This is a genomic window from Silicimonas lutimaris, assembly GCF_047314965.1.
Taxonomy (GTDB): Bacteria; Pseudomonadota; Alphaproteobacteria; order Rhodobacterales; family Rhodobacteraceae; genus JAVJUV01.
Genome location: NZ_JBLBVK010000055.1, coordinates 165,821 through 222,229, shown reverse-complemented (window position 1 = coordinate 222,229; position 56,409 = coordinate 165,821). Strand labels below are relative to the sequence as shown.

Here is a 56,409-nt window from a genome sequence, read left to right as displayed (position 1 = left end):
GCGAGGAGATCGAAGCGCCCGAGGTCTATGCACGCGGCGTGATCGAGCGCGTCCGGGCCCGTTTCGGGAATGTCGACGTCATGGCCGAGCCGGGGCGTGGCATGGTCGCCAACGCAGGTGTCATCGCGGCCGAAGTGCTGCTGGTCAGCCGCAAGACCGCGGACGATCTTCACCGTTGGGTCTATCTGGACATCGGCAAGTTCTCTGGCCTGGCCGAGACGATGGACGAGGCGATCCGTTACCAGTTCGCAACGCGCCGCGACGCGGATCCGATGGGCCCCTGTATCCTTGCCGGGCCTTCCTGCGACAGTGCTGACGTGCTGTACGAAAAGCGTCCCGTGAATCTGCCTCTGACGCTGAAGGCGGGAGACAAGATCGTGATCCGCAACACTGGCGCCTACACGACATCCTATTCCTCCGTCGGGTTCAACGGGTTCCCTCCGCTGGACGTCGTGGTGATCTGATCCTCCGGCCCCGGAGGACATCCACTCCTCGTGTGGAGACCGTGTGTCCGGTATCGGGAGAGGCGTTTTTGCCACCCGATGCCGGATGCAAGGGTAGGAAATGCGCTTGCGCCCGTCCCGGTGAAAGTGCTTGATCAATCCCATGTCGAGACCCCGTGAAACCCCGCTTGCCGCCAGCCTTCCAGCCACGGTCCCATTCGTCGGACCTGAGGCGCTGGAGCGCTCTCGGGGGCACCGGTTCAAGGCCCGGATCGGCGCAAACGAGAGTGTTTTCGGTCCCTCTCCCAAGGTCATCGAGGCGATCCGCGATGCGGCGTCCGAGGCTTGGATGTATGGCGATCCCGAGAACCACGAACTTCGCCATGCGCTTGCGGAGCGCTATCAGGTCGCTCCCGATGAAGTCGTCGTCGGAGAGGGCATCGACGGCCTTCTGGGGTATGTCGTCCGGTTGTTCGCCGGTCCGGGGGATCATGTGGTGACGTCGGATGGTGCCTATCCGACGTTCAATTTCCATGTGGCCGGATTTGGTGCGGGTCTGACCAAGGTCCCCTACCGAGACGACAGGGAAGATCCCGAAGCGTTGCTGAGGGCAGTTTCCGAGACCAGTGCGAAACTGGTTTACCTGGCCAATCCTGACAATCCCATGGGGTCATGGCACAGCGCCGGCATGATCGATGATATGATCGCGGATCTTCCCGAAGGCTGCTTGCTTGTGCTGGACGAGGCTTATGCCGAGTTCGCACCCGACGACGCGATACCCCGGATCGATACTTCGAACCCGCAGGTGATCCGGATGCGGACCTTTTCGAAGGCATATGGTTTGGCCGGAATGCGTGTAGGCTATGCCATTGGCGAGCGCGGGCTTATCCGCAGTTTCGAGAAGATCAGGAACCATTTCGGTATGGGGCGTGTCAGCCAGGCTTCAGCCCTCGCCGCGCTGGCGGACGGGGCCTGGCTGGATACGGTCAAGAACGAAGTCACCCGATCACGGGATCGTATCGCGGGAATCGCGCGGACGAACGGATTGAAACCTCTGCCGTCTGCTACGAATTTCGTAACGATCGATTGTGGCGGGGGACCTGAACTCGCGAAGGCGATACTAAAGGCATTGGTCGAGCGGGACATCTTCGTGCGCATGCCTTTTGCGGAGCCCGGCAATCGCTGCATCCGTATCAGTTGCGGAACAACTGCGGACCTGGATCAATTCGAAGCCGCGTTGCCGCTTGCCTTGTCTGACGCCAGAGGCGAATAACCGCCTCTTCACGAAATATTATTCCGTTTGGACTGGATTCACTCCGAACTTCCCCTAGAGTTTTTGGGAGGGGCTTCTGCCGGAGCGTTTCTTTATGGTTGAAGATTACACAAATGCATTCCTTGTTTCGGCGTTCGTGCTGACGTTCATGGCCTTGTTCGCAATATGGGCGTTATGGGGGCTGATGATCGCCGGGCTGGTCGGATGGACAGCTGATCGACTTATAACCGTCGACTTCCGGAAGGACGGTGACGGTTAGAAATCCAGCCTGTCAGTCGACGGTACGGGGGTCGTCAGGGTGAGGTATTCCTGGCGATCACTTCGCCCGCTGCTTCGGCGCCGCCCCTAGCGTGGGGAATTCCGACGGTTTTCAAGCCGGCTTCGATCGTCGCCAGGGCGCCTAGAACCATCTGTGCATTGACGTGCCCCATATGGCCGAGGCGGAAGAAATGGTCCGTCGGCTCCATCCCCAAGCCAATGCCCAGTGTGAGTCCGGCCTGGTTTTCACACCAGTTTCTCAGTTCCGTCGCCTTGTCGGAGCCGACGCGTACACCGGTTACCGCATGTGACCGGAACGAGCGGTCGGGAGCATTCAATTCCAAGGGCCCTTCTTCGCCCCAATGCTCGAAGGCCGCCCAGACAGCCTGTGCGAGTATGCCGTGGCGCCACCAGATCTGCTCCAGACCTTCCTCGGCGATCATGTCGAGCGCTTCGCGCAGCGCGTAGAGCAGATGCGTCGGGGCAGTGCCGGCGAAATAGCGGTAGAAGTAGTCCGGCTCGGTCCGAGGACGCCAGTCCCAGTAATACGACACCGATTTGACCGCTTCGCGCCAGCGGTCGGCCTTGTCGTTGTAAAAAACGAACCCGAGGCCCGGCGGCGTCATAAGGCCCTTCTGCGATGCGGTCACCAGGACATCCACTCCCCAGGCGTCCATTTCCATCACGTCGCAGCCAAGGCAGGCGATACTGTCGACCATGAGAAGCGCGTCATGCCCGGCGGCGTCGATGGCCCGCCGGATCGCTGGCACGTCGCTTCGGACGCTCGTTGAGGTATCGGTTTGCACGACGGTCACTGCGCGTATCCGCCCCTCGGTGTCAGCGGCGAGCCGTTCCTTTACGCGCTCGGGGTCGATCGGCGAACGCAATCCGAATTCAAGTATCTCTGGCTCGATCCCAAGTGAGCGCGCCACCTCGGCCCAGCCATGCGAAAAACGGCCGGTGGACGCGACCAGCACCTTGTCGCCCGGCGAGAGGACATTCGCGGCAGCGGCTTCCCATGCGCCATGGCCGTTGCAGATGTAAATCGCCGCATTGTGCCTGGTTCGGGCTACCGATTTCAGGTCGCGGATCAAGTCCGGCATCATGTCCGGCAGTTCGCCGTGGTAGATGTTTGGTGCAGCACGCATCATCGCGCGGATCACGCGCTCCGGCATGACCGAGGGTCCCGGAATTGCCAGATAGGTGCGGCCATTGCCAAGAGACATGAAGGAAGCTCCGCTTGTCGATTTTCCGTCAGCCCTAGGAGATGCGATGGGGCACGTCAATCGCCCTTCCTCCGCGTCTCTTGTGCCAGTTGGGCCGGCAAGCTAGTCAGGGTCGGGAAACCATTGGGACGGATCCCTTTTGACCGAGACATTGACAGCGTCGTCTTCAGAAACGACCCCAACCGGGAACAGGGTGCTGATCAGGTGGCTGTGGCGCGATTACTTGCGCAGGCACCGTGCTTTCATATTCGTCGCTCTGTTTTTCATGGCCCTTGAAGGTTCGATGCTGGGTGCGCTCAGCTATATCGTGCAGCCCTTGTTCGACGAGGTCTTCGTCGCCGGAGACCGGGGTGCCGTCTTCTGGGTATCCATGGCTGTTGGCGGGCTTTTCGCCGTCCGCGCGATCTCGGCGTTTTCCCATCGGGTACTCATGCATGGCGCAGTCATCCGGGTAATGGCGGATATGCAGCAGGATTTGCTGGCGCATCTGATCTCGCTCGATAGCGCCTTTTTCGCGACCAATCCGCCAGGGACGTTGCTGGAGCGTGTAAGGGGAGACGTCACCGCGGCGAACACCATCTGGCAAACCGTGCTGAGCGCGGCGGCCCGCGACGTGATCAGTCTGATCGCTCTCCTTGGCGTTGCCATATCGGTCGATCCGCTCTGGACGCTGGTGGCCGTTGCCGGCGTGCCATTGTTGATGGGGCCCATCCTGATGTTGCAGCGGTATGTCCGGCGTACCTCGTTTCGGGTGAGGGAGGGAGCGGCACGTCTTTCAACTCGATTGGACGAGATCTTTCATGGCGTGAACACTCTGAAGCTGAATACCGCCGAAGAGCTTGAAACGAAGCGCTTCGGCAGTGAAATGCGGTACTTCGTAAGCAAGGAAATGAAGGCCCGCATGGGGCAGGCGGCGATTCCGGCGCTGACAGATGTCATCGCCGCGATAGGCTTTGCAGGTGTCCTCCTTTATGGCGGCAACCAGATCATCGATGGGCAGAAGACCGTCGGCGAGTTCATGTCGTTCTTCACGGCAATGGGACTGCTGTTCGAACCGATGCGGCGGGTCGCCAATGTCAGTGGCGCATGGCAGGCGGCGCGGGCCAGTCTTGAGCGAATCCGTGCCTTGTTTCATGAAAAGCCCACGATCGTGTCGCCGGTTCCCGCTGTGCCGGCCCCCCCAAGCGCTGGTGAGGCCGACGTGGTCTTCGACGATGTTGTCGTGACATTTGGCACCGAAAACGCGCTGAAGGGCACAAGCTTTGTAGCAAGGGCCGGGGAGACGACCGCTCTGGTGGGAGCCTCCGGTGCAGGGAAGTCAACGATTTTCAATGTGCTGACGCGGCTGGTTGATCCGAGTTCGGGCGGTATCGAGATCGGCGGTGTATCATCGCGCTCGATGGCGCTGCCTGAACTGCGCTCGCTTTTCTCGGTCGTCACTCAGGACGCACCGATGTTCGATGAGACACTCAGGGAAAACATCGTGCTGAACACGCCGGGAGTGTCAGACGCGCAGTTGGAGGATGCGCTGGAGGCCGCTCATCTGAGCGAGTTCGTCGCTGGTTTGCCCCAAGGGTTGGAGACACCCGTCGGGCCGCGCGGTTCGCTTCTCTCTGGCGGACAGCGGCAGCGCGTTGCGATTGCTCGGGCTGTGTTGCGCAATACTCCGATACTTCTTCTTGACGAGGCCACGAGCGCACTGGACGCCGAGAGCGAGTCGCGCGTTCAGGCGGCGCTGGAAAAACTCTCGGTCGGCCGGACGACGCTTGTCATCGCCCATCGGCTCTCCACTGTACGTCAGGCGGACAAGATCGTGGTCATGGAGCGGGGCCGCGTCGTGGATGAGGGGACGCACGCGGATCTGATCGGTCGGGGTGGTGTATATGCCAAGCTGTATGAGTTGCAGTTCGCAGAAGAGTGACGTCTATCGTTCGTAGCGGGCGACCAGATCATCGGGGTTTGCGCCAAGTTTGTATCTCAGAAGCGTTCCGAGGTTGCGTACGATCCGCCGGGCCCATCCGTCGCGCAGGTAGCGCTCTGCTGAAGTGCGTGCTTCGGCGTCCAGCGGTCGCAGGCAGCCCTTGAGCCGTCGGGCCATCGCGACGTCCTCCATCAGCGGGATTTCCGGGTATCCGCCGACATCCTCCAGAAGCCGACGGGAGATCAGAAGCCCCTGGTCACCATATGGCAGGCTCAACCATCGGGACCGGAGGTTCGTGCCCCCTGCCACGAAGCGAGGGACAATCCCGTTCGCTCGAAACTTCAGCCGGAAATATCCGGCCATGCCGCTCCTGTCGGCGATATGGTGTCGAACCGCCGTCGTCCAGCCATCCGAGAGATGGGTGTCGGCATGCAGGATCAGTAGCCAAGGGGCGGAGGATGCGGCCACCCCGCGGGCTATCTGCATACCCCGGCCCGGTGGTCCCGGCAGCCAAAGGGCGCCCAGTTCAGCTGCGGCCTCTCTTGTTTGATCCGTCGACCCGCCATCCGAGATGACAAGTTCCCTTATCAGCCCGTCGGTCGCGCCGGACAGAAGAGCCTCCGCCGTTTCCGGAAGCGCAGCTGACGCGTTCAGCGATGGAATGATGACCGAAAGAGATGCTGGCATTGGGGATGCAGAGTTTTGATCGTCGGCCTATATATGCCGAAAAGGCAGGGAGAAAGCCATGAGCGCAAGGCGCGTCTATCGCATCTCGGGCAAGGACAGGGTGGAGTTTCTGCAGAACCTTGTCACCAATGACGTCAGGCGACTGGATGCCGGCCTGGTCTGGGCCGCGCTTCTGACGCCGCAAGGGAAATATCTTGCGGATTTTTTCCTTGTGCCGGACGGCGAGTCGATCCTGCTGGACGTGGCCGAGCCGCTGGCCGCAGGTCTTGTCCAAAGGCTGACGATGTACAAGCTGCGTGCGGACGTGAGGATCGAGCAGACGGATATCGCTGTGGCGCGCGGCCTTGGCGAGCCACCTTCCGGCGCGTTCGCTGATCCCCGGCATTTTTCGCTGGGATGGCGCGCATATGATGGCCGAACGGGTGAAGAGGCGGACTGGGATGCGTTGCGCGTTGCGGCCGGTGTGCCCGAAAGTGGCGTGGAACTCATCCCGAACGAGTCCTTCCCGCTAGAGTTGGGCTTCGAGACGCTGAACGGAGTGGATTTCCGCAAGGGTTGCTACGTCGGACAGGAAGTCACCGCGCGGATGAAACACAAGACCGATTTGCGGAAGGGCTTGCGTCGGGTTTCTGTAGAGGGCAGCGCCCCGGTTGGTACGGAAATCCTGGCTGAGGATGGTCGCGTTGCGGGAACGTTGTTCACCCAGGCCGGGGGCGAAGGCCTGGCCTACGTGAGGTTCGATCGCGCGGAGGGCAGGATGCAGGCAGGCGCCGCCGTGTTGCGGATTGCCGATGACGTCTGACGTGACCGAAGGGACGGTTTTCTACTTGGTTATTGGTTCCTTCTGGCGACAGAGGACAATTCGTCCCGAAATGGTGTAATCGAAGGCCATGCCCGGCTAACATCCTGGAAGGAGGCATCCCTTGGCCAGCGATACAGTATTGACCGAACTGGACCGGGGCTGTCTGCAGATAACCCTGAACCGGCCCGAACGCATGAACGCGTGGGATTCCTCCATGCGCGCCCGCCTGATCTCGGAACTCCAGGCGGCCGGTGAAAACCCCGAAGTCTCCTCGGTTGTTCTGACGGGCGCGGGAAACCGTGCCTTCTGCGCAGGACAGGATTTGAACGAGGTCACCGACTTCGGGCCGGCAGAGGCTGATGCCTGGATCGAAAGCTTTGGCGCTCTTTACCGCGCTTTGCGTTCGCTTGAGATTCCCGTGGTCTCGGCGATCAATGGCGTGGCTGCCGGGTCCGCATTCCAGTTCGTGCTTCTGACCGACATCCGCGTCGGACATTCCGGGGTTCGGATGGGCCAGCCGGAGATCAATGCCGGCATTGCGAGCGTCACCGGTCCCTGGATCATGCGCGAGGTTCTGGGTCTGTCGCGGACGATCGAGCTGACTTTGACGGGTCGATTGATGGGTGCCGAAGAGGCGCTTCGCCTTGGTGCCCTTCATGAGCTGGTGGAGGAAGAACGTGTTCTCGACCGGGCACGGGAGATCGCTCATGAGCTTGGTGCCAAGCCCCGGACGGCGATGCGCCTGATCAAGCAGCGTTTTTTCGAAGTATTGGAGCCGGGGCTGGACGAGGCGATCGAGGCTGCAAAGCGGCTGCACCGCGTTTCTTTCGAATCCGGTGAGATGCAGGAGGAGACCCGACGGTTTCTGGCGGCGAGAGGCGGAAGAAAGGATGGCTGAGGAAGCCCGCCGGCCTCTGGAGCCTCCATTCGAAGAAACGGTGAGCCACCTGTTGCTTGCGCGGGCACAGGAAGAACCTGATCGCGTGCTCTTGGTCAGGAGCGGTGAGGCGGTGACCCTGTCGCAAATCGCCTTGGCCGCCAGCGCTGTCGCAACGCGTCTGCGTGACGCGGGGATCGCGCCCGGCGACCCTGTTCTGACGATGATGGACGCCGGGCCGAATTACGTCGCACATTTTTTCGGGATCGCGCTTGCGGGCGCCTTGTGGGTTCCGGTGTCTCCGGAAGCGAAAGGACCATCGCTGGCCCATGCGCTCTCTCTTGCTGAGCCCGGGCTTGCTTTCGTGGCGCCGAGCGCGGTGCCCGCGCTGCAGGCTGCGGGTTTTCCCGAAGGCGGGAGGACCGTCGAGACCGACGGTTGGACGACGCTTGCCGCCGAGCCTGGTGCGGTTGGGGATTGGCAAAGTTTCGGGATGCCCGACGACAAAAGGGCGGTGCTCTTCACTTCGGGCACGTCAGGACCACCGAAAGGCGTGCTTGTAACGGACCGGATGCTTCTCGCATCGGCGGCGGGTTGCGCGATGGCCAGCGACTGCGAGGCAGGTGACGGGTACCTGATGTGGGAGCCAATGCATCATGTGGGCGGTCCACAACTCGTGATCATGGCGCTGGCTCTTGGAGCGAAGCTGGTCATGGTGAGACGTTTCAGCGCCACCGGGTTCTGGCCTGATGTGAGGCGCTTCGATGTGACCAAGTTGCATTATCTCGGCGGCATTCTGGAGATCCTTCTCAAGTCGCAGGTCTCGAAGGGGGATCGAACGCATCCGGTAAAGCTGGCTTTCGGAGGCGGGTGCCGTCCGGAAATCGGGAGGGCATTCGAGGCGCGCTTCGGAATTCCGATCCGCGAGGTCTATGGCATGACCGAGGCGTCGAGTTTCACCACCATCAACATGGAAGGCCCGCTGGGTTCTGTCGGGCAGGCTGTCCCGTGGTTGGATGTGAGCATTGAAAACATGGACGGGGCCGGAGCGGGGGAGATCGTGGCAGCCCCTAGATTTCCCGGTCTTCTGACGCCGGGATACCTTTCTAATCCCCAAGCAACCGAGCGGCTCTTGCGGAACGGCGCGCTGTACTCGGGTGATCTTGGCCGACGGGATGGCGAAGGGAATTTCTATTTCATCGGCCGTCAGTCCGACTCCTTTCGGCGCCGGGGAGAGAATATCTCGGCATGGGAGGTCGAGACCGCGCTTTCGTCTCATCCTGACATCGCCGAATGCGCCGTGGTTGGCGTCCCATCGGATATTGGAGAACACGATATTCTCTGTTTCTTGCTTTTGCGCGATGGGTGCGAATTCGATCCGGGGGGGCTGGTCGCATGGTGCCGGGACGCGCTGCCGCGCCAGCATGTGCCAAGGTACTGGAAGCGGGTGGCGCAGTTTGAGCGAACGCCCAGCCAGCGTATTCGCAAGGACCTGTTGAACCGGTCGCTGGAAGGCGTGTTCGACGCCGAAAAAGTCATCCAGTAAGCTTCGATTGTTCAGGTGCGTCTTCTTGCCTGTTCACAAGGCAGAGTTTCGTCGGCCAACGGATTTGGCCGGGTATTGAAAGAAAGGCTTATCATTCTCTCGAAATCAACCCTCGGTGGAATATATCTAGGTCATGGAGAGTGTCGACATACGGCGGCTTCGGCAACGCCTTGGACTTACACAACGCGAGTTGGGTGAAAGGCTCGACGTCGATCAGGGCACGGTCAGCCGATGGGAACGCGGTATCGAGAGCCCGAGACCTTCGCGCCAGAGCCAATTGCGAAAGTTGCAGTCTCGAAACGAGGATGATCGGCAGTTCAGTCGCAGTCTTGCCTTTGTCGCTAACGACTTGCTGCCGGCGACGCTTCTTGATGCGAAGCTGCGTTTGATCGAGGCATCGGATTCGGCAAAGAAGTTCTATGCGGAACGAGGTCAGGACCCGGCCAAACTTCATGGAATGGCGCTTGACAGCCACATCAATCGCTTAGGTGTTCCCGAGTTCACGAAATTCCTGAAGAAGTCGGGGTTGCTCAAGGGAGATGCGCTATTCTTGCGCTTCGTTGTCAATGTGAGCGGCAAGGGCCATGTGACCGTTTGGGAGCCGGTCTTTGTCGAGGGCGAACTGGGCGGAGTACTGAACTATATAACGGAACGCTTTGCCTTTCCCGCCAACGATGAGCACTCGATCGAGCTTGTCGAGTATGCCCCTGCGGCGAACCCGAAATGTATTGTCAAGGTTCATCGCGGCAAAAGGGCAGATATGATTGCCGAACTTACTCGATAGTTTGTTTGCTTTCAGGTTGCTTGGCGCTTGCGCTCACCAAAAGGATTTGATTCCGAAACGCATATTTTCGCCCTCCCAATCTCAATTGCCGCGTGTTGAGGTTCTTTTGAATGGTCGGTTCAAGCTTGGTTGCACAGTAGTGGATTTTGAATATTTCCGGTGTCCTTGCGTCTTTTAAACCGTTCAAGGATCGGCCGCCCGAGAAAAGGTCTTTGCATGCCGTTCGTATCGACGGCGGAAGCCACGGAGATCGGCGCGCAGTCGTTTTGGCATGCGACCGAGTGAAGCGGGGTCAGCCGTCTTCGAGAAGGCAGTCTTGGCCCCGATCTGCTCGTCATCTCCCAGACACGCGATCGAGGTTGAGGAGGACGAGTAAGTTTTCGAGTGCAAGAACCGGTATCGGTTCATGGCGCCACGGCAGTGGCATAGCAACGAACGACTAACCAAAAGGGAAAGGGAAGTAGATGCACTACACAACCAAGTTTGCCGTAGTGGCCGCCGGGGTTCTGGCATTGGCTGGCTGCGTGGAGGATGGCGGCAGCTCGGTCGCGGCGCCTTCGGCCGCAGAGCAGGCGTGCCTTCAGAGAACCAGCATTGAAACAGGCAACGGCGATGTTGTCGTGCTGAGTTCCAGCTTCTCTCAGGCAGGGACGGAAGTCATCGTCGGTGTCGGCCCGCAGCGTGCGCGTTGGCAGTGCATAGCTTACAGCGATGGCAGCACCACGCAGCCGATGTCTCTGACAAACGAAGGTTTTCTTTGATCTGGGTAATTGAAGAGGCGGCAGGGCAATGACGCTCTGCCGCATCATAGTCATTCTCTTCGCGATTCTTTGGGCAGCGGCCCTCGCTTTGCTTGCCATCGGCACATTCGGGTGGTTCGGGCAAGAGCCGGACCCGCTCTCGGGCATCTTCGTGGTGCTAATGGGATCGCCCTGGGTCCAACTGGCTGGAAAGATCGGCGTTGAGTCGATGATCCTGGCTATTCTGACGCCAGGCCTGAACCTGATAATTCTGATCCTGATCTGCCGTCTTATGGGGCGGCGTATCTGAGAAGCAAAAAAGGAAACAACATGGGCAAGGCGCTTATTGCAATTCTGGGACTTGTCGTGGGTCTCGTTGGTGGAACGGTTTTCGGCGGCTCGTTGCTTGGTGGAACCGCGGCCGGCATCGGCATCGCCACCGGTTTGAGTGCGGGAGTCTGCTCAACGATTACGGCAGCAAAAGACGAGGGTTTGTTGACGGACGAACAAATCGCGCAGGTGCTGATGCGTGCCACAAGCGAGATGGGCGGAACGGTGCCGGAAGGTACTTCTCTGATCGGCAGCGCTGATGAATGCGCAGAAGTCATGGAGCGTCTGCGGAGTGCTGCTGCAGAGTGATTGTGAGGGCTAGCGTTCGTACAGCGCGGCGCAGCCTGTCGACATGAGCGCAGAGAGAGTCGAAAGTGTCGGGTATGTATTCATCGCCTGATACCGAGTTCCTGTCTTCAAGAAACTCCGAGGCAGCCGCTGGCAGGATCGTCGCGGTAGACATCGCGCGCACGCTGGCGATCCTTGGCATGGTCGTGTTTCATTTCGTACGCGATCTCGAGTTGTTCGGTCTCATCGAGCCGGGCACCACTCTGACCGGCAGTTGGGCGGTATTCGCTCGCCTTGTCGCAGGGAGTTTTCTCTTTCTTGTCGGCGTCAGCCTTGTTCTTGCACATGGGGACGGCATCCGATGGAACTCCTTCATACGCCGATCCCTGATCCTTCTTGCTGCAGCCCTTGCGGTCTCAGTCGCTACTCTCGTTTCGGTGCCGCACCGCTTCATCTATTTCGGTATTCTGCACGCTATCCTCGTTTCCAGCCTGTTGGGCCTCCTGCTCGCCGACCGGCCGGCATGGATGTCGATTGTTGCCGGGCTAGGCGTGGTCGCCGTCTGGGCCGTCTGGGCGCGGGGAGTCGACCTGCCGCCCTGGATGGGTTGGACCGGACTGGCAGCGTCTCCCCGTCCTGCGCTTGACCTCATCCCGCTTGTTCCGTGGCTGGCCCCCACATTGTTCGGCATCGCTTTTGCCAAAGTGCTTGGCGTGGTTCGGTGGAGGGCAGTATCCCGGCCGATTGAAAGCAAGCTGGGTTGGCCCGGGCGGCATAGCCTTGCGATCTATCTTTTGCATCAACCAGTCATCATTGGGCTGATCTGGGTTTTCTTGCGTATCCCGTAGACTGCCAGCGCGGCCATGAAGGCGTGCCGTTATGGGCTAAAGGCCTTGCTCCTCACCGTTCTGAGACTGGAATACTTCTCGTAGTGCGTCGAGATAAATCAGCGAGTCCCTCGTCGCATCTTCGAGGTCAAGTGATGCCGTTCGAGAGACGGAAAGCCTCCCGTTGCTGTCACGGGCAATCCATCCCTTTTGTTCGAGGATGCTGACTTTCCGTCTGACAGTTTCCCGGGGAATGCCCGTATAGTCGGCGAGCGACTGGATATTGATCGGCAATTGCAGATTCAGATCATCGGACGCGTTGGTTAGCTGGCGATAGGTCAACAGTTCGGGGGCCCAGTTTTCAGGGCGTGTCCGCTCGCCGATCACGGCCATTATCAAGAGCAGGTCGAGGTCATCGTCGAATCTGGCACGCAGCTTGGACAAGAGCCGCGTAAAAGCGGCGAGGTGGACGGGCCAGATTTCGGAGAAGTTGTCCCTGATGAAAGAGTTCTGCTCTGTTTGACGTCTACCCATCCAATCTCATCCCATGACTGCGTGCCCATTTTGGGTATCGTGGTGTTTGAAGTCCAGGTAGAGCGCACTACCATCCATGCAATTGCAGCGGTAGTAGGGATGGCGTCGTGCAATATAACTTTCCACGTTTGCGCGCTTTTGAGCCTATTCGCGGTAAGGAAACATCGGCTTTAACGGCTGCATTCCTTGTCGCGATGATGGCAACCGGGGTCAGCGCTCAAGATCGCGATCCGATGCTCTTGCATGACGCGAACGGCCTGAAGATACGGGGACACCTTCAGTTCGGCCTGAATGCCGTCGTTGAACGCAACCTGTTCTGGGACTTGGCGGCCACGACCGCCCCTGGAAGCGGTTTCGATCCCGATGCGGAGTGGCTGGAAGGATACGTAAAGCCCGGCTTAAGCTTTGAAAAACAGATTGATACGGGTGCCGTTCTTTACGGCAAGCTGTCGGCAGTGGCGTCCTATACCTGGGGGACAGACGCGTTCGACACGGGCGATACGGGCGCGACGACGCTCGAAGAAGCCTATCTTGCCGTCCGTGGGGATATGGGCTCCGGCCTCTCCTACGACGTGTCTCTTGGGCGTCGCGAACTCACCCTCGGCACCGGCATGTTGATCGCGAACGGCGCGACCAGCGGTTTCGAGCGCGGCGCTCTCAAGTTCGGCCCGCGCAAGGCATGGGAAGTCGCTGCGATCGGGCGCTTGTCATCCGGTGACGTGACGGGCACTGTCTTCTACCTTGATCCGAATGAATTGCCGTCCACGAACGGTGACAACGAACTTGCCGGCGTTGATGTGCGCCGGGATGATTCGAATGGCGGCTATCTCGGTGCGACCTTCGTGACCGTGCTCAACTCCCGCTCGCCATACCCCCAGATCGGAGGCCCTCCGGTGACGGGCGCCCGCGAAGGGACAAACACCATCAACGTCTATGCCAAGACCAATCCTTTCGAGGGTAGCCTTGAGAATTGGGTTTTCACAGGCGACGCGGCCTATCAGTGGAATGACGATTTCGATCTGCGGTCCTGGGCAGGTCGCGTCACGGCGGGGTATACCTTTGCGGACATGCCTTGGACGCCGAGTCTGACGGTGGGCTATCAGACTTTCTCGGGCGACGATCCTGCGACGACGAAATACGAACGTTTCGATCCGCTCTACTACCAGGGCAGCCCCAGCGCGTGGGCGACAGGATCGAAGTCGGCGTCGACGTTCATCAATTCGAACGTGAACGCGTTGTCGCTGGCCTTGAAGGTACAGCCGACCAAGACGGATACGCTGACTCTTCGCTATGCCCATATCCGTGCGAACGAGTTGAACAGCCCGATTCAGTTTGGCCAGGCAACGAGACTGGACTCGTCGGGTACCATCATTACGGGCGTCACGAACTCGCATCTGGCGGATGACGTGTTCCTCGAATACAGCCGTATCATTAACCGAAATACGTTCCTGACTGCTGGTGTCTCCGTCTCGGTGCCCGGCGCGGGTATCGAGGGGGTCGTCGGCGGGAGCGCGCCCACATGGACAGGAGGATTCATCAATGTCGTCGTCAACTTCTAAGCACGTCTCGCTGGTAGCGGGGCTTGCCCTGTCTGTGGGGCTTTCTACCGCAGCATTCGCGCAGTCGGAACCGCTTTCGGCGCAGGAGTCGGATCCCAACGTTATGGGCTGGATGCAGGGGTTTCCCCCATCGCCCGACAAGATGATCATGCAACCGGATTCGAACTATTTCAGCTTTCCGAAGCTTCGTTGGACTGTCTGCCACCTGCGTGAATTCCTGCCGACCGAAGAGATCAGCCGCGGCATAGGTGCACCGGTTTCGCTCGACTATCTGCCGCCGTCCGAATTCGCGGACATGCGCCAGGAAATCGACGCTCTGACCTTCATGCCGATCAACGGCGAAGCCGAGATGACCTGGGAAGAGTCGCTCTATGCCAACTACACCGACGGCATGCTGATCATGCATAAGGGGCAGGTGGTCTACGAGCGCTATTTCGGCTGCCTCGAAGAAGACGGCAAGCATGCGATCATGTCGATGACCAAGTCGATTACCGGCCTTCTGGGCGAGATCCTCGTGGAAGAGGGTGTTCTGGACGATACCCTTCTTGTTCGCGACGTCATTCCGGAAATCGGCGACAGCGCTTTCGCTACAGCGACCGTACGCGAGGTCATGGATATGACCACGGGCGTTCAGTATTCCGAGAACTACTCCGATCCGAATGCCGACATCTGGCTTTATTCGGCTGCGGCCAGCCCGCTGCCCAAGCCGGAAGGCTACGAAGGTCCGAATGGATACTGGGAATACCTGCAGCAGGTGAAGCCCGAAGGGGAGCACGGGGCGGAGTTCCATTACAAGACGATCAACTCCGACATGCTTGGCTGGATGATCAGCCGCGTGACTGGCAAGGCCGTAACTGATCTTGCGTCCGAACGTCTCTGGCGGCCAATGGGCGCCGAGCAGGATGCCTACCAGACCGTCGACGGCAAGGGAGTGCCCTTCGCGGGCGGTGGCGTTTCCGCCGGTCTGCGCGATCTTGGGCGTTTGGGGATGCTGATGCTGAACGAGGGTGAGATCAACGGCCAGCGTCTGTTCCCTGCGCAGGTCGTGCAGAACATTCGCGCGGGCGGCGACCAGTCCAAATTCGCTGGTTTCCCGACGATCCCGAACGGCAGCTATACCAGCCAGTGGTGGGTCTTCCACAATGAGCACGGCGCCTATGCCGCGCGCGGAGTCCATGGTCAGACTATTTATGTCGACCCAACAGCCGAAATGGTTCTGGTGCGTCTCTCATCTTTCCCGCGCGCGCAGAACGGGTTCATCGATCCCACGTCGCTTCCGGCTTATCAGGCAGTCGCAGAATACCTTATGTCACGGTGATCGCTCGCGAATGACTTAGCTAGCAGGGACCGGGCGCATATCGCTCGGTCCCTGTCTTTCGTACAGGGAACTTCTATACGAAGTCCGCGTCGGGGCTATCGGCAAAAAAAGCGGGTCTGAGCCTCTCGTTTGCTCCAACCCGCTGAAGTTGCCGCAAAGCGCCCTCAGAAGAGTATTTCGTCATCAAAAGAGAGCCACCCAGAGCGCAGCCAAGCACGGCGCTCGTGGCGGAATCCATCGGGAAATGTATTCCTGCTATCGACCAGTTCGCGGCGATACGGTGAGCAATGCAGAACGGCATCGCGGCGATCTGCCTGACGGCATTCGTTTCCGTCAGCGCTCCTGGAACCAGCCCGGTCATGATCAGACGCGCCATTCCGGTGGCGGCAGCGAAGACTTCAATGGCCTGGCCAGACGGGTCGCTGTAATGATCCGGCGTTGCATCAACGGTTGGATTTGCGGCGCGTCGTCAATCGGACGCGGCGCGCGGCAGAAATGTTTGCCTGGCATTTCCACATGTATCGCCAGCCGGAGAACGGTCGAGAGAACTTCGAGCGTCGCCGCGTTCTGGCTGGCACTGAAATGCTCGACTATTCCGACGAACAGCAGGAGATCGAATATCTGGTTGATGGTCTCCGCTATCTTGTCGCTGCGCAAATCCATATAGGGGCGCACCATCTGGAGCTGTTGGCGGAATACCTGCTTGCCCAGACGAACAAGAGTTACAGCAATATAACCCTTTACTGAGATGGTTACCTGTCCATCGTGCCTGTCACGACGATATCGGGGTGCAGAAGGGAATCAAACAGTGCTGAGCGTTCAGCAGGTAAGAGATAACTGAGGTCGATATAGGAAGCGCCCCAAGGTGCGCGATCGTGCAGTGCATGTCCGTCCCAGTATCCAGCTGCTCCATCATATGTGGCTGACCAGTGCCGATGCGAGGAAGGCGCGGCCACCGCGGCCGGCATGCGCGGTCCCCTGACTTTGACCTTGCCCCGCCGCCGGCAACTCGCACTTCTCAACCCTTCCGTTGATCACAGACTGTTGTGACGGTGTGTGCCTTCTCAAAGGTGCTCTTGGTGAAAATGTTAAATTTCACGGATAATTCACGGAAATCGCCGTTTTGCCCGAGTAATCTTAAATCTGTTGAAGAGAAAGGTGACCCATCGTGCAACTTTTTCGCAGGACCCACGCGTTGCGAGTGTCGCAAGATTGCCAGAAGGGGATTCAAAGAAGGTGACTGAGACAGGCCACGCTGTGCTAAACCTTTACGGGCGGTTCTTTTTTCGTAGCCATGACGGCCGCGACATCGGACCCAAAAGCGCCAAGTCCCAAGCGCTGATAGCACTTCTTGCCACGAGCGACGGGAACGGCCGTGGTCGACTTTGGCTCCAGAAGCGGCTTTGGGCGAATAGCGAGTCCGACAAGGCCGCGATCAGTCTACGGCAGGCTTTGAGCGAGATCCGCCGTTCGCTGGACGAGGACCGCAATCTGCTGATTTCTGACCGGCGCAGCGTTGCACTGGACATGTCGCGCATTGTTTTGAGGCCGGCCCAGCCTGGGGCTGAGTTCCTCGAAGGCATTGGCATTTCGAGTTCGGATCGCGGTCTTCAAGACTGGCTTAGGAAGCAGCGCGAGCCTTTGGTCGCGCTGGATTCCTGTCGGTTGAATTCGCCGGAAGTTTCCCGGGAGCAGAAGCCTCCGGCGAAGCCCGTCATAGTGTTCCAAGTGCTGGGCGACAAAGGTACAGAACTGAAACTTGTCGAAGACATCTTCGTGGATTGCATCGCGCGCAGTCTGCGCGAGACGCTTCTGGTGGATGTGCACATCGGCAATGCGCAAAGTTTTCCTTACACGGTCTTTCGCGTGGAGGTGCAGGCTTTGCGTCAGGGCAGTAAACGCGTCGGGTTGCGCGCACGCATAAATCATGGAGATCCCTCAAGCCTCGTCTGGTCCGGCATGACATCGACCCAGCTCCATGGAGCGCCTCCTGTCGAAGACTTGGAGGTCGTCTCGCTTGGCAACCAGTTGATCGACGCATTGGCGGATGCGATGACCGTCCGGGTCGCAGCTACACAGGACATTCGCGACGTCAACATGCTGACTCGGTTGGCGATCCGGCGCATCTTTTGCCTGCGTCCCGATGCGCTTTTGGAAGCCGACGCGATGTTGGCACGGGCGCAAGAAATCGGTCCGCGAGCCCTGATCAGTGCATGGCGCGCACAACTGCGCCTGATCCAGCAGGTCGAATTGCATCCCGACCGGTCGGAGAATCTTTCGGAGGAGGCGCGCCGATTCTGCACCGAAGCGCTGGAGCTTGAGCCTCTGAATTCGATGGTCCTTGCTGTGGTTGCCAACGCCCGCCTCGTTCTAGACAAGGACGTAAGCGCCTGCATGGAGCTGGCCCGCCGCAGCGTGTCACTGAATCCGTCGAATCCGTTTGCTTGGAACAGTCTTGCCACAGCCAAGCTTTATGCCGGCGATATCGGGGAAGCCCACGCGCTGGCGGTTCGTGCGCAGCGCATCTCCTCTGGTTCGCCCTTCGGGCACTGGTGGGACTTCGGACGCTGCCTGACCGCAGCACTGACCGGGCAGCGCGATGAAGCCTTGCAGTTGGCTGAGGCGGCTCATGCTCTTTCGCCCGAATTCCGTCCACCGTTGCGCTACCTGACGGCGCTTTACGCAGCAGCCGATCGGCCGAATGACGCCCGGCGTGCTGGAGAGCGGCTGAAAAAGCTGGAGCCGGGTTTTAGTTTCGAGCGGATGGCGAGGGATGACAGTTACCCGATCTCGCCCTTGCGCTGGAGTGGTCTTTTGGACGCGGACCGGTTGCTTGACCTTGAGGAACGGTAAGGTCGACCTGCGGCAAACGGCTTGCCCCTATCTCGCGAAAGAAAAGCGGCCTTCGACAATCCGCGCGATAAGACTGCATCCATTCTCCGTCAAACGAAAATGCTGCCATGCGTTCGTTGCGAACTTTCGGGGAGCGAGGCCATAGATCATGATGTCGATCAGGTCGGGCTTCGGCGGCAGGCTGACGGGAGCAGCGCCAATCAGAACCTCGCGCCAAGTGGCTTCCATATTCTCCAGCTCGAGAGCGGCAGCGATATATTCCTGATCAACGATGTCGATATCCCGTGCGTCTGCCGACTGGGTAACCAAGGCATGGGCAAGTTCATGCGTGACAAGGGACTCGAGGAGTACCTCAGGGGGGAGGAGGGCGTAAGGGTCGTAAGGTGAAAGAATGTCGCCAAATTTTTCCGGCGCGGTAATGCTGATGACGTCGAAGCCGCATTCGAAATAGGAAAGGCATTTGCCGATGGGGTGAGATATCTCGCCTACCACCTTGATAGAGATGGGGCGTGTCTGTTCCAAGCCACAGGAAAGCAGCAGGTCGCGTGCATCGAGGAGGTCACCGCACAACTGGGTGCCGAGCGATTGAGACGGGGTTTCTATTGTGAATGCGCCATTGCCGCATTCCTGGGTTTCGCTGTTTGCCGCATGCCCCGAAAAGATGAGGGCGAGGGCAATTGCCAACGGCCCACATGTAATCTTCAAGAGCCGGCCCGCCGCTCTTCGCGCAGCGCCTTTGTCCGTGCGGCATCGGGAATACCGCCCTCCACGATGACGCCGAACAACGACATCGCCTCTTCCGCAGTGTAACGCCCGAGGTTGACATCCTCGGCCACAAGTAAAGGATCGCGATCCAGCGGGTCGCCATAACCGCCACCGCCCGGTGTTCTGACCCTGACGCGGTCGCCTGCCGCCAGCGGGATATCCTGTTCCTTGGACAGATGCTCGGGTACATGCTGCAACCCGCTCTGCCAGACTTCGACCCTGTTCAGTGCGCCGTCTGCTCCGCCGAGGGCACCCTGAGGTCCGAAGCGGCCATGGTCCATCACGAAACTGGCCAGCGCGGTGCCTCTTCTAAGTTCGATCTCGTAGTCCAGTCCGAACCCGCCCCGGTGCCGCCCCGCGCCGCCCGAGCCTTCACGCAGCGCATAGCGACGGTATAGCACCGGAAACGCCTGTTCCATGATCTCGACCGGTGGCGCCTTGGATATGCCGATGGTCGAGCAGCCGTTCGACAGGCCATCATGATCGGAATTTCCGCCATACCCGCCGCCCGAAAGCTGGTACATGACGAAATCCCGCCCACGCTCGGGGTCATGGCCGCCCAGTGCGAAATTTCCACTGGTTCCGGCCGGGGCCGCAGTGACACGGTCGGGCAGGGCATGAACCAGAGCCGCAAAGACGGCCTCGGCAATCCGCTGGCTGACCTCGGCGGCGCACCCCGAAACGGGGCGGGGATAGCGTGCATCAAGAAAAGTCCCCTCGATTCCGGTGATAGTCAGGGGATCGAATGCGCCCGCGCTGATCGGTACTTCGTGGAAGATGTGGCGCATCGCCAGGTAGACGCTCGAAAGCGTCGTGGCCCGGACTGAATTCATGGGACCCCGGCAAGGTGGTGCGGAACCTGTGAAATCGAACGTTGCCTTGTCACCCTCCACGGTCACTGACAGCCTGATGGCAAGGGGCTCGTCCACAACGCCGTCGGAATCCACCCAGGCGACCGACTTGTAGGTGCCGTCGGGAGTGGCGGTCAGGAATGCGCCCATCTGTTCGGCGGCACGTCGGCGAAGTTCCGCGATCGCTTCCGAGACCACGTCATCGCCATAGCGGTCGAGAAGAGCGTTCAGGCGCTCCTCTCCGACCAGCAGCGCCGAGGCCTGAGCCTTGACGTCTCCGATCCGCTGATCCGCCACGCGGATATTGGAGCAGATGATCTGGTATATCTCCTGGTCCATCACGCCGCGCTTGAAGAGTTTCACAGGAGGGAGCCGCAGTCCTTCCTGTTCAACCGCTGTGGCGGAGGCCGAGAAACCGCCCGGCACTGCACCGCCCGTGTCGGGCCAATGCCCGGTGTTGGACAGCCAGCAGTAAATCCTTCCGTTCCGATAAACCGGCCGGGCAAAGCGCACGTCCATCAGGTGCGTTCCACCCAGGTAGGGATCGTTGACGATGTAGATATCGCCCTCTTCGGGCGCCGCCGTGATGCCGGCATTTATCCGTTCGACCAGCTGACGCGTGGAATCCTGCATGGTGCCAACGAAAACCGGCAGGCCGCCCGCGCCCTGAGCGATCAGCGATCCGTCCTCGGCCGAGTAGATGCCGTCCGAGCGGTCGTTCGCCTCGGCGATCACTGGGGAGAAGGCGGCGCGCGAGAAGGTCAGGTCCATCTCGTCACAGACCTGTCCGAGCCCGGCCTGGATGACCGTCAGTGTGATGGGGTCAATGGCCATTGGGTACCTCGACCAGAATGTTTCCCAGCGAGTCGCCCTTGGCGATTTCGCCGGGTTCGATCAGCGTGGTGGTGTCCATCTGCTCGATCAGCGCAGGGCCCTCGATCCATGCGTCCAGGGGCAGGTGGTCGCGCCAATAGACCGGCGCATCGACAGTGCCACTTTCCGTGACTAGGCGCCGTATTCCGGTAACGGCTTCTTCCGACGTTCGCTTTCGGCCGGTTGGGTCGATCAGGCGCGAAAGATCGGCCGCGGTGCGGCGGCCGATGACGCTGGTTGCCACGTTGACGACGTTGGCCTCGATCCTTTCCAGTTCGACCCGGAACCTCTCGTAATAGACCTCCTCGAATGCTGCCTTGATCTCGTGCAGGCTCCAGGCGGGGTCCGGCACTGTGACACGAAGAAGATGCGTTTGTCCCACGAACTGCATGTCGACGGCAAACAGCGTGGAGATCTCCTCCACGCTGACCCGTTCTCCTTCGATCATCGCCCGGCCTCGTGCGGCCTGATCTGCAAAGACCGCCGCCAGATCACCCTCGGCGAGTAAGCGCAAGGGCCGGTTGACGGTCTGCACGAAGTCCTGGCGCAGATCGGCCGCCACACAGCCGATGGCATTCGTAATGCCGGGGCGGGCAGGGACCAGAACCTTTGGGATCGACAGTTCACGGGCGATGGCCGTGGCATGCAGCGGGCCGGCCCCGCCAAAAGCAAACAACGCGAAGTCGCGCGGATCGACCCCAAGCGAAACCGAAACCATCCTGACCGCACCGGCCATTTTGAGGTTCGCCACGCGGATCACCGCAAGTGCTGCCTCCTCGACGCCCAATCCGAGAGGGCGCGCGATCCTGGCGTCGAAGATGTCGTGTACCGTCTCGAGCGTGACGCCGCCGGTCACGGCAAGCCGCTCGGGATCGAGCCGTCCCAAGAGAAGGTTTGCGTCGGAAATCGTCGGATCAATGCCGCCGCGCCCGTAACAGATCGGTCCCGGGTCTGCACCGGCGCTTTCCGGTCCGATTTCCAGAAGTCCCGCTGCATTCACCCTGGCCACCGAACCGCCACCCGCGCCAACGGTGCGAACGTCGACCATCGGCACATGGATCGGCATGGCGTACTCGATCTCGATCTCGTTCGAGACCATGGGCTCGGCATTGCGGATCAGGGCCACATCGGTCGAGGTTCCGCCCATGTCATATGTGATCAGGTTGCGGTGGCCGGCAGCCTTGCCTGTCGCTGCCGCGGCCATCACACCTGAGGCGGGGCCGGACATCACGGTCTTGGCGGCTTCATCGGCCACGCGAGCGGCCGAAACCGTACCGCCGTTTCCGTTCATGACCAACAAGTCGCCGTCGTAGCCGCGCGTCGCAAGTTCATCCTGTAATCTCTTGATATATCGAGCCAGAATCGGCTGAACACTTGCGTTTACTGCCGCGGTCACACCCCGCTCGTATTCGCGGGTTTCTGACAGAAGGGCATGGCCCATCGTGACGTGGTCGGGAAAGAATTCGGACAGAATCTCGCCTGCCTGCTGCTCATGGGCGGGGTTGGCATATGCATGCAGGAAATGCACTACCACTGCCTCGCAGCCTGCGTCTTTGAGGCGTTTTCCAGCGCCGCGGACAGCCTTTTCGTCGAGTGCTGTCACAACCTTGCCGGAGGCGTCCATCCGCTCGGGGACTTCCAGGCGCAGCGTGCGGGGGATGATGGGGCGGAATTCGCCCTTCATGCCATAGGCCTGTGGTCTTGTCCTGCGCCCGAGTTCCAGCACGTCGCGGAAACCTTCGGTCGTCACCAGTCCGGTTCGGGACAGCTTGCGTTCGAGAACGGCATTCGTGGTCGTCGTCGTGCCGTGGACAATCAGATCAACGGCGCCCGGGTCGATTTCTGCCTTCTCGAGGGCTTTGAGAACTCCAAAGGCCTGATTCTCCGGCGTCGAAGGTACTTTGGCGAGCCTTACTGCGCCCGTCTCCGCATCGACTTCGACGAGATCGGTGAACGTGCCACCAACGTCGACACCGACCACCCGTCCCGTACCTTGCTTTGCCATTATCAGTTACGCCTTGTTCCTCGGCGCGATGGTCGGAAGACCCCGGCAAATTGTCAATCGGGCAGACAGTGCGTTTCAGGCTTTTCGCAGAAGCGGAATCATATAGGCTGATCGAGATGCGTGCCCGCCTTACACTGACCGCCGCGAGCCTTGTTTCGCCGGGGACCGCCTTCGCGCATGCTGCGGAAGGCGGCTTCGTTCTTCTTTTGCCGACCGATCTTTACGTAGCCGGTGGTGCTGCAGTCGTCGCTCTGACCGTGATGCTTCTGGCGGTCGCCCCAAGCTGGCGACCTGAGAGGATGCTTCGTCAGTACATCCGCTTGCCCGTGCTGGCGCCGCAGCTGCGTCCGGTTACGCAGATGCTGGCCCTGTTCCTGCTCGCACTGATGCTTTGGGCGGGTGCATGGGGCCCGACAGATCCCCTGCGCAACCCGATGACTTTGGGGCTTTGGACCGTGTTTTGGATTGGCCTCGTGGGAGTGCAGGCGCTGCTATTCGATGTCTGGCGCTGGGTTAACCCTTTTGCCGCAATTTGTCGTCTGACGAGCTTGGTCGTGCCGGCGCCTCCGATGGCTCGTTATAGCCCGAGTGGATGGGCGGCGGTCGTGTTTTTCCTGGCGTTTTCCGGTTTTCTGCTGGCGGACCCGGCTCCCAGCGATCCGCGACGGCTGGCCGTGTTCGCAACCGGCTATCTGATCTTTACCGCAGTTGCCTCGACGATCTACGGCCCGCGCTGGCTTTTGCGCGGGGAGTTCCTGACGGTACTGATGCGCACCTATCGCCAGACGGCACTTGCCGGTGGGCGGGCTATGGGCCCCAATGGCTGGCGAATCCTGCGGATGGGTATGCCCACCTTGGCGCTGGCGGTCTTCATGCTGAATCTCCTGGGCTCGGGCAGTTTCGATGGAGTCAACGAGACCTTCTGGTGGCTGGGCATTCTTGACGTGAACCCGCTTGAGTTTCCGGGCCGTTCGGAACTGATCGCTCCCACGCTGGCTGGATTGCTGACAGTCAATGCGACGTTGATTCTGGCCTATGGAATCTCTATCCGGCTGGGCCTGTCACTGGCGGGTGGAGGCGTGGATTTACTGACCGCGTTCCGGGTCTTCGCACCGTCGATCCTGCCAATCGCGGCAGGCTATCATCTGGCTCATTACATGACCAGTTTTCTTGTGGATGGTCAGCATGTTGTGAGCGTCCTTTCATATATGGTCGGACTCGGAGAGCGCCCTGTAACGACCGGCTTCTTCAACCGCCTCGACATGGTTCGCGTGATCTGGCTGAGCCAGGCTGGCGCGGTCGTGATCGGCCATGTGATCGCAATCCTGGTAGCCCATGCCCTGGCGCTTCGGGTCTTCCCTGATCCGCGCCGCGCGACGCTCAGCCAGTTGCCACTGGCACTGTTCATGGTCGGATATACTGTTTTCGGTCTCTGGCTTCTTGCGGCGCCGAAAGGCGGGTAATTTCAGCAGTTTCGAATCCAGAAAGCATTGGACAGAAGCCACGGCGCTTTGCAAACTCGCGTCAATTCAGGCCAAAGAGCCAACCAACCGGGAGACAACACATGACCAAGTCCACCACCACGCGCCGGGGGGCGCTGAAGACACTGGGGGCGGGTGCCGCGGCAGCGACGACCCTGCCACTTTGGGCGCGTTACACACATGCGCAAAGCGCAGCGCCCATCAAGATCGGTTTCCAGGTTCACCGCACCGGTATCGGCGCGGCTTATGGCCGTTGGTATGATCGGACGACCATGGCCGCCGTGAAGAAGATCAACGACGAGGGTGGCATCAATGGCCGCATGGTCGAGATCGTGGCGGAAGATGACGGCACCGATCCAAAGCGCGGCGCTGAAGTGGTCGAGAAATTCGCCAATCAGCACGGCTGCGATATCGGCTTTGGTACGTTGTTTTCCCACGTGGTGATCGGCTCTGCGCCTGCGGCAGGAGAGTTGAAGCTGCCGTATTTCGTGGTCTCCGAGGGTCATCACGTCGCAAGTGGCATGCTGAACCGCTACACGCTTCAGCCCGGCATCACGGACGTTAAGAGCCAGGTTCAGGCGATGGGGCCCTTCGTGGCGAACACGCTTGGCAAGAAGGTCACGATGATCTTCCCGGACTTCGCCTTCGGCCATGATCACCGTGACTATTTCACACCTGCAGTAGAGGCGGCAGGCGGACAAGTTGTTGCCAAGATCGCGATCCCGCCGACCGAGACGTCTTTCACCAAGTATTTCCCGCAAATTCCGAGAGATACAGAGGTTCTTTACCACGTCATGGTGGGGCCGGCCGTGTTGACCTTTGTCAAGGAGCTGGGTGAATTCTTCGGGCCCTCCGCACCTGCGATGTTTGGCTTCATCGATAGCCTGGAAGCCGTCGACATCTCGTCACCGGGACTCGAATTCCTTGAAGGAAGCTACTTCTGGGAAGGCAACCCGCGTTATGTACAGGCAAACCAGACCGAGTACGACAAGGCCTATCGCGCCGCCGTGGGCGTGGACGACAACGGTGCCTCGATTTCAGACCCTTCGGACGTTTCGACATTTGCTCACATGTTCGGTTGCTGGGAGACGTTGCATACGGTCAAGGCGGCGATGGAGAGCTCCGTCTACGCCGGGCCGGCTGATCGCGGAAAGCTGATCGAGGCCGTAGAGGCCATAACGGATATGCCGGAAGGCTTTGATCACCCGCAAGGCGCAAAAGTCTTCAACGGCAAGACGCACCAGGTCTTCGGTCACCAGTATGTCACGAAGGTCGAAGGGGGACGGCTGAACCTTGTCCACACGACCTCGATCGAGGACACCTTCTATCCCGACGAGGTGGACTACACGACCCAGGCACTTTGAGCTGAACCTGCCATGCCGCAAGGGTTCGCCTTGCGGCATGGGCCAAACTGGCTGGAGAGCCGGAAACGGCGGGATGTGCATGCAAGTCAGAGCGGACATGGCGGACTCTCCGCCGGAACGCGAAGAGATGAATGCGATCCTGCGGGAGTATTACGAGCTGGTGATTGGTAGGCTTGTCGCCGATGGCGGTGTCCCGAGATGACGCCGGATGCGCCGATAGAGGATTTCTGGGCGCATCTGGACGAGTTTCTGCCTCCGCGGGGCCGTTTGGAACTAGCACGGTCCAACGACTGCCGGTTGTTGGGCTGTGGCACTCTCTCGGACATCGGCGACGGTTGCGGCGAGATGAAGCGACTTTTCGTTCGGCCGGAAGCACGAGGTACGGGGTTGGGACGGCGACTTGTGGAAGCAAGGATTGACGAAGCGCGCAAGATGGGGTTGCGGACGCTTCTGGTGGATACGCTCCGCCTCAACGTCGAGATGCGGGCGCCATACGACAAGCTGGGATTTCGAAGAATCCGGGAATATCCGCAAAGCGGCACCATCCGAGGATTTCCGGAACTGGCACCCTACATGATCTTCTTTCAGCTTGATCTGAATTGACAGAATTTGGGAAGAACTCGGCTCAGCTGCCTCGATAGGTCGAATACCCATAGGGCGAAAGTAGCAGTGGTACGTGATAGTGCGCGTCTTCGTTCATGCCGAAGCGAAGAGGAACCTGGTCGAGAAACAAAGGATCGGCTCCGGCCTGGCCCGTGGCGCGCAGGTAGTCGCCGGCAAAAAACACCAGTTCATAAGTACCGGTCGTGAACTTTGCTTCGGGCAGAATGGGCGTATCGGTCCGGCCGTCGGCATTCGTGACCGCCTCTGCGATCTTCTTATGGCTGTTGCCAGATACGCGATAAAGCCAGATTGTCACGCCCTCCGCCGGGCGTCCCATCGCGGTATCGAGTACATGTGTGGAGAGCCAGCCTGCCATTTTGTAACTCCTCTCTTTCATCCCCAGATCACCCGGATTAGACCAAAAGAGCAAGAGTGAGGTGCCCGATGATTGACGCTCCCCGTTATCCCCGTGACATGACCGGTTATGGCGCGACACCGCCCGATGCGAATTGGCCAGGCGGCGCGCGCATCGCAGTCCAGATTGTTCTGAACTACGAAGAAGGCGGCGAGAACAACGTTCTTCACGGAGACGCAGCCTCGGAGGCGTTCCTGTCCGAGATTACCGGAGCGGCGCCTTGGGTCGGTCAGCGGCACTGGAACATGGAATCGATCTATGAATATGGCGCCCGCGCCGGCTTCTGGCGCGTGCACCGGATGCTTAAGGACACGCCGGTCACAGTGTATGGCGTTGCAACCGCTCTGGCACGCGCGCCCGAGCAGGTGGCCGCAATGAAAGCGGCAGGATGGGAGATCGCCTCCCACGGTCTGAAGTGGGTTGAACACAAGGACATGCCCGAGGACGAGGAGCGCGCCCAGATCGCGGAAGCGATCCGTCTGCATGCCGAGGTGACGGGGGAACGCCCTCTGGGGTGGTATACCGGGCGCTGCTCGATGAACACCGTGCGCCTGGTGGCCGAGGAGGGCGGCTTTGCTTATGTCGCCGACACCTACGACGACGATTTGCCCTACTGGAAGCGTGTCGGTGGGCGCGACCAGCTGATCACGCCCTACACGCTGGATTGCAACGACATGCGTTTCGCGATCCAGGCGGGCTATACAGCGGGCGACCAGTTCGAGACCTACATCCGGGACAGTTTCGACACGCTTTATGCCGAGGGTGGCCGCGTCCTTTCGATCGGCCTCCACTGTCGCCTGATTGGCCGTCCGGGGCGCGCCGCGGCCCTGAAGCGGGCGCTGGATTACATGGCCGGACATGACGGCGTCTGGTTCGCCACCCGTCTACAGATTGCCCGTCACTGGGCGGCGACACATCCCGCGCCTGATTTCGAACGACCGTCCGAGATGACGAAAGAACGTTTCGTCGAGGCCTTTGGAGGCATCTTCGAGCATTCGTCGTGGATTGCGGAGCGGGCTTGGGAGCTGGAACTTGGGCCTACCCACGATACGGCGACAGGGGTGCATTCAGCGCTGGCCCGCATCTTCCGCAGGGCCTCGGACGAAGAGCGGCTTGGCGTTCTCCGAGCACACCCCGATCTGGCGGGCAAACTGGCCGCGGCAAAACGACTGACTGCGGAATCCACTGTCGAGCAGGCATCAGCCGGCCTGGATGCCCTGACTGACGAAGAGCGCGCCGCGTTCACCCGGATGAATGAGGAGTATACCGCCAAGCACGGGTTTCCGTTCATCATCGCTGTGAAAGACAATACCAAGGCATCGATCCTCGAAGCCTTTGGTCGGCGTATCGGGCATGACAGTGCTTCGGAGTTCGTCGAGGCGTGCTCTCAGGTCGAGCGGATCGCGGAATTGCGACTGAGAGACTATTTCTCATGAACCGGATCACGATTCAGCGAATGGACGCGGAGGGCTTCGCGCCCTTCGGCGATGTGATCGACACGCAAGGAGAGCCGGACCGGATTATCAACCAGGGGCTTTGCGGGCGCTATCACGATCGGGCAAGGCTGGACTTCTCGGATGGTCGTGCGGGCGTCAGTCTTTTCAAGGCGGAACCGCGCAAGCTTCCGCTGACGCTGGAGATGGTTGAGCGGCATCCCGATGGCTCACAGTGTTTTGTTCCGATGTCGATGCATCCGTTTTTGGTGGTCGTCGCTCCGGATGAGGGTGGCGCTCCGGGGACGCCGATGGCTTTCGAGACATTGCCGGGCCAGGCCGTGAACTTTCACCGGGGTACATGGCATGGTGTCCTCACCCCTCTCTATGAGCCGGGGCTGTTTGCCGTGGTTGACCGGATCGGCGGCGGGGCGAACCTTGAAGAGCATTGGTTCGAAAAGGCATTCCAGGTCGCTTACTGACGGGACTGTGGTCTCCTTCTTCCGGCCGCTCCTGACTTCGTACTTGGCCGTTCGTCGGAAGGATGCCGGATTGTATGTACTCCTAGCGCATAGACCGCTGTGCCTCATCGGGCTACGCTCATCTCGTGCGACCCGCGGAGGACAGGGAATTGCTGGCAACACGGCTTTTTGGCGTAGGGGACATTCGAACGGTAGAGATTCCCGTGCCGAAAGCGTCGTCCGGAGATATCCTTGTAAAGGTTGAAGCGGCCGGTATCTGCGGCACCGATCGGCATCTTTTCAAGGGTGAGTTTCCTTCCGTGCCGGGCACAACCCTTGGTCACGAGTTCTCGGGCATTGTCGTTGATGGGGCAGTAGACGGCCTTCCGTTAGGGAGCAGGGTGACCTGTGATCCGAACACCTGGTGTGGAAAGTGTGAGCACTGCAGGCGCGGTCGTGTGAACCTGTGTTCCGAGAATCTCGCTACAGGTATCGGTCGCGATGGCGGTTTTGCCGAGTATTGCGCATTTCCAGCATCGAAGGCGCATCTTCTTCCGGCTGGACTCGATCCGCTTCACGGCGCCTTTTGCGAACCACTTGCCTGCACGATCCATGGTATGGACCTTGGCGCGGCTAGGCCGGGCGAACGGGTTCTGATTATCGGCGGCGGGGTCATCGGGCTGCTGGCCGTCCAATTGGCCAAGCTTGCTGGCTGTGACGTCATGCTGCTAACGCGCAGTTCTGCCAAACAGGCGCTCGGACGCAAACTGGGCGCACGACTCGTTGCCGGTTCGGAGGCCGAGGCACGGGATCATTGGGCGTCGGGCGCAGACCTCGTGGTCGAATGCGCCGGTGTCGCCGCGACCGTCGTCATGGCACCGAGGTTGGCGCGGTCAGGTGGGCGCGTTGTCGTGCTTGGCGTCCTGCCGAACGGAGAGCAGGTTCCGTTCGAGCCTTTCGATCTTCTCTTTCGCGAGATTCAGCTTCATTTCAGCTTCCTCAATCCCTTCACCCATGAGCGTGCCGCCGCGATGATATCGGAGGGCTCTGTCAATATTGCTGCTCTGGTGACAAGGACAATTTCTCTGCAAGAGGCTCCGAATGTCATTGCATCGGCGGCACCGGAAGGAGAGGTTCGGGCGATTGTCGTCCCGAACGGTTAGACTGATTGGATCGGATTTCGCAACCTGCGACTGACAATAATCGCAAGTCGGGAGCCGAAAACAAGCCATCATTTCGAGGGAGTGCCGGAGCCAAAGATTGAGTTGCCAATACATTGCGTTGAAGCTTCGCTGACCTGCATTGCCGACATGCCTGGCCGACGTTCAACTGACAAAGGAGCTTGTGCCGCTCGGGTTGCGTACGTTGCGTACGGATCTCATGGAAGGCAGTACTCGCGGGCGCTACGCTCACGTCAATCGGTCGACGGATGTCAAAGGCGGAACATCATGATGATTGCCGTTTGATCCATCTCAATGACAATATGGGGTCCAAAGATCGAACTGGGTTACAACTTCGACACGTGCCCACTTCGATCAGCGTGTCTATGATATGACGCAGAGGTGAGAATAGTGACGGAACCGCAAACAGGGCAGCATGCCGAGGTTTTGCGGATTTGCGAGTCCTATGGAAGTGATCCCAAACGGATGCTCGACATCCTGCGAGATCTCCAAGATCGCTTCCGTCATATCTCTCGGGATACGATTAAGACGGTGGCGCGTCATACGGGACTTTCCGAGATTGCGGTCGAAGGCGTTGTGAGCTTTTACGCATTCCTTTCTTCCGAACCCAAAGGACGCGTCACGATCCGGCTTTGCGACGACATTGTGGATCGCTTTGCTGGGCTTTCCGCTGTCGCCGCGGCTTTTGAAAAGTCACTTGGAATAAGTGTGGACGAAACGTCGCCGGATGGTGCCTTCTCACTCGAATATACACCTTGCATCGGAATGTGTGACCAGGCACCTGCGGCGATGATAAACGACATCGTCCTAACGGCGCTTACGCCTGAAAAGGCATCTGAAATTTGCGACGCACTCAAAAGGGGCATGCGCCCTGAGGACCTAGTTTCTCACCGTTTCGATGATCTCACGCCGCGCGAGCGCGTCGGCCGGATGGTCGAGAACAACATCCGGCATGCAGGGCCAGTACTTCTCGGAAACGTGCAGCACGATGCAGGACTAAAGAAGGCGCTGGAGATTCTTCCGTCTCAAGTCATAGACGCAATCGAGGTCAGCGGTCTGCGTGGGTGCGGCGGCGCCGGGTTCACGACCGGGCGGAAGTGGCGCTTTGCTTCCGAGACTGACGCGGAACGGCGTGTGGTCATCTGCAATGCGGATGAAGGGGAACCCGGAACCTTCAAGGATCGAGTGCTCCTTACAGAGCGACCGCATCTTTTGGTCGAGGGGATGACAATCGCGGCCCGTGCCATCGGTTCAAGAGAGGGAATTATCTACCTACGGGGAGAATACGTCTATCTCCGCGAGCTCATCGAGGAAGTTCTGAGCGATCGTCGATCGCGCGGTCTTCTGGGTGAGACGATTATGGGCGTTTCGGGTTTTGACTTCGACGTCCGATTGCAGTTGGGGGCAGGTGCCTACATCTGTGGTGAAGAGGGTGCGCTTATCAGCTCGTGCGAGGGCCTGCCTGGCGAACCGAAAACACGGCCTCCGTTCCCCGTCACGCGCGGGTATCTGGGTTTTCCGACTGTCGTGAACAATGTCGAGACATTCTGCCACGCTGCCCGGATTCTCGATCGGGGGGCAAGGTGGTTTTTCGACATGGGCACCGAGGGCAGTCACGGAACGAAACTCTTCAGTGTCTCCGGAGATTGCCTAAATCCCGGGATTTACGAATTGCCCTACGGTCTTACTGTCCGCCAGTTGCTGGAGATGGCTGGCGGCGAAGAGGCGGCGGCTGTCCTGGTCGGCGGGCCGAGTGGCACTATGATCGGGCGTGACTCTTTCGATCGTAAACTTACCTTCGACGATCTTGCGACCGGCGGAGCCGTCCTCGTCTTTTCCCGGGACAGAAATATCCTTGAGATTGTCGAGTACTACATGTCGTTCTTCGTGCATGAGAGTTGTGGCTATTGCACGCCGTGCCGGGTTGGAAACGTCTTCCTGCAAAAGGCGGTGGCCAAGTTTCGCAGTGGCCTGGCCAACCCCGCAGACATCGATTACCTGCGCGATCTTTCCAGCACGATCATTGAGACCAGCCGCTGCGGCCTCGGAATGACTTCTCCCAATCCAATCCTTTCGACACTGGACAATTTTCCGTTGGTTTATTCGGCTATGGTCAAGCCGTCGAAAGATCGAATCCGGGCGACCTTCGATATCCAGTCCGCAATTGCGGATGCCCGCCACCTTGCCAAGAGGCGATCCTACATTTTTGACAAGGACTTTGGTGAATGAGCAGTTTCAGCTTTTCGATAGACGGCATGGAGATTGAGGCCACATCGGGCCAGACCATCATGGATGCCGCGGATGAGGCTGGCATCTACATACCCCGCCTCTGTGATCATGAAGGGCTTCGCCATCAGGGAAGCTGCCGGGTCTGCACTGTCAAAGCCAATGGACGCAGCGTCTCGGCTTGCACGCAGCCGGCAGAACCCGGTCTGCAGGTCGAAAACGAGTCACCGCATATCAGCAAGCTCCGCCGCGACCTTGTCGAGATGTTGTTTCACGAGGGCAACCACCTTTGCCCGATCTGCGAAGCCAGCGGAAATTGCGAGTTGCAGGCAATGGCCTACCGGCTCGACATGACGGCACCGACCAAGTTCCCTTATCTGGAACCTTGCCGTCCGTTGGATGCCTCACATCCGGATATCGCTCTCGATACGAACAGATGCATTTCCTGCGGGCGGTGCATCCGCGCCTCACAGGACGTCGATGGCAAAGGCGTTTTTGGTTATGTTGGCCGAGGCATTCACCGCCATGTCGCCGCGAATGGGCCCAACCTTGCGGAGACCAATGCTGAGGTGACCGATTTCGCCATGTCAGAGGAAGTCTGCCCGGTGGGGTGCATCATCCGCAAGCGAGAGGGTTTCAAGACACCCATCGGTGAGCGGGAGTTCGACAAGGGCCTGATCGGTGACAAGATCAACGGGAAACGCAATGGGTGAGTTGCCAAAAGCCCGCATAGCCACTGCGTCGCTCGCCGGCTGCTTTGGTTGTCACATGGCACTGCTGGATATCGACGAACGGCTCATCGAACTCTTGAAGCACGTCGAATTCGACAGGTCACCGCTGACCGACATCAAGCGATTTACGCGAAGGTGCGATATCGGGATCATAGAAGGCGGCTGCTGCAACGAGGAAAACGTTCATGTACTTCAGGATTTTCGCCGGAACTGCGATGTGCTGATCGGAATCGGGCAGTGCGCCATCATGGGCGGGCTGCCCGCAATGCGAAATGCCATCATGCATTCGGATGCGCCCCTGCGCGAGTGTCTGGAGGAGGCGTACATAAATGGACGGTACATCCGGAACATGACCCACAACATCCCCAACGATCCTGCGTTGCCGCTCTTGCTGGATGAGGTTTATGCCTGTTCGGAAGTGGTCGAGATGGATTTTCAAATTCCGGGATGCGCGCCAACCGGAGATGTTATTTTCGAGACCTTGAGTGGTTTGCTTGCGGGAAAGTTCCGGGGCTTCGAAAGGCAGAGAATCCGGTTTGATTGATGCGCCGCCATCTATGGAGTTCTGAGCAATGGCAGAACCACGACTGATCGAGATCTCGCCCGTGACGCGGGTCGAAGGCCATGGGAAGGTCACGATCCATCTCGACCGGGACGGTCAGGTCGACGAGGCGCGTCTCCACATTGTCGAGTTTCGCGGGTTCGAGCGGTTCATTCGCGGACGGCTTCTTTGGGAAGTCCCGGTCATTGTTCAGCGGCTCTGCGGAATCTGTCCAGTCAGCCATCATCTGGCTGCAGCGAAGGCCATGGATGTGATCTGCGGCGTCGATGAATTGCCGCCAACGGCTGAAAAGATGCGGAGGCTGATGCACTACGGGCAAGTCATGCAAAGTCACGTTCTGCATTTCTTTCATCTCGCGGCTCCGGATTTTTTGTTCGGTTTTGGGGCGCCGGCGGAAAAACGGAACATCTTCGAGGTCATCCGCGAACAGCCGGAGCTCGGCCGCCGTGCGATCCTGATGAGGAAGTTCGGGCAGGACATCATCGAAGCGACTGCTGGCAAGAAGATTCACGGCACTGGAGCAATTCCCGGTGGAATCAACCGCAACCTGCCAATCGAAACACGAGACGCGCTTCTGCGGGACCTGGCGGACATGGAAAGCTGGGCGCAGGACGCGGTAGGTCTTGCCCGTGACTACACACACGAACACGCGGAAATGGTGGGAAAATTCGCGGCGTTTCCATCGAGCTATATGTCTCTTGTTCGACCGGACGACGGTGCGCTGGACCTGTATGATGGAAATCTCCGCGCGCTCGATGCGTCCGGAAAACCCATCTTCGACCAGATTCCGTATGACCGGTATCATGAATTTCTCGTCGAGGATGTCAGGTCCTGGTCCTACATGAAGTTTCCGTTCATCAAGGAGCTCGGTCCCGACACAGGTTGGTATCGTGTCGGCCCACTGGCGCGTATGAACACGGCCAGCATGATCGATACGCCTTTGGCCAACGATGCGCGGAACGAGTTGATGTGCTCGGATGGCGGGATCACCAATGCGATTTTGTCGAACCACTGGGCGCGCATGATCGAAGTGCTGCATTGCATCGAGAAGATCGGCGAACTCCTTAACGATCCTGACCTTCAGGGCACGGAACTTAAGGCTACCGGAGAGCGCCGGGAAGAAGGCATCGGGGTGATCGAAGCGCCCCGCGGTAACCTTATCCATCACTACCAAGTCGACGAAAACGATCAGGTCACCTACTGCAACCTGATCGTGTCTACGACCCACAACAACGAGGGAATGAACCGCGCCGTCAAAGACGTGGCTGTCAAACAGTTGTCCGGTCAAAAAGAGATCACCGAGGGGATGCTGAACCAGGTCGAGGTCGCGATAAGGGCCTATGATCCCTGCCTGTCGTGCGCAACACACGCGCTGGGACAGATGCCGTTGCAGGTCGAACTGGTCGATGCCGCCGGCGCGGTAATTGACTGCAAAACGCGGGATGCGGGATGCACCTGATCGGCTACGGAAATCCGGGACGCTGTGACGATGGACTCGGGCCGGCATTCGCAGCGCGAATTGCTGATCGAAGTCTGGCTGGCCTGAAAGTCTTGACGGATTACCAGCTTACTGTCGACCACGCGCTGAAAATCGCGGAGGCAAGGCAGGTCGTTTTCGTTGATGCGTTGATGGGCGACCCGGCCCCTTTTCGGTTCACGCGGGTCGGGCCATCCATAACAAGCGATTTGTCGAGCCATAGCTTGGCTCCGGAATCTGTTTTGGCGCTTGCCAGAACGCTGTTTTCTGCGGAACCCCCAGCCTATGTGCTCGGCATATCGGGCCGGGAGTTCGGCAAGATCCGTGAGGGGCTGAGCCGGGAGGCCGAGGAAAACCTCCGGTTGGCTGAAGCATTTTTTCTTGGTTGGCATGAGAACCAGGACTCTGAAGGTGCGGCCGCCGCTTGCGTCGATGCAGAGATTTCGCTCCAAGAGCCGTATTGGGGCTAATTGAAGTGTCGGAGCCTGGAAGCGCAGTCGCCTGTCCCGGTTTCGTGAGAAGTGGTTGTGTCCGAGGAGTGCCTTGCCAGGGGCAGGCCGAGCCCCACCGTCGGCTGTAAATATTTGTTCATCGCATAACTCTTACCGTTTTCTTGTGAGTAGCTTGTGGTCCGGATCTGAATTTTGCGTAGCTCGACAGCACCAATTTCAATCGTTCGCCGCATCTAGTGCATGTTCGCCAGATCCCAAGCATCATCCCGGCGATACCTTCAGCGTCTGTGTGGGAGGGGACGCACATCCAATCGAAACGCCCCATCATCTCCAGTTTTTGGGTGGCACCGAAGCTATTGAGGCGGGCGGAGTCGGCGGATAAATGAAGCCGCGCGTTCGAGCCTCCAACTTTGGGGAAAATAAACAGGAATATGAGCAATCCTCTCTATGACGCACTCTTCGCTCCACATGAAGGGCGCGACACAGTCTTTCTGCACCTTCCGGATGGCAGTTCTGTCAGCCATTCGGAATTTCTTGCGGAAGCCAACCAGATGGCGAACGCGCTGAGGACCTTGGGTGTTCAGGCTGGTGACCGGGTGGCTGTACATGTTCAGAAGTCTCCTCAAGCGCTTGCGCTTTATGCGGCCTGTTTAAAGTCAGGTGTCGTATTCCTGCCTTTGAACACGGCGTATACTCCAAAGGAGCTGGAGTATTTCGTAGGTGACAGTCAGGCGGCAGTTTTTTTTCTGCGATCCCGCTGAGGCCGCCGATCTGACGCCCATCGCCGAGGCCTCTGGTTGTCTGCTTGAAACTTTGGCGTCGGACGGAAGCGGGTCCTTTTCTGTTCTTTCGGCAGACCAACCCGCGACTTTTCCTGCAGTTGACAGAGAAGAGGGCGACCTCGCGGCCCTCCTTTATACCTCCGGCACGACGGGTCGCTCCAAAGGTGCCATGCTGACCCCAAAAAAACCTCCTTTCGAATGCGGAAGCTCTCACGGAAGTCTGGAGATTCACGGACCAGTACGTCCTTGTGCATGCTCTGCCGATATTCCACAGTCAGGGCCTGTTCGTTGCGACGAACGTGATGCTACTGGCCGGCGGGTCCATGATCTTCCTGCCAAAGTTTGATCTGGACGAAATCCTCGCAGCTATGCCCTCCGCAACTTCGATGGTGGGAGTGCTGACGTTCTATACTCGTCTTCTTGATGATCCCCGGTTCACCCGTGAATGCGTCGGGCATATGAGGCTTTACATATCCGGTTCGGCACCGCTGCTGGCCGAAACGCACGAGCGCTTTACCGCCCGTACAGGACATCGCATTCTAGAACGCTACGGTATGACTGAGACCAGCATGAATACGTCGAATCCATACGACGGAGAACGACGCGCGGGCACGGTCGGCGTCCCGCTGCCGGGAGTTGAAGTCAAGGTTTGCAGTCCAGAAACGGATGAGGAGTTACCCGAGGCGAAATCGGCGTTCTTTGGGTCAGGGTCGCGAACGTCTTCAAGGGCTACTGGCGGATGCCTGAGAAAACAAAGGAAGAGCTGCGTGAAGACGGCTTTTTCATTACAGGTGATTTGGCGCGCGTAGACGAGGACGGTTACATAGCAATTGTCGGACGTGGAAAAGACCTTATCATCTCTGGCGGATACAACATCTATCCGAAAGAAATCGAGTTGTTTCTCGACGCCCAGACTGGCGTCATGGAAAGCGCGGTGATTGGTGTCCGGCATCCGGACTTCGGGGAGTCCGTCGTAGCCATCCTTGTTCCCGAAAAAGGTGTGTCACTCGATCTGGCGCGTATAGAGGCGGCGACGAAAAAGGATTTGGCAGGTTTTATGCGCCCACGACTATTCGATGTGGTTGCGGAACTGCCTCGCAACACCATGGGAAAAGTCCAAAAGAACGAGTTGAGAGAGAAACATGCTGAAGTGTTCGGAGGGAGGGCAGGGTAGTGTCGGCCCCTTTGGTCTCTCGCACACGGTGCCTGTGAACATTTCGATTTTATGCCGCAGCCTCTACTCGTAGCCGGCGCAGCCGGGCACGGTGTGCGCCTTCGATGTGCGCGCGCATGCAGCTTTCAGCGGCGTCGGCGTCGCGAGCGCGCAGCGCAGAAACGATTTCAGCGTGTTCTGCTATTGCTTTTGCTGCACGGTCACCTTCCTCAATGGTCGACGGTCCGAGGATCAGCAGCGTTTTTTGAACTGCTTCGACCGATTTGACGAGAAACCGGTTCCTTGCTGCATTCAGGATCACGTTGTGAAACTGTCGGTTTGCCTCGGAGAGTTTTGCGGTATCGACAGCTAAGCGCATTTCTTCGTTGATGACCTCAAGTTCGGTCAACTCAACCTCGGATGCGGCGCGGGCGGCAAAGCGCGCCGCAGTTCCCTCGAGCACTGTGCGCATCTCGTAAAGCTCTGTGATTTCGGAATAATCCAGTATTCGTACAGTTGCTCCGATCCGCGGTTGATGACTGACGAGTCCGTCCGATTCCAGCTGTCGGATTGCCTCGCGGATCGGGGTTCGCGAGATGCCAAGACGGTTTGCGAGGTCGGTTTCGACGAGGCGGTCTCCTGGCCTGAGAGAACCGACGCAGATGGCGGAAATCAGTCTTTCATAAGCATCGCGGCCTTGGCGGGTTTCGCTTGGGTTGGGGCATCTCGACATTGATCTTACCCTGCTTGTCCATTATTGTATACAACTGAATACATCTGAATTCAATCCTGGAGACAGGCTCGGATAATGGCCTTGAGTTCGAAGACCGTCAAAAGGCTTTTGACCCTGGCACTTGCCGCAGTTGGAACATTTGTCTTCTGGATGGCTTCATTCCCGCTTCCATTCTTGTTCGGGCCAATGTTCGCATGCCTCGTCGCGGCGCTTCTGGGGGCTCCCCTCGTCGGTGTGGGGCAGGTCGGCGTCGGAATGCGGACAATTCTGGGCGTTGCTGTGGGTGCTTCCTTCACGCCTGATGTACTTGAGCGGTTGCCACAGATGGCGGCTTCAGTAGCCCTTGTTCCTGTTTACGTTGCACTGATCGGACTTGTTGGTGTGCCCTTTTTTCGGAGGATCTACAGGTTCGACTGGGTAACTTCCTGGTATGCCGCAATGCCGGGCGGATTGCAGGACATGGTAGTTTTTGGTCAGGAGGCGGGAGGCGACGTCCGTGCACTTTCGCTGATCCACGCTACTCGCGTTCTAATAATCGTCACTCTCGCGCCAATCATCTTGACTCAGGGATTTGGCGTGTCGCTGGACAGCCCGATAGGCACGCCAGCCGATGAGTTGCCTTTGCATGAGCTTCTTTTCATGGGTGTCGCCGCATTGATTGGCTGGAAAGGAGGTGAGCGGATCGGCTTGTTTGGAGCCTCAATCCTTGGTCCAATGATTTTGACCGGACTCCTCTCCCTGATTGGGGTCATTCACTTTCGCCCACCTGCCGAAGCCATTCTTGCCGCACAGTTCTTCATCGGTCTGAGCATTGGGATAGGCTATGTTGGGGTGACGCTTCATGAACTCAAACGTGATGTTCTGGCGGGTATCATATTTGTGTTGATGCTGGCCGCACTTGCAGCCTTGGTGACCGAATTCGTGTTCGTCTTGGGATTGGCCCCGCCCGTCGACGGGTTTCTAGCGTTTGCGCCCGGCGGTCAGGCAGAGATGACGGTGCTTGCCATAATCGTTGGGGCGGATCTCGGTTACGTCATCGTGCATCATCTCACGCGGGTGGTGCTCGTGATCCTCGGTGCCCCGGTCGTGGCGCGATTGCTCCGCGTTCGGGAGCGTGATGAAGGAGCCTAATGTGAATTTTACGACGCGCCCGGAACTTAAGGGCACTTTTGGCATGGTGGCCTCGACGCATTGGATTGCTTCGGCCGTCGGTATGAAGCTCCTGGAGGCGGGGGGAACGGCGGCGGATGCAGCCGTCGGAATGGCTTTTGTTCTAAACGTGGTCGAACCGCACCTGAACGGTCCGTTGGGCGACATGCCTGCAATGGTCTGGCCGGTCGAGGCAGGTGCGCCTAAAGTCTATTGCGGTCAGGGGACGGCTCCGGCGCGCGCAACGATTGCGCATTATCGCTCCGAGGGACTTGAGGTCGTCCCGGGGTCCGGACTTCTGGCAACGGTCGTCCCCGGCGCTTTCGACGCACTAATGCTGATGCTTCGCGATCATGGACGGCTTTCGCTACGAGATGTTATGGAACCCGCCATCCATTATGCAAGGGCCGGCCATCCGATGCTGCCGCGCGTTTCGGCAGAGATTGCCGAACTCGCCGGAGTCTTCCGCGATGAATGGCCTACCTCGGCGCCTGTCTGGCTGCCTGGCGGAAATGTACCGGAGGCGGGTGAACTTTTCTGCAATCCGGCGCTGGCCGACTTTTGGGGGCGGCTTCTGAGCGAGGCCGAATCCGCAAAAGGGGGACGTGAGGCTGTAATAGAAGCCGCCCGGACGGCGTTCTACGAAGGGTTCGTGGGAGAGGCCGTCGACGCCTTCATGGCGAATGCCTGCGTAATCGATTCTACCGGTGTGCGGCGCAAGGGTGTCCTGTCTGGCGATGACATGGCACGCTGGCGTGCGACAGTGGAAGCTCCCGTTTCCGCGGAAACGCATGGCGCAACCGTTTGGAAGTGCGGGCCATGGACGCAAGGCCCGGCCCTTTTGCAGGCCCTAAGACTGCTGGAGAACGATCCAATCGGGAGTTTCGATCCGAACGGCGATCAATTCGTGCATCTAGCTACGGAAGCACTGAAACTCGCGTTTGCAGATCGTGAATCCTACTATGGTGACCCGTACCACTCTTCAATTCCCATCGACACCCTTCTTTCAAGTGAATACGCCCGGAATCGGCGGTCTGAGATCGGCGAGATGGCTTCGCGGGACCAATGTCCTGGTTTGATTCCTGGTCTTGAGTGTCAAGCGAAGGCGTTTGTACAGCGAGCGGCGCGCGTGACCGTGCAAGACGCTGGCATCGGAACCGGTGAACCGACCATGGCGCACCTTACCAACCAGGATAGAGACACAGTCCATATCGATGTGATCGATCAGTGGGGCAATGCGGTATCGGCTACTCCATCGGGAGGGTGGCTGAAATCCAATCCGGTCATCCCGGGCCTTGGTGTTCCGTTGAACAGCCGCGCGCAGATGTTCTGGCTGGATGAAGGTCTCCCAACTTCGCTGGCACCACTTCGGCGCCCTCGCACGACGCTCTCGCCGTCGATGGCGAGATTGACAGATGGAACGCGCCTTGCTTTTGGCACGCCCGGGGGAGATCAGCAGGACCAGTGGCAGCTGACCTTCTTGCTGAGACTGCTACACCACGGCTTGAATCTTCAGGAAGCCATAGATGCGCCGTTGTTCCACACAGAGCATCTTCAATCGAGTTTCTTCCCCCGTCGCACGAGGCCGGGACATTTGCTTGTTGAGCCATCCATGGGAGACGGCACCATTCAACGATTGAGGAATCGCGGTCACGAAGTCGAGGTTAGTGAGCCCTGGTCGGCGGGCCGATTGACGGCTGCGAGCCGGCGCCCGGATGGCTTACTGAAAGCGGCCGCAACGCCCCGACTGATGCAGGCCTATGCAATAGGCCGCTGATCTTCCAGTTGAGACCTGAGCATCACAGGAAAAATTGCTTTGGAGTTTTGGCACCCATCTGATTTCGGTTGGCTGAGGCTGGCGAAGAGGTCATGCACGGGCGACCAACAGGCCGTTGCCGTTCTTCCGGTCGAAGTAGGGCGCCTGTTTCGCTGCCTGCCTTTTCTTGCCGCGATCGCTTCGCGCGTGATTTCATGTTGCGCCAAGCGTTTTGAGGAAGATCGAGAAAAGCTCGCCTTGTGAATTGATCCTCAGTTTCGAATACACATTGCGCCGATGGATGCGCACAGTGCCGGGAGAAATATCGAGTAGCCGTCCTATCGCTTCCGACGAATGGCCGCGCAAGGTCAACTCGACGATTTCGCTTTCGCGCGGCGTAAGCGCTCCGTCTCCAACAGCCTTGAAGGCCCCCGTCACCTTTTGCGGGAGCGTCCCGGATGCCTCGGCCTGTTCCCGATGCACGTTGTTCGACCAATGGCGACGGCAAAGCGCATCAACCGCGGGCTGGATGTCTGTGAGGACCCGAAACTCGGTCTTGCTGAATTTTCGCTCTGTCCTCATGAGGGATACGACGATCGAAAGCTCCTTGTTTGCGTCGAGCAGGAATCCGACCTCTTCGGCAAGTCCTGTTTGCGCATAGTAGCTGCGGAAGTATTCGCCCTGGTAGAAACGGTCGGGCGCGATGTCTCGCAATCGCCAGACTCCCGGTGGAGTGTCGCCCGTGCTGGCCAGGAAGAAAGGATCGATCAGGTATGGTCCTTCGAGATATTCGTCGACGTGAAGTTTCCGGCGTTCGGGCGTGAAGTCATCGTATAGGGCAAGGGGACGTTTTGCGCCGACATATCCAAAGATTACGGTGAAATCGTAAGATACAACGCTGCGAATGCCGGCGGCGAGGGTTTCGGCAAACGCTGGCGTCTCCAGCGCGTCGAGGCAGAGTGCTGATTGCTGGTTCCAGTCCGTGGGCATCAAATCCGCCTACAATTTCCGCACAATCTATAACAAAGATCATATTTACACAATCGCGAGTTTCGCGGGATATTTCTGTTTGGCGTTATAGATGTTTTCGCTGCTTCAGGACATCGGTTGATCAAGTGCCAGACCACGACCCGCCATCAGAGATGACAGATGCGCCTATCGCAGAGTTGCGCGGTGTGTCGAAGCGGTTTGGTTCCCTTGTGGCCGTCCACAAGATCGATCTGCGTATTCGAGCAGGCGAATTTCTGTCCTTTCTTGGACCGTCCGGTTGCGGCAAGACGACTGCGTTGCGGATGCTCGCCGGGTTCGAGACGCCGACCGAGGGGCAGGTCCTGATCGGAAATGAAGATGTCTCGGGTTTGGAACCCTACCGCAGGCCGGTGAACATGGTCTTTCAGAGCTATGCGTTGTTTCCCCACATGACGGTGGCTCAGAATATTGCCTACGGCCTGAACCAGCGCCGCCCCAGGCTGCCGAAGTCGAAGATCGCGGAAAAGGTTCAGAAGGTGCTGGAAACGGTACGCCTCGGAGAGTTCGGCGGTCGCAGGGTTTGGGAGATGTCGGGTGGCCAGCAACAGCGCGTCGCGCTTGCCCGGGCCATCGTGAATGAACCGAAGCTTCTCTTGCTCGACGAACCCCTCGCGGCACTCGACCGTAAGCTGCGGAAGGAGATGCAGATCGAGTTGCAGGATATCCAGCGGCAATTGGGGATCACGTTCATCCTTGTCACTCACGACCAGGAAGAGGCGCTTTCGCTTTCCGATCGGATATGCGTGATGCGGGCTGGCGAGATCGTGCAACAGGGCAGCCCGCAGGAGCTTTACGATCGCCCGACCACCCGGTATGTCGCTGATTTCGTTGGAACATCGAATTTTTTCGACGGCACGGTCTCTTTCCGAGCCAACGGTGAGCATGGCATCACGCTTGGAGATGGCAAAACCTATTCCGGTACGCTGGAAAGCAAGGTCGCGGATGGGCAGGCTGGGTGCCTGAGCGTCCGACCTGAGCAGATCCGGCTGAGCCCCGTCGAGGTTTCCAACAGTCTTCCCGTGACCGTCCAGAACCGCATCTTCCTTGGGGAGCACACCGAATACGTCGTGCGCCATCACCAACTCGGAAACATCACCGCCCTTGCGCCGCGACAGTCGGATGCCGGGCTTGCGACGCTTGGGAAAGGAGACGCGGCCTGGGTTTACTGGACCCCGGACGCAGCCCTTATCCTCAGGCCAGACTGAAGATCAAAGTACAGCGAATATTCAACAGGGAGACAAAGACATGAAGGACAACTCGTACATTTCGAAGCGGAAGTTCATGGAAGAGCTTCGGCGTTATGAAAAGGGCTCCGTGACGCGGCGCCACTTCCTGGGTGTGACCGGCCTGGGGACGGCGGCCGCCGTCATGGCCGGAGCGGTTCCCGGCCTGCGGCCGTCTCGCGCTTTCGCGGGCAGCCATATCGGCGACCGCGTGGTGCTGGCCACCTGGCCGAACTACCACGATCCCGCGAACTTCGACATGTTCACGGAAATGACGGGCGCATTCACGCAGGTGAACGTTTTCGGGTCGAACGAGGAAATGCTGGCCAAGCTACAGGCCGGCGGCAGCGGTTGGGACGTCTATGTGCCGACGAACTATACGATCACGACTTATGTCGAAGAGGGTCTGATCGAACCGCTCGACCTTTCGAAATTGCCGAACTACGACCCAAGCGCGTTCGACGCGCGGTTTTCGGATGCGGGTATCGTCGATGGCGTGGTCTATGCGGTGCCGAAGAACTGGGGCACAACGGGCATGGCGATCAACACGTCGCACAATGGCGGCGCGGCGTTCGACAGCTGGAAGGAATTTTTCGACCGCACGATGGACGACTTCTCGGGCCGGACCATGGTGCATGACTATCAGCTCACCACCATCGGAGCGGCGCTGAACTACCACGGCTATTCATTCAACTCCATCGATGAAGCCGAACTGGCCGATGCGGAGAAGCTTCTCATCGCTGTAAAGCCGCACCTCTTCGCGATCACTTCGGATTACCAACCGGCGATGCGTTCGGGCGATGCCTGGCTGACGATCTGCTGGACGGGGGATGGTAAGCAATTGAACACCGACATCCCCGAGATCCAGTACGCTCTCGGCAAGGAAGGCGGCGAACTCTGGAGCGACTATTACGCCATTCCGAAGGGCGCCCCGCACATGGAAGCGGCCTACGCACTGATCAACTTCATGCTGGATCCGGAGGTGAACGCGCGCGAGGTTCTGGCCCACGGCTATCCGGTTGCGGACAGCCGCACGAATGCGCTCCTGCCGGAAGAGATCCTGAATGATCCGATCCTCTACCCGGCAGCCGAAAAACTGAATGCGCTTGAATTCGGTGCGGCGGCAACGCTGACCGACCCGAACCGTGCCGAACTCTTGGCACGATTCAAGTCGGCCTGACGGGGAAGCGGGGCGTGACGGAGCGTGAGCGAAACTGGTTACTGGTCGCGCCTGCAGGCGCGTGGCTTTTGATCATGCTTGTGCTTCCGCTCTCCGTCGTCCTGATCTTCAGCTTTGGAGAGCGGGCGCCTTCTGGTGGCTGGGTGCCCGCTTTCACCTTCGAACAATACGCAAACCTTCCTTCGAGGCTGACGGCCTTCCAGAACACTCTGACGCTCGCTCCACTGGGCACGCTCGCAGCGCTCATCATCGCCTATCCGCTGGCCTATCAGCTGGCAGTGCGGACGGACCAAAGGTGGAAGACGATCCTGCTGGTGCTGGTGATCGTCCCGTTCTGGACCTCAATCCTGATCCGCAGCTATGCATGGATCTTCATCCTTGGGGGGCAGGGGTTACCGGCCCTTCTCGAGGTCTTCGGGATTGAGGGCGTGCGCCTGATCTACACACCTTTCGCGGTTACGGTCGGCATCGTCTATGGCTACCTTCCGCTGATGGTCTTCCCGATCTACGTCGCTCTCGACCGCCTCGACAAGCGGCTTCTCGAGGCATCTTCGGATCTCGGCGCCACGCCTCTTACGACGTTCCTGCGCGTTACCCTGCCGATGTCGATCTCAGGCATCGCGACTGGCTGCATGCTGGTCTTCATCCTTCTTATGGGCGAATTCCTGATCCCGGCCCTTCTGGGCGGCGGCAAGGTCTTTTTTGTCGGAAATGCGCTTGTCGATCTTTTCCTCCAATCCCGGAACTGGGCTTTCGGATCCGCCGTTGCGGTCATGCTGATCCTAGTGATGCTCGTTACCGTCACCATCTACATGCGCCTGATCTCGCGGCTGAGTGCCACCCGCGAAGACGTGTCGATCATGTGAGGGGCGGGACATGCGAATTTACTCGCTCTTTGTGTACGTCTTTCTCTACACTCCGATCGCGATCATCGCGCTGTTCAGCTTCAGCGCAGGCCGCAGCGCCAGCCAGCTCGACGGGTTCTCGGTCAAGTGGTATGGGCGGGCTCTGAACAACCCGTTCGTGATGGACGCCCTTGGCAACAGCCTTTTCGTGGCCTTCGTTTCGGCCATGCTCGCCAGCATTCTTGGCACGCTCGCTGCTGTGGGGCTCCAGGGAATTCGAGGGCCGGCGCGGACGTTCTTCGATGCGATGATCTATATCGCGGTAATGATCCCCGGGATCGTAATCGGCATCGCCACGCTGATTGCGCTTGTTACGGTCTTCGATGTGCTCAACCCGTGGCTGGCCGCGATCTGGCCCGAGGGGCGCGATGCGCCCAATCTTTCCATGGGGCTACCATCGCTGATTGCCGCACACACGATGTTCACGCTGGCCCTTGTCGTTCTCATCGTCCGTGCCCGTCTGCAAAGCCTTGAAGGAGCGCTGTCGGAGGCGTCTGCGGACCTCTACGCGCCACCCCTCAGGACATTCCGTCTGATAACGCTTCCGCTGATCGCGCCCGCGATCCTTGCCGGTTTCCTTCTGAGTTTCACGTTCAGCTTCGACGATTTCATCATCGCCTTTTTCGTCGCCGGTTCGGAGACAACCCTGCCTATCTATATCTTTTCGTCGATCCGGCGTGGGGTGACGCCGGAGGTCAATGCTATCGGTACGATGGTCATGCTGGCCTCGCTAGTCCTCCTCGTCATTGCGCAGCTCATCCTGAGGCGCGGCGATCGACGCTGAGTGTAAATCAAAGGATCCGCCATGCTTCTTGAGAATCGCGTTGCACTGGTTACAGGCGCCGGATCGGGTATCGGTGCGGCGGGAGCGGTCGCGCTGGCCCGGGAAGGCGCAAAGGTGATCGTCACCGACAAGAACGGCGACACAGCCCACGCGATAGCCGCCCGGATCAAGGACGGCGGAGGCAAGGCCAATGCCCGTACGCTGGACGTCACTGAAGATGATGCGCTTGTTGCCGCGATCGAGGAAACGGCGAAGGCGGAGGGACGACTCGATATCCTCCACTCTCATGCCGGAGTTCAGATCGAAGGCAAGCTGGAGCAGGTTTCGATAGCCGATATGGACCTCTCATGGCGGCTCAATGTGCGATCACATTTCGTTGCGGCAAAGGCCGCTCTTGGACCCATGCGGCGCCAGGGAAGGGGGAGCGTGATCATCACCTCTTCGAACTCCGGCGTTCAATATGACCGCGAAATGATCGCTTATGCCACCACCAAGCATGCGGTCCTTGCCATGACCCGCCAGATGGCGGCGGACTATGCCCGGGAAGGTATACGGTTCAACGCCCTGTGTCCCGGCTTCATCGATACGCCTTTCAATCTGGGGTTCGAGGTTCAGATGGGCGGGCGGGAAAAGCTGGAAGAGTATATCAGGGACGTCATTCCCATGGGTCGGTTCGGTACGGTCGAAGAGATCGCCGATGCGATTGTGTTTCTCGCGTCGGATAGGTCCTCGTTCATGACGGGCCATGCCTTCGTTGTCGATGGCGGTGAGTGCATTTGAACCGGAGTAGGGGGCATTTCAGGACGCTTTGCAGGCAAGACTGTAGTGGCTTCGGGCGGTGCCGTGGGCATCGGACAGATCACCACCGTGCTATTTGCCAAAAGGGGTGCGCGTTCCCATCGCCAAGATCTGCGAAAGCGCTGACCATCATAGGGTCGGTCAGACTTAGGTTCAGGACCCATTGATTTCCGCTTGGCGGCATTATTTTCGGCGCGAAAGAACCGGCGGTAGCATGTCTGATCTCTTCTGGCTGACCGAGGCGCGGCTGGTGCGCCTTGAACCTTGCTTCCCGAAATCGCATGGCGAGCCACGGGTCGATGATCGGCGTGTGCGGAGTGGAATTATCTTCATCAACCGCAATGGCTTACGTTGGCGCGATGCGTCTGCGGAATACGGTCCACACAAGACACTCTACAACCGTTGGAAGCGGTGGAGCGATAAGGGCTTCTTCCCGCGGATGATGGCCGGACTGGCTGCCGAAGATGGCGACGAAAAGACCGTCGTGATCGATGCGACTTACCTCAAAGCCCGCCGAACAGCGTCCAGCCTGGGCTTGAAAAGGGGGTGCGTGGACGCCTGATTGGCCGCGCAAAGGGCGGAATGAACACCAAGCTGCACGCCATCTGCGACAGCCAGGGGCCCTCAATCAGCCTGTTCGTGCCCGCCGGAGAAGTCAGTGATTGAATCGGCGCGCGGGCTCTGCCAGGCAGCCTGCCAAATGTGGAATGGCTGCTCGGAGATCGAGAATATGATGCTGATTGGTTGCGGGAAGCGTTCAAAGACAAAGGGATACGTGCCTGCGCCCCTAGCCGGAAGCAGCGGAACAAAGCGGTGAAATACGACTAACCCCGCTGCAAGCGCCGCAATCGGATCGAGATCATGTTCGGCATGCTGCAGGATTGGCGGCGCGCGGCACCACGATACTATAGGCGCCCGAAGGTCTTCCTGTCAGCCCTCGCCCTCGCCGTACTCGTCATTTACTGGCTATGAGTCCTGACCCTAGAATGGAAAGGGGCCGTCGGCGGCGTCTAGCGGCAACGCGCTCCAGACACCTCCAGACCCGGTATCGATCACAGCAAACCCCGTCGGCCCCTTAAAGAACCCAATGGGCGCATCCGTGCGGAGATCAAGCGCGAAGGCGCTGCAGGTCGAAGGTGCTGTCATAACCGCGTGGCTGCCGATATGCCCCTGATACACGCCGTGTACGTGTCCACAGACGATCATGACGTTGCCCCGAGCCTTTGCCAGGATGGGTTCGAGAACAACTGTATTCTCAAGCCCGATTGCATCCATGAATCTAATTCCAGTTCGTAAAGGTGGATGATGGAGCGCAACGATAACTGGCCGATTTCCCGCAGCCGCTATACCTTTACCAAGGAGTGCAAGGCTTTGTGGCCGCAGCCGACCGCCCCCTTGGCCCTCTACCAGTGTGTCCAGACCCACGATGCAAGTGTCGCCCACCTCGGCGAACCAGTCGATCAGCCCCGAACTGGGCATGACCTGCAGGTCTGCAAACGCCGCTCTCATGGCCTCGCGGTTATCGTGATTGCCGGGAGTGACGAGAAGCGGTAATTCAAGCCGCTCCAGTTCTCTTCGCGCATGAGCATAGCTTTCGGCGCTGCCATCGTCACTGACATCCCCTGTGACAAGCAAGGCATCCAGAGGACCCAGAGGTTCTCGTAGCTGCATCAGGCGGTCTACCGCTGCGCACAACTGAGACCGCGTGTCCAAAACCCCAGAGGCAAGTTTGCCGGGCGCTACAACGTGCAGGTCTGTCAGATGCAGAAACCGCGCCATGGCGTCACTTGATCCCGGCACGAAGGAAGGCCTGAACAAATTGTCGCTGGAACACGAGAAAAGCGACGAGGAGCGGTGCGACGGTCATCATGGTGGCCGCTGAGATCACCGAGATGTCGACCCCATTCTCGGGTGCGCCGAAGATCGACAAGCCTACGGTCAGGGGACGCGTATCTGGCGAATTGGTGACTATCAATGGCCAGAGAAAATTGTTCCAATGGGTCGAAACCGAAACAAGCGCATAGGCAAGGTAAGTGGGGCGCGCCAGCGGCACATAGACTCGCCAGAGTATGCCGAACCACCCGCAGCCCTCGACCCTTGCAGCCTCGTGCAGCTCGATCGGTACACCCTTGAAGGCCTGCCGCATCAGGAAGATTCCAAAGGCCGAGGCCATATAGGGCATTCCGACGCCGAGGATCGTATCGAAAAGACCAAGTCTCGAGACCATGGCGTAGTTTTCGACGATGAGAACTTCGGGCAGGATGAAGAGTTGCATCAGGACGAGTATGAACAGCACGTCTCTCCCTGGAAACTTCACCTGCGCAAAGGCAAAGCCGGCGAGTGTAGTGACGAAGAATTGTCCAATCAGGATGACAGTAACCAGTAGGAACGTGTTCAGGAAGTAGCGAAACCAAGGTGCGCCATCCCAAGCAGTGCGAAAATTGTCCAGCGTCCAAGGTGCGGTGACATTGAAATTGACCGCGTCTGAAGTCGTGTGGAACGCCGCCCAGAAAGCGAATACGAGCGGCGAAATCCAGATGATCGCCAGCAGCAGCGCCCCGAAACTCTCGATGTGTCTGGAAAGGCCGCTCATTGGTAATGGGTCCGTTTGTCGAGAATTGTGAACTTGATGCCTGCAACCACTCCGAGGACTACCAAAACAAGGATTGTCATTGCCGCGGCATGTGGGGCATCGAAAAAGGCGAAAGCCATCTCCCAGATGTAGTAGAGGATCAGCTTGGAGGCGTCGTTTGGCCCGCCCTTTGTCAGGATGAACAGGTGGTCGATCAGCTTCACCGAATTGATCAGCGCGTTGACCATTATGAAGAGCGTAGTCGGCATGAGCAGCGGGATGACGATCCGGCGGGTATAGGTCCAGCGACTGGCACCTTCGATATCGGCGGCCTCCTTCAAGTCCTCTGGGATGGTCTGGAGCGCCGCCAGATAGAAAATCATAAAGAAGCCCGCTTCCTTCCAGATCGTCACGATGATCACCGCCAAGAGTGCGGTTTCGGGCTGACCCAGCCAATTGACCGATGGAAGACCGAAGAGACTGCCGATCTGGTCAAGGACGCCGAGCCCTGGCGTGTAGAAGAACAGCCAAAGGTTTGCCGCGGCGATCATCGGCAGGACGGTCGGAGTGAAGTATGCGGTGCGCACGAAGCCACGCGCGGGAATCTTCGAATTAGCCCAAAGCGCCATGCCAAGCGCGATCGCGATTGAAATCGGAATGGTTGCGCCCGCGTAGATCAGGTTGTTGGTCACCACCTTCCAGAAGGTGGGATCCGCGAAAAGGTCGGAATAATTCTCTACGCCGACAAACTCTGAAGGGCGACGCCTTGTCTCCCTGCTGAACAGGCTCGACCAAAGCGTGGCGAGTGAGGGGTAGAAGGCAAAGGTCGTCAGGAGGATTGCGGCCGGCGATAGGAGGAGCCAACCGTAGATCGCCTGTCTGCGGCGTTCATTGCTGACATGATCGGCCATATTCCGGTCCCTCGGCTGAGAACATATGGGTGTCCGGCCGAAGCAGGACACCCACGGGGAGGACTACTGATAATCCCGAAGCAGGCGAACCGCTGCCGTTTGCGCCTCGGCCAAAGCATCTGCCGGGGACTTAGCTCCGGTCAACGCCGCCTGGATGGCATTGTTCAATCCTTCGCGCACACGGGCTGTCTCGAAAGTCGAAAACTCGGCTACGGCGTTTTCAAGCTGATTGCGCGCGACCAGCGCCGGTGGAAATTCGACCGTGTAGGCTTTGAGTGCCTCAGTCTCGTAGGCTGCAGGCGACACACCCATATAGCCGGTACCGATCGACCAGGCAGCCGCTTGTTCAGGCGAGGTCATGAACTCGATCAGCTTGAGCGCGGCAGCCTTCTCTTCCGGCGTGGTATCCTTGAAGATGTAGAAATTGCCGCCTCCGGTGGGTGACCCTTTGCGGACATTCGCAGGCAGCTCAGCAACACCGAAGTCGAAGCTGGCATTGTTTTTCACCGCGGTCAGGTTGCCGGTTGAATGCCACATCATCGCCGTCTGACCCTCAAGAAACGCCTGGCGCAACGTGCCCCATTCGACCGTGCCTTCCGGCATGATACCATGTTCCTCGCTGAGTGATTTCCAGAACTCCAGTGTTTCAACAACAGCCGGGTCGTCAAAATAGGTAGTCAACCCGTCGTTCGACATGACCTCCTTGCCGTTCTGAATCGCCAGCGCCTGGAACATCCAATAGGGATAGCCGGTGGATGGGATCATAAGGCCATAGGTGCCGTCCTTCGTCAGAGCCTTGCCCATGGAGATCATTTCGTCCCAGGTTGAGGGCGGGCTTTCTGGGTCAAGTCCTGCGGCTCGGAACATGTCTTTGTTGTAATAGGCGACGATAGTCGAGCGCTGGAACGGGATGCCCCACGTCTTTCCCTCGATCCGACCATTGGCCATCAGTGCGGGATAAAAGCTATCGAGCCATGCGGGATCTACGCCTTCGATATCCTCGAAGGCCACAATCAGGTCCTGCTCAATCAGGTCGTATGCGTCGATCGAGAACATCACTGCGAGCTGCGCTGGTTCCCCTGAGGCCAGCGCAGAAAGAGCCCGGACGCGGGTATCGTCGTAGTTGCCCGAATAGACCGCGTTAACCTTGATGTCAGGATTCGCCGCTACGAAGTCGGCCACGATCCCGTCCACCACCTCGGTCAACGCGCCGCCAACAGCAATGGGATAGTACATCGTCAATTCGGTCTCGGCGATTGCCGGGGCCGCAAGACCGACCGCGGTTGCCGCCGCCAATCCGAGTTTCGTCAGTTGAGTCATAGTTTCCTCCCTTATTGATTTTGGTTTGACGCCGAATTTCACGCTTCAAGCACTGCGCTTCGGCGGGTCGTTCTGACGCCGGCTTCATCGAAGAAATGCAGGTCCTCGTCGGCGAAAGTGATCTCGAGTTTCTCACCCTGAGGTATATGTTTCAGGCCGGGCATGGCCACAGTCAGACCGCGAGCACCTTCCAATTCGAGGCCGATGAAGGTCTCAGAACCAAGGAATTCGCACTCCGTGACCTTGCAGATCAGTCTTCCCTGACCGGGCTCTGCGACACGCAGGTTCTCGGCGCGGAGTCCGATCTTCGGCGCGCCTTCGTAGCCAGCCAATATTCCGCGGTCGAGTAGCGCCATTGGCGGCGCGCCCACAAACTCCGCAACGAAGGTGTTGGCGGGCCGGTAGTACAAATCTTCGGGCGCACCAGTTTGCTGGATGTGGCCATCTTTCATCAGAACAACCATGTCGGCCATACTCATCGCCTCGGTCTGATCATGGGTCACGTAGATGACGGTGATACCCAGATCGATCTGAAGTTTCTTGATGTCCTTACGCACAGAAGCGCGGAGTTTGGCGTCGAGGTTCGACAGGGGCTCGTCCATCAGGCACAGGGGCTGATTTGCGACGATGGCGCGGGCCAGCGCCACACGCTGGCGCTGACCGCCCGATAATTCGCCAGGCTTGCGGTTCTCATAGCCGACAAGACCAGTGATCTCCAACGCGCGTTGCAATTTTTCACGCCGCTCCGCTGGGGCGACCTTGCGGACTTTTAGGCCAAAGATGACGTTTTCGGCCACGCTGAGATGCGGAAACAGGGCGTAGGACTGAAAGACCATTGACAGGTTGCGCTCGGAGGGTGCAGCAGCGGTCACATTCCTCCCGTCAATGGTGATTGTCCCCTCATCGGGAAGCTCGAGGCCCGAAACGAGCCGGAGCGTCGTCGACTTCCCACAGCCCGACGGTCCCAGAAGCGCCACGAACGAGCCGCGCGGGATCGAAAGGTCGATGCGCTCGACACCCAGCTGCCCATTCCAACGTTTGGCGACGTTCTCGACATGCACGAACGGTTCTTTATCGGTCATTCGATGTCCTCGGCAAATTCAACCTCGCAACCCAAGTCACGAAAGAGACTCGGGAAGGGATCGGCGGGTGGACGGTCGCAAACAATGTGGTCTATATCGGCAATATTTCCGCCGAGTGCAGGAGCAAGACGACCGAACTTGCTTCGGTCGATGACTAGAACGGAGGACTGTGCATTCCGGCGCATCTGTTCAGTGGCCCGGACTTCGGACTGATGGAATTCCAGCAGCCCCCCGTCCACGTCGACACCAGCTGTGCCAAAGATCGCAAATTCAGCCCTGTATCGCCCAAAGAACGCGATCACTTCTTCGCCGACGAAATCTCTATCGGGCAGGCGTACCTCGCCTCCCGGCAGAATAATGCGGTTCGAAACTTCTTCGCTCAGAGCCATCGCAGCACTGAGGTTGTTCGTTATGACGGTTAGTTGCTTTCGGTGACGTAATGACCGTGCGACGCTTAGCGTGGTCGAGCCGATAGAGAGAAATAGTGTTGCGCCGTCGGGAATTTTTGCTGCAACAGCTTCGCCAATGGCGCGTTTGCCTACGAGGTTTGTTCCAGCACGTTGATCGAATGGGGTATTGAGCCGGTCTTCGGCCAGTTCGATGCGCCCGTGCGCTCGACGCAGTGTCTCTCCGTCACACAGGGTGTCCAGATCACGTCGGATGGTCTGCGTCGAAACACCCAACATCTCTGCAAGCGCACCCACGCTTACGCCGCCGCGCTCTTGCGCAACCTGCTGGATCAAATCCCGTCGGCGGAGCTTTTTCGAGGCCATCTGAGTCCCTTTGCTTCTTCAAAGGCTATATTTGAAAAAGCCACAAAACAACAAAAAAGGCGCCCACTCAGGGCAGGAATTTACGCCTTCTGAGCCGGAAAAATCCCAACTTGACATTTTGCATAATTTTTTCAGTAGCTTGAAGCCTATCGGAATTTCGGAATGAATGCCGTGAGCTGCCAAATTTTGTGGTTTTGTCGTTTTTTCTTCCATTTTTGAGGATGCATAGTAAGGTCAACTAGCAACTTGCACTCAAGAAACCGGGGCCGACCTGAAGGAAAACTACATCTCTCCGCGCATGGACCGTATTCACGGCATATTTGAACGCTACGAAGCCGTCCGGCATCGTCTCCCAGACGTCCGAAATAAAACTCAGACGCAGGACATCGGCTCTCTCCTTGATATAGCGGATGACGTCGATACCTTTGTTTTTGATGCATTCGGTGTTCTTAACGTGGGAGACACACCGATCCCTGGGGCCTCAGAGCGACTTGATCAACTTAGGGGCGCAGGGTGCAAAATCCGCATCCTGTCAAACGCAGCAAGCTACAACCACGCGACGGCTGTGGAAAAATTTTGCCGACTTGGGATGAACGTGCATTCAGACGAGATCGTCACGAGTCGCGACGCGACGCTGCGGGCTCTTAGGCCTGGGCTGTGGGGATGCATCGCGGCATCGTCGGATGACTTATCCGATGTTCCCGTGGAGGCTTGCCGCCTAGAGAATGATCCGGGGGATTTTGACAGGGTTGGCGGTTTCATTTTTCTGTCCAGCGAAAACTGGACAGACGAACGCCAGTCGATGCTGGCCGCATCACTCGCACGTCACCCCAGGCCTGTCATGATCGCCAACGCCGATCTGGTGGCCCCGAGAGAGGGTCGTTTTACTCTTGAGCCTGGATACTTCGGCCATCTCTTGGCCGACGGAGGTTTTGCCGATATCCGTTTTTTCGGCAAACCGTTTCCTGAAGTTTACGAAATGATCGAGGCTTCGCTGCCCGGGGTTGCCCATAAAGACATAGTGATGTGTGGAGACACGTTGCATACCGACATCCTTGGAGCGGAGGCCCGCAACTGGCGAACTGTACTCGTCTCACGCGACGGTCTTTTTGCCGGGGAGGACACGGAAGCTTATTGCCAAAGGGCCAATCTCTTCCCTTCCTGGAGACTTGAGGCAATCTAATCTATTTTGAGGGTAGTTAGTAAGCTGTTTCGGCTGGCCAAGCGTAACGGAAGCACATGCGGCGCGTTTGGCGATTATCGTATGCGCTTTTCTCCTAAGCCGGTAACGTTGGACCTGATAGCGGAGATGGAGCATCCCGCTCCGAACGCATTAGAGTGGGAGGCAAGCGTGATCGAACGGATCGATACAGGCCGGAGAATGAGTAAGATCGTAAAGCACAACGGCGTGGCGTACCTGTGCGGTCAGGTCGGTTCCGGTGTCACAGTTACCGAACAGACCCGGGACTGCTTGTCTCGGGTGGAGGCGCTTTTGGAGAAAGCCGGTTCTTCGCCTGACAAGATCCTTCAAGCAGTGATCTGGTTGTCGGATATGGGTGATTTTGCAGACATGAACGCCGTCTGGGATGCATGGGTGCCGGATGGCCATGCACCGGCCCGCGCCTGCGGAGAGGCAAAGCTGGCCCGACCGGAGCTGAAAGTGGAAATCATAGTCACTGCCGCCTGCTGAGCAGATCTGGAGAGACCATAGATGAAAGTAATCGTGCTCGGCGCTGGCGTTATCGGTGTTACCACCGCCTGGTATCTTGCGCGTGCGGGCGCGGAAGTTACCGTAATTGATAGACAACCCGGTCCAGGGCTTGAGACAAGCTACGCCAACGCCGGAGAGCTTTCCTACGGTATGACATCGCCTTGGGCAGCCCCGGGCATCCCAGTGAAGGCGCTGAAATGGTTGTTCATGAAGCGCCGTCCACTATTCATCTGGCCATTGATCAGCCCCACTATGTGGAGCTGGGGTATCCAGATGCTCCGAAATTGCAACGAGGAGAGCTATCGGATCAACAAGTCTCGCATGGTGCGTGTGTCGAGCTATTCCCGAGACTGTTTGCCTGATCTTATTGCCGAGACAGGTATCGAGTATGATGGGCGCGCACAGGGTACCCTGCAGTTGTTCCGGACCGAAAAGCAGCTCAAGGCATCGAAGGCCGACCAGGAAATACTGGCGGAATACGACTCGCCGTTTGAGGTGCTCGATCCTGAAGGGTGCATTGCAGCGGAACCAGCTTTGAGCAAAGTCCGCGATAAATTCGTCGGCGGTCTAAGGCTCACCTCTGACCGGACAGGCGACTGCCGAATGTTCACTGTCGCACTCGCCGAAAAGTGCGCCGAGATCGGCGTGGAGTTCCTCTACGGCCAGACCATCCGGCGGATCGAGGTCGAGAGTGGCCGCGTAATAGGGGTCGAGACCGAGCCTGCCGGCCGGATTGCCGGGGATGCCTACATTTGCGCGATGGGCAGCTTCGCACCCCGAGTTCTGAATCCTCTTGGTATCCGGCTTCCGATATATCCGGTAAAGGGGTATTCAGTGACGCTGCCTGTGGCAGAAGAGGATGCGGCACCGCAATCGACGATCATGGACGAGACGCACAAGGTGGCGATCACGCGGCTAGGAGACCGCATTCGGGTTGCTGGTCAGGCGGAGATTGCCGGCTATTCGGGACGCCTCGGTCCACATGCGACAGACACGGTGCGCCATGTGGTCAACGATCTCTTCCCCGGAGGTGGCGATCTTTCAAAGGCGGAAGGCTGGACGGGACTTAGGCCAATGACACCAGACGGCACGCCAGTTCTTGGACCGACGCGACTGAAGAACCTCTACCTTAACACTGGCCACGGGACGCTGGGGTGGACGATGTCGGCGGGTTCGGGCAAGGCTGTGGCCGACATGGTCCTTGGCAAGAAGCCCGAAATCGACTTTGGCGGTCTTACTGCCGAAAGGTACATTTGAGCGGACATCAGCTTGGCGCTGCGCCGTCTTTGTTGCACAACCATACAGAACTGAAACGAACGTCCGCTAGGTCCGCAATTCGGTCATCGAACACAATTGGACCATGGTCTGCTATCCAGACGAGCGGCCGTTAGCGTGCGGACGT

54 protein-coding genes and 2 pseudogenes (1 of these 56 running past the window's edge) are annotated in these 56,409 nt (G+C 58.8%); 39 read left to right on the top strand and 17 right to left on the bottom strand.

Going from position 1 to position 56,409, the window contains the following annotated elements; genetic code table 11:
* The 3 genes from ACKLNI_RS17030 to ACKLNI_RS17020 form a co-directional block, all read left to right on the top strand.
* A protein-coding gene (locus tag ACKLNI_RS17030; protein WP_413720287.1) for a type III PLP-dependent enzyme crosses the window boundary here: on the top strand, positions 1-464 show its 3' portion. 703 nt of this gene lie to the left of the window's left edge; the window shows 464 of its 1,167 coding nt (coding positions 704-1,167); its start codon lies beyond the left edge, outside the window; its stop codon occupies positions 462-464.
* 142 nt (positions 465-606) lie between these two features.
* Positions 607-1,716: a pyridoxal phosphate-dependent aminotransferase gene (locus tag ACKLNI_RS17025; RefSeq protein ID WP_413720286.1), complete on the top strand. Its 1,110-nt coding sequence runs from the start codon at positions 607-609 to the stop codon at positions 1,714-1,716.
* 94 nt (positions 1,717-1,810) lie between these two features.
* On the top strand, positions 1,811-1,975 hold the full coding sequence (locus ACKLNI_RS17020) for a hypothetical protein (protein ID WP_413720285.1): 165 nt from the start codon (positions 1,811-1,813) through the stop codon (positions 1,973-1,975).
* Positions 1,976-2,009: 34 nt separating this feature from the next.
* On the opposite strand, the gene ACKLNI_RS17015 is transcribed toward ACKLNI_RS17020, so the two are convergent.
* Positions 2,010-3,200: a pyridoxal-phosphate-dependent aminotransferase family protein gene (locus ACKLNI_RS17015; RefSeq protein ID WP_413720284.1), complete on the bottom strand. Its 1,191-nt coding sequence runs from the start codon at positions 3,198-3,200 to the stop codon at positions 2,010-2,012.
* A gap of 193 nt (positions 3,201-3,393) precedes the next feature.
* On the opposite strand from ACKLNI_RS17015, the gene ACKLNI_RS17010 reads away from it, so the two are divergent.
* Positions 3,394-5,121: an ABC transporter ATP-binding protein gene (locus ACKLNI_RS17010; RefSeq protein WP_413720283.1), complete on the top strand. Its 1,728-nt coding sequence runs from the start codon at positions 3,394-3,396 to the stop codon at positions 5,119-5,121.
* 3 nt (positions 5,122-5,124) lie between these two features.
* Here ACKLNI_RS17010 and ACKLNI_RS17005 read toward each other — a convergent pair whose 3' ends face one another.
* On the bottom strand, positions 5,125-5,808 hold the full coding sequence (locus ACKLNI_RS17005; protein ID WP_413720282.1) for a TIGR04283 family arsenosugar biosynthesis glycosyltransferase: 684 nt from the start codon (positions 5,806-5,808) through the stop codon (positions 5,125-5,127).
* Between the two features lie 58 nt (positions 5,809-5,866).
* On the opposite strand from ACKLNI_RS17005, the gene ygfZ reads away from it, so the two are divergent.
* From ygfZ to ACKLNI_RS16965, 8 genes are all read left to right on the top strand, one after another.
* On the top strand, positions 5,867-6,610 hold the full coding sequence (gene ygfZ, locus ACKLNI_RS17000) for a CAF17-like 4Fe-4S cluster assembly/insertion protein YgfZ (protein WP_413720281.1): 744 nt from the start codon (positions 5,867-5,869) through the stop codon (positions 6,608-6,610).
* Between the two features lie 121 nt (positions 6,611-6,731).
* Positions 6,732-7,508: an enoyl-CoA hydratase/isomerase family protein gene (locus ACKLNI_RS16995; RefSeq protein ID WP_413720280.1), complete on the top strand. Its 777-nt coding sequence runs from the start codon at positions 6,732-6,734 to the stop codon at positions 7,506-7,508.
* On the top strand, positions 7,501-9,033 hold the full coding sequence (locus ACKLNI_RS16990; protein WP_413720279.1) for a class I adenylate-forming enzyme family protein: 1,533 nt from the start codon (positions 7,501-7,503) through the stop codon (positions 9,031-9,033). Before ACKLNI_RS16995 ends, ACKLNI_RS16990 begins: the two co-directional genes overlap by 8 nt.
* A 133-nt stretch (positions 9,034-9,166) precedes the next feature.
* Positions 9,167-9,817: a helix-turn-helix domain-containing protein gene (locus tag ACKLNI_RS16985; protein WP_413720278.1), complete on the top strand. Its 651-nt coding sequence runs from the start codon at positions 9,167-9,169 to the stop codon at positions 9,815-9,817.
* 464 nt (positions 9,818-10,281) lie between these two features.
* Positions 10,282-10,578: a hypothetical protein gene (locus ACKLNI_RS16980; protein ID WP_413720277.1), complete on the top strand. Its 297-nt coding sequence runs from the start codon at positions 10,282-10,284 to the stop codon at positions 10,576-10,578.
* A gap of 28 nt (positions 10,579-10,606) precedes the next feature.
* Positions 10,607-10,867 (top strand): hypothetical protein, encoded by a 261-nt coding sequence (locus ACKLNI_RS16975; RefSeq protein WP_413720276.1) that lies wholly within the window; start codon positions 10,607-10,609, stop codon positions 10,865-10,867.
* Positions 10,868-10,887: 20 nt separating this feature from the next.
* Positions 10,888-11,196 (top strand): hypothetical protein, encoded by a 309-nt coding sequence (locus tag ACKLNI_RS16970; protein WP_413720275.1) that lies wholly within the window; start codon positions 10,888-10,890, stop codon positions 11,194-11,196.
* 74 nt (positions 11,197-11,270) lie between these two features.
* On the top strand, positions 11,271-12,023 hold the full coding sequence (locus ACKLNI_RS16965) for a heparan-alpha-glucosaminide N-acetyltransferase (protein WP_413720274.1): 753 nt from the start codon (positions 11,271-11,273) through the stop codon (positions 12,021-12,023).
* Positions 12,024-12,059: 36 nt separating this feature from the next.
* On the opposite strand, the gene ACKLNI_RS16960 is transcribed toward ACKLNI_RS16965, so the two are convergent.
* The gene (locus tag ACKLNI_RS16960) at positions 12,060-12,536 is read right to left on the bottom strand and encodes a helix-turn-helix domain-containing protein (RefSeq protein ID WP_413720273.1); all 477 of its coding nucleotides are present in this window, start codon (positions 12,534-12,536) and stop codon (positions 12,060-12,062) included.
* A gap of 233 nt (positions 12,537-12,769) precedes the next feature.
* Here ACKLNI_RS16960 and ACKLNI_RS16955 point away from each other — a divergent pair, with 233 nt between their 5' ends.
* A complete protein-coding gene (locus tag ACKLNI_RS16955) occupies positions 12,770-14,095 on the top strand; it encodes an alginate export family protein (protein ID WP_413720272.1) in 1,326 nt (441 codons plus the stop codon).
* Positions 14,076-15,413 (top strand): serine hydrolase domain-containing protein, encoded by a 1,338-nt coding sequence (locus ACKLNI_RS16950; RefSeq protein WP_413720271.1) that lies wholly within the window; start codon positions 14,076-14,078, stop codon positions 15,411-15,413. Before ACKLNI_RS16955 ends, ACKLNI_RS16950 begins: the two co-directional genes overlap by 20 nt.
* Positions 15,414-15,486: 73 nt before the next feature.
* On the opposite strand, the gene ACKLNI_RS16945 is transcribed toward ACKLNI_RS16950, so the two are convergent.
* The gene (locus ACKLNI_RS16945) at positions 15,487-15,789 is read right to left on the bottom strand and encodes a hypothetical protein (RefSeq protein ID WP_413720270.1); all 303 of its coding nucleotides are present in this window, start codon (positions 15,787-15,789) and stop codon (positions 15,487-15,489) included.
* 80 nt (positions 15,790-15,869) lie between these two features.
* Between ACKLNI_RS16945 and ACKLNI_RS16940 the strand changes: the two genes are divergently transcribed.
* Entirely contained in the window at positions 15,870-16,160 is a 291-nt protein-coding gene (locus ACKLNI_RS16940; RefSeq protein ID WP_413720269.1) for a hypothetical protein, read from the top strand.
* 5 nt (positions 16,161-16,165) lie between these two features.
* On the opposite strand, the gene ACKLNI_RS16935 is transcribed toward ACKLNI_RS16940, so the two are convergent.
* Positions 16,166-16,381: a hypothetical protein gene (locus tag ACKLNI_RS16935; RefSeq protein ID WP_413720268.1), complete on the bottom strand. Its 216-nt coding sequence runs from the start codon at positions 16,379-16,381 to the stop codon at positions 16,166-16,168.
* Between the two features lie 268 nt (positions 16,382-16,649).
* Between ACKLNI_RS16935 and ACKLNI_RS16930 the strand changes: the two genes are divergently transcribed.
* Positions 16,650-18,266, top strand: coding sequence for a hypothetical protein (locus tag ACKLNI_RS16930; protein WP_413720267.1), 1,617 nt, complete (start codon positions 16,650-16,652; stop codon positions 18,264-18,266).
* Positions 18,267-18,293: 27 nt separating this feature from the next.
* Here the strand turns inward: ACKLNI_RS16930 and ACKLNI_RS16925 are convergent, their stop codons facing one another.
* From ACKLNI_RS16925 to ACKLNI_RS16915, 3 genes are read right to left on the bottom strand one after another with little or no spacing between them, the layout of a single operon-like run.
* Entirely contained in the window at positions 18,294-18,950 is a 657-nt protein-coding gene (locus ACKLNI_RS16925; protein ID WP_413720266.1) for a DUF6639 family protein, read from the bottom strand.
* A 17-nt stretch (positions 18,951-18,967) separates the two neighbouring features.
* On the bottom strand, positions 18,968-20,716 hold the full coding sequence (locus ACKLNI_RS16920; RefSeq protein WP_413720265.1) for a hydantoinase B/oxoprolinase family protein: 1,749 nt from the start codon (positions 20,714-20,716) through the stop codon (positions 18,968-18,970).
* Positions 20,706-22,760 carry a hydantoinase/oxoprolinase family protein gene (locus ACKLNI_RS16915; protein WP_413720264.1) on the bottom strand — a complete coding sequence of 685 codons (2,055 nt, stop codon included), beginning with the start codon at positions 22,758-22,760 and terminating at the stop codon, positions 20,706-20,708. The genes ACKLNI_RS16920 and ACKLNI_RS16915 overlap by 11 nt, the downstream gene beginning before the upstream one ends.
* Positions 22,761-22,876: 116 nt before the next feature.
* Between ACKLNI_RS16915 and ACKLNI_RS16910 the strand changes: the two genes are divergently transcribed.
* The 3 genes from ACKLNI_RS16910 to ACKLNI_RS16900 all read left to right on the top strand — a co-directional run bounded on the left by ACKLNI_RS16910 (position 22,877) and on the right by ACKLNI_RS16900 (position 26,208).
* The gene (locus ACKLNI_RS16910; RefSeq protein WP_413720263.1) at positions 22,877-24,223 is read left to right on the top strand and encodes a hypothetical protein; all 1,347 of its coding nucleotides are present in this window, start codon (positions 22,877-22,879) and stop codon (positions 24,221-24,223) included.
* 101 nt (positions 24,224-24,324) lie between these two features.
* Positions 24,325-25,605 (top strand): ABC transporter substrate-binding protein, encoded by a 1,281-nt coding sequence (locus ACKLNI_RS16905; RefSeq protein WP_413720262.1) that lies wholly within the window; start codon positions 24,325-24,327, stop codon positions 25,603-25,605.
* Between the two features lie 198 nt (positions 25,606-25,803).
* Positions 25,804-26,208, top strand: a complete 405-nt coding sequence (locus ACKLNI_RS16900) for a GNAT family N-acetyltransferase (RefSeq protein ID WP_413720261.1) — start codon at positions 25,804-25,806, stop codon at positions 26,206-26,208.
* A 22-nt stretch (positions 26,209-26,230) separates the two neighbouring features.
* On the opposite strand, the gene uraH is transcribed toward ACKLNI_RS16900, so the two are convergent.
* Positions 26,231-26,584 carry a hydroxyisourate hydrolase gene (gene uraH / locus ACKLNI_RS16895; RefSeq protein ID WP_413720260.1) on the bottom strand — a complete coding sequence of 118 codons (354 nt, stop codon included), beginning with the start codon at positions 26,582-26,584 and terminating at the stop codon, positions 26,231-26,233.
* 68 nt (positions 26,585-26,652) lie between these two features.
* Between uraH and puuE the strand changes: the two genes are divergently transcribed.
* The 9 genes and pseudogenes from puuE to ACKLNI_RS16850 all read left to right on the top strand — a co-directional run bounded on the left by puuE (position 26,653) and on the right by ACKLNI_RS16850 (position 37,102).
* A complete protein-coding gene (gene puuE, locus ACKLNI_RS16890) occupies positions 26,653-28,059 on the top strand; it encodes an allantoinase PuuE (RefSeq protein ID WP_413720259.1) in 1,407 nt (468 codons plus the stop codon).
* The gene (locus ACKLNI_RS16885) at positions 28,056-28,538 is read left to right on the top strand and encodes an ureidoglycolate lyase (protein WP_413720258.1); all 483 of its coding nucleotides are present in this window, start codon (positions 28,056-28,058) and stop codon (positions 28,536-28,538) included. Before puuE ends, ACKLNI_RS16885 begins: the two co-directional genes overlap by 4 nt.
* A 203-nt stretch (positions 28,539-28,741) precedes the next feature.
* Positions 28,742-29,680 carry an alcohol dehydrogenase catalytic domain-containing protein gene (locus tag ACKLNI_RS16880; protein WP_413720257.1) on the top strand — a complete coding sequence of 313 codons (939 nt, stop codon included), beginning with the start codon at positions 28,742-28,744 and terminating at the stop codon, positions 29,678-29,680.
* A 408-nt stretch (positions 29,681-30,088) separates the two neighbouring features.
* Positions 30,089-31,927 carry an NAD(P)H-dependent oxidoreductase subunit E gene (locus ACKLNI_RS16875; RefSeq protein ID WP_413720256.1) on the top strand — a complete coding sequence of 613 codons (1,839 nt, stop codon included), beginning with the start codon at positions 30,089-30,091 and terminating at the stop codon, positions 31,925-31,927.
* Positions 31,924-32,637: a 2Fe-2S iron-sulfur cluster-binding protein gene (locus ACKLNI_RS16870; protein WP_413720255.1), complete on the top strand. Its 714-nt coding sequence runs from the start codon at positions 31,924-31,926 to the stop codon at positions 32,635-32,637. The genes ACKLNI_RS16875 and ACKLNI_RS16870 overlap by 4 nt, the downstream gene beginning before the upstream one ends.
* The gene (locus tag ACKLNI_RS16865) at positions 32,630-33,199 is read left to right on the top strand and encodes an NADH-quinone oxidoreductase subunit B family protein (RefSeq protein ID WP_413720254.1); all 570 of its coding nucleotides are present in this window, start codon (positions 32,630-32,632) and stop codon (positions 33,197-33,199) included. The genes ACKLNI_RS16870 and ACKLNI_RS16865 overlap by 8 nt, the downstream gene beginning before the upstream one ends.
* Positions 33,200-33,227: 28 nt before the next feature.
* Complete coding sequence (locus tag ACKLNI_RS16860; RefSeq protein ID WP_413720253.1) at positions 33,228-34,676, top strand: Ni/Fe hydrogenase subunit alpha; 1,449 nt, start codon at positions 33,228-33,230, stop codon at positions 34,674-34,676.
* Complete coding sequence (locus tag ACKLNI_RS16855) at positions 34,667-35,164, top strand: hydrogenase maturation protease (RefSeq protein ID WP_413720252.1); 498 nt, start codon at positions 34,667-34,669, stop codon at positions 35,162-35,164. Before ACKLNI_RS16860 ends, ACKLNI_RS16855 begins: the two co-directional genes overlap by 10 nt.
* 413 nt (positions 35,165-35,577) lie before the next feature.
* Positions 35,578-37,102, top strand: a pseudogene (locus tag ACKLNI_RS16850) (malonate--CoA ligase).
* Positions 37,103-37,151: 49 nt separating this feature from the next.
* On the opposite strand, the gene ACKLNI_RS16845 reads toward ACKLNI_RS16850, so the two are convergent.
* A complete protein-coding gene (locus ACKLNI_RS16845; RefSeq protein WP_413720251.1) occupies positions 37,152-37,814 on the bottom strand; it encodes a GntR family transcriptional regulator in 663 nt (220 codons plus the stop codon).
* A 75-nt stretch (positions 37,815-37,889) separates the two neighbouring features.
* Here ACKLNI_RS16845 and ACKLNI_RS16840 point away from each other — a divergent pair, with 75 nt between their 5' ends.
* Positions 37,890-38,945, top strand: coding sequence for an AbrB family transcriptional regulator (locus tag ACKLNI_RS16840; RefSeq protein ID WP_413720250.1), 1,056 nt, complete (start codon positions 37,890-37,892; stop codon positions 38,943-38,945).
* Position 38,946: 1 nt separating this feature from the next.
* On the top strand, positions 38,947-40,740 hold the full coding sequence (locus ACKLNI_RS16835; RefSeq protein ID WP_413720249.1) for a gamma-glutamyltransferase family protein: 1,794 nt from the start codon (positions 38,947-38,949) through the stop codon (positions 40,738-40,740).
* 192 nt (positions 40,741-40,932) lie between these two features.
* On the opposite strand, the gene ACKLNI_RS16830 is transcribed toward ACKLNI_RS16835, so the two are convergent.
* Positions 40,933-41,709, bottom strand: coding sequence for a helix-turn-helix transcriptional regulator (locus ACKLNI_RS16830; protein ID WP_413720248.1), 777 nt, complete (start codon positions 41,707-41,709; stop codon positions 40,933-40,935).
* 152 nt (positions 41,710-41,861) lie between these two features.
* On the opposite strand from ACKLNI_RS16830, the gene ACKLNI_RS16825 reads away from it, so the two are divergent.
* The 6 genes and pseudogenes from ACKLNI_RS16825 (at position 41,862) to ACKLNI_RS16800 (ending at position 47,610) form a co-directional block, all read left to right on the top strand.
* Positions 41,862-42,953, top strand: a complete 1,092-nt coding sequence (locus tag ACKLNI_RS16825; protein ID WP_413720247.1) for an ABC transporter ATP-binding protein — start codon at positions 41,862-41,864, stop codon at positions 42,951-42,953.
* A gap of 40 nt (positions 42,954-42,993) precedes the next feature.
* Positions 42,994-44,151 carry an ABC transporter substrate-binding protein gene (locus tag ACKLNI_RS16820; RefSeq protein WP_413720246.1) on the top strand — a complete coding sequence of 386 codons (1,158 nt, stop codon included), beginning with the start codon at positions 42,994-42,996 and terminating at the stop codon, positions 44,149-44,151.
* Between the two features lie 74 nt (positions 44,152-44,225).
* Positions 44,226-45,017: an ABC transporter permease gene (locus ACKLNI_RS16815; RefSeq protein WP_413720367.1), complete on the top strand. Its 792-nt coding sequence runs from the start codon at positions 44,226-44,228 to the stop codon at positions 45,015-45,017.
* A 10-nt stretch (positions 45,018-45,027) separates the two neighbouring features.
* Positions 45,028-45,840 carry an ABC transporter permease gene (locus tag ACKLNI_RS16810; RefSeq protein ID WP_413720245.1) on the top strand — a complete coding sequence of 271 codons (813 nt, stop codon included), beginning with the start codon at positions 45,028-45,030 and terminating at the stop codon, positions 45,838-45,840.
* A gap of 21 nt (positions 45,841-45,861) precedes the next feature.
* Positions 45,862-46,620 (top strand): SDR family NAD(P)-dependent oxidoreductase, encoded by a 759-nt coding sequence (locus ACKLNI_RS16805; RefSeq protein WP_413720244.1) that lies wholly within the window; start codon positions 45,862-45,864, stop codon positions 46,618-46,620.
* 232 nt (positions 46,621-46,852) lie between these two features.
* A pseudogene (locus ACKLNI_RS16800) lies at positions 46,853-47,610 on the top strand (IS5 family transposase).
* Positions 47,611-47,619: 9 nt separating this feature from the next.
* Here ACKLNI_RS16800 and ACKLNI_RS16795 read toward each other — a convergent pair.
* From ACKLNI_RS16795 to ACKLNI_RS16770, 6 genes are all read right to left on the bottom strand, one after another.
* Positions 47,620-48,417: a metallophosphoesterase gene (locus tag ACKLNI_RS16795; RefSeq protein WP_413720243.1), complete on the bottom strand. Its 798-nt coding sequence runs from the start codon at positions 48,415-48,417 to the stop codon at positions 47,620-47,622.
* A 4-nt stretch (positions 48,418-48,421) separates the two neighbouring features.
* Complete coding sequence (locus ACKLNI_RS16790) at positions 48,422-49,231, bottom strand: carbohydrate ABC transporter permease (RefSeq protein ID WP_413720242.1); 810 nt, start codon at positions 49,229-49,231, stop codon at positions 48,422-48,424.
* The gene (locus ACKLNI_RS16785; protein WP_413720241.1) at positions 49,228-50,121 is read right to left on the bottom strand and encodes a carbohydrate ABC transporter permease; all 894 of its coding nucleotides are present in this window, start codon (positions 50,119-50,121) and stop codon (positions 49,228-49,230) included. The genes ACKLNI_RS16790 and ACKLNI_RS16785 overlap by 4 nt, the downstream gene beginning before the upstream one ends.
* A 63-nt stretch (positions 50,122-50,184) precedes the next feature.
* Positions 50,185-51,441 carry an ABC transporter substrate-binding protein gene (locus tag ACKLNI_RS16780; RefSeq protein ID WP_413720240.1) on the bottom strand — a complete coding sequence of 419 codons (1,257 nt, stop codon included), beginning with the start codon at positions 51,439-51,441 and terminating at the stop codon, positions 50,185-50,187.
* A 38-nt stretch (positions 51,442-51,479) separates the two neighbouring features.
* Complete coding sequence (locus ACKLNI_RS16775; RefSeq protein ID WP_413720239.1) at positions 51,480-52,523, bottom strand: ABC transporter ATP-binding protein; 1,044 nt, start codon at positions 52,521-52,523, stop codon at positions 51,480-51,482.
* Positions 52,520-53,296 carry a DeoR/GlpR family DNA-binding transcription regulator gene (locus ACKLNI_RS16770; protein ID WP_413720238.1) on the bottom strand — a complete coding sequence of 259 codons (777 nt, stop codon included), beginning with the start codon at positions 53,294-53,296 and terminating at the stop codon, positions 52,520-52,522. Before ACKLNI_RS16770 ends, ACKLNI_RS16775 begins: the two co-directional genes overlap by 4 nt.
* 298 nt (positions 53,297-53,594) lie before the next feature.
* Between ACKLNI_RS16770 and ACKLNI_RS16765 the strand changes: the two genes are divergently transcribed.
* From ACKLNI_RS16765 to ACKLNI_RS16755, 3 genes are all read left to right on the top strand, one after another.
* Entirely contained in the window at positions 53,595-54,479 is an 885-nt protein-coding gene (locus tag ACKLNI_RS16765) for an HAD-IIA family hydrolase (RefSeq protein WP_413720237.1), read from the top strand.
* 168 nt (positions 54,480-54,647) lie between these two features.
* Positions 54,648-54,986: a RidA family protein gene (locus tag ACKLNI_RS16760; protein ID WP_413720236.1), complete on the top strand. Its 339-nt coding sequence runs from the start codon at positions 54,648-54,650 to the stop codon at positions 54,984-54,986.
* A 21-nt stretch (positions 54,987-55,007) separates the two neighbouring features.
* Complete coding sequence (locus ACKLNI_RS16755; RefSeq protein ID WP_413720235.1) at positions 55,008-56,264, top strand: D-amino acid dehydrogenase; 1,257 nt, start codon at positions 55,008-55,010, stop codon at positions 56,262-56,264.
* Positions 56,265-56,409 lie beyond the last annotated feature (145 nt).

Coding starts and splice junctions, on each gene's coding strand:
- ACKLNI_RS16805 (WP_413720244.1), top strand. CDS start 45,862: ATGCTTCTTGAGAATCGCGTTGCACTGGTTACAGGCGCCGGATCGGGT.
- ACKLNI_RS16830 (WP_413720248.1), bottom strand. CDS start 41,709: ATGCCCACGGACTGGAACCAGCAATCAGCACTCTGCCTCGACGCGCTG.
- ACKLNI_RS16810 (WP_413720245.1), top strand. CDS start 45,028: ATGCGAATTTACTCGCTCTTTGTGTACGTCTTTCTCTACACTCCGATC.
- ACKLNI_RS16865 (WP_413720254.1), top strand. CDS start 32,630: ATGGGTGAGTTGCCAAAAGCCCGCATAGCCACTGCGTCGCTCGCCGGC.
- ACKLNI_RS16860 (WP_413720253.1), top strand. CDS start 33,228: ATGGCAGAACCACGACTGATCGAGATCTCGCCCGTGACGCGGGTCGAA.
- puuE (WP_413720259.1), top strand. CDS start 26,653: ATGATTGACGCTCCCCGTTATCCCCGTGACATGACCGGTTATGGCGCG.
- ACKLNI_RS16955 (WP_413720272.1), top strand. CDS start 12,770: ATGCTCTTGCATGACGCGAACGGCCTGAAGATACGGGGACACCTTCAG.
- ACKLNI_RS16765 (WP_413720237.1), top strand. CDS start 53,595: ATGGACCGTATTCACGGCATATTTGAACGCTACGAAGCCGTCCGGCAT.
- ACKLNI_RS16780 (WP_413720240.1), bottom strand. CDS start 51,441: ATGACTCAACTGACGAAACTCGGATTGGCGGCGGCAACCGCGGTCGGT.
- ACKLNI_RS16815 (WP_413720367.1), top strand. CDS start 44,226: ATGCTTGTGCTTCCGCTCTCCGTCGTCCTGATCTTCAGCTTTGGAGAG.
- ACKLNI_RS16910 (WP_413720263.1), top strand. CDS start 22,877: ATGCGTGCCCGCCTTACACTGACCGCCGCGAGCCTTGTTTCGCCGGGG.
- ACKLNI_RS16775 (WP_413720239.1), bottom strand. CDS start 52,523: ATGACCGATAAAGAACCGTTCGTGCATGTCGAGAACGTCGCCAAACGT.
- ACKLNI_RS16820 (WP_413720246.1), top strand. CDS start 42,994: ATGAAGGACAACTCGTACATTTCGAAGCGGAAGTTCATGGAAGAGCTT.
- ACKLNI_RS16945 (WP_413720270.1), bottom strand. CDS start 15,789: ATGGCGCGTCTGATCATGACCGGGCTGGTTCCAGGAGCGCTGACGGAA.
- ACKLNI_RS16975 (WP_413720276.1), top strand. CDS start 10,607: ATGACGCTCTGCCGCATCATAGTCATTCTCTTCGCGATTCTTTGGGCA.
- ACKLNI_RS16885 (WP_413720258.1), top strand. CDS start 28,056: ATGAACCGGATCACGATTCAGCGAATGGACGCGGAGGGCTTCGCGCCC.
- ACKLNI_RS16970 (WP_413720275.1), top strand. CDS start 10,888: ATGGGCAAGGCGCTTATTGCAATTCTGGGACTTGTCGTGGGTCTCGTT.
- ACKLNI_RS16825 (WP_413720247.1), top strand. CDS start 41,862: ATGACAGATGCGCCTATCGCAGAGTTGCGCGGTGTGTCGAAGCGGTTT.
- ACKLNI_RS17020 (WP_413720285.1), top strand. CDS start 1,811: ATGGTTGAAGATTACACAAATGCATTCCTTGTTTCGGCGTTCGTGCTG.
- ACKLNI_RS16905 (WP_413720262.1), top strand. CDS start 24,325: ATGACCAAGTCCACCACCACGCGCCGGGGGGCGCTGAAGACACTGGGG.
- ACKLNI_RS16755 (WP_413720235.1), top strand. CDS start 55,008: ATGAAAGTAATCGTGCTCGGCGCTGGCGTTATCGGTGTTACCACCGCC.
- ACKLNI_RS16980 (WP_413720277.1), top strand. CDS start 10,282: ATGCACTACACAACCAAGTTTGCCGTAGTGGCCGCCGGGGTTCTGGCA.
- uraH (WP_413720260.1), bottom strand. CDS start 26,584: ATGGCAGGCTGGCTCTCCACACATGTACTCGATACCGCGATGGGACGC.
- ACKLNI_RS16985 (WP_413720278.1), top strand. CDS start 9,167: ATGGAGAGTGTCGACATACGGCGGCTTCGGCAACGCCTTGGACTTACA.
- ACKLNI_RS16840 (WP_413720250.1), top strand. CDS start 37,890: ATGGCCTTGAGTTCGAAGACCGTCAAAAGGCTTTTGACCCTGGCACTT.
- ACKLNI_RS16935 (WP_413720268.1), bottom strand. CDS start 16,381: ATGCCGGCCGCGGTGGCCGCGCCTTCCTCGCATCGGCACTGGTCAGCC.
- ACKLNI_RS16870 (WP_413720255.1), top strand. CDS start 31,924: ATGAGCAGTTTCAGCTTTTCGATAGACGGCATGGAGATTGAGGCCACA.
- ACKLNI_RS16790 (WP_413720242.1), bottom strand. CDS start 49,231: ATGAGCGGCCTTTCCAGACACATCGAGAGTTTCGGGGCGCTGCTGCTG.
- ACKLNI_RS17005 (WP_413720282.1), bottom strand. CDS start 5,808: ATGCCAGCATCTCTTTCGGTCATCATTCCATCGCTGAACGCGTCAGCT.
- ACKLNI_RS16915 (WP_413720264.1), bottom strand. CDS start 22,760: ATGGCAAAGCAAGGTACGGGACGGGTGGTCGGTGTCGACGTTGGTGGC.
- ygfZ (WP_413720281.1), top strand. CDS start 5,867: ATGAGCGCAAGGCGCGTCTATCGCATCTCGGGCAAGGACAGGGTGGAG.
- ACKLNI_RS16965 (WP_413720274.1), top strand. CDS start 11,271: ATGTATTCATCGCCTGATACCGAGTTCCTGTCTTCAAGAAACTCCGAG.
- ACKLNI_RS16960 (WP_413720273.1), bottom strand. CDS start 12,536: ATGGGTAGACGTCAAACAGAGCAGAACTCTTTCATCAGGGACAACTTC.
- ACKLNI_RS17025 (WP_413720286.1), top strand. CDS start 607: ATGTCGAGACCCCGTGAAACCCCGCTTGCCGCCAGCCTTCCAGCCACG.
- ACKLNI_RS16845 (WP_413720251.1), bottom strand. CDS start 37,814: ATGTCGAGATGCCCCAACCCAAGCGAAACCCGCCAAGGCCGCGATGCT.
- ACKLNI_RS16855 (WP_413720252.1), top strand. CDS start 34,667: ATGCACCTGATCGGCTACGGAAATCCGGGACGCTGTGACGATGGACTC.
- ACKLNI_RS16900 (WP_413720261.1), top strand. CDS start 25,804: ATGACGCCGGATGCGCCGATAGAGGATTTCTGGGCGCATCTGGACGAG.
- ACKLNI_RS16990 (WP_413720279.1), top strand. CDS start 7,501: ATGGCTGAGGAAGCCCGCCGGCCTCTGGAGCCTCCATTCGAAGAAACG.
- ACKLNI_RS16795 (WP_413720243.1), bottom strand. CDS start 48,417: ATGGCGCGGTTTCTGCATCTGACAGACCTGCACGTTGTAGCGCCCGGC.
- ACKLNI_RS16785 (WP_413720241.1), bottom strand. CDS start 50,121: ATGGCCGATCATGTCAGCAATGAACGCCGCAGACAGGCGATCTACGGT.
- ACKLNI_RS16920 (WP_413720265.1), bottom strand. CDS start 20,716: ATGGCCATTGACCCCATCACACTGACGGTCATCCAGGCCGGGCTCGGA.
- ACKLNI_RS16770 (WP_413720238.1), bottom strand. CDS start 53,296: ATGGCCTCGAAAAAGCTCCGCCGACGGGATTTGATCCAGCAGGTTGCG.
- ACKLNI_RS16950 (WP_413720271.1), top strand. CDS start 14,076: ATGTCGTCGTCAACTTCTAAGCACGTCTCGCTGGTAGCGGGGCTTGCC.
- ACKLNI_RS17015 (WP_413720284.1), bottom strand. CDS start 3,200: ATGTCTCTTGGCAATGGCCGCACCTATCTGGCAATTCCGGGACCCTCG.